The organism is Candidatus Clavichlamydia salmonicola (assembly GCF_015356765.1).
Classification (GTDB): Bacteria; Chlamydiota; Chlamydiia; order Chlamydiales; family Chlamydiaceae; genus Clavichlamydia; species Clavichlamydia salmonicola.
This window is the reverse complement of record NZ_WTCQ01000003.1, coordinates 57672-115342: the sequence shown is the minus strand read 5'-3', so window position 1 is coordinate 115342 and position 57671 is coordinate 57672. Positions and strand designations below refer to the sequence as shown.

The 57671-nt window shown below is 32.6% G+C and carries 46 protein-coding genes, 2 tRNA genes and 2 pseudogenes (2 of these 50 cut by a window edge); 16 read left to right on the top strand and 34 right to left on the bottom strand.

Annotation, left to right across the window (positions count from 1 at the left end; genetic code table 11):
• The 8 genes from rplU to CLAVI_RS03620 form a co-directional block, all read right to left on the bottom strand.
• Nucleotides 1-296, bottom strand: partial view of a 50S ribosomal protein L21 gene (rplU, locus tag CLAVI_RS03655; RefSeq protein WP_194844241.1) — the 5' portion only. Its footprint begins 31 nt before the window's first position; only the first 296 of its 327 coding nucleotides appear in the window; it begins with the start codon at nucleotides 294-296; its stop codon lies beyond the left edge, outside the window.
• A 98-nt stretch (nucleotides 297-394) separates the two neighbouring features.
• Nucleotides 395-467 (bottom strand) — tRNA-Phe (locus tag CLAVI_RS03650).
• A gap of 197 nt (nucleotides 468-664) precedes the next feature.
• Nucleotides 665-1753, bottom strand: coding sequence for a ferredoxin reductase domain-containing protein (locus CLAVI_RS03645; RefSeq protein ID WP_194844240.1), 1089 nt, complete (start codon nucleotides 1751-1753; stop codon nucleotides 665-667).
• A 67-nt stretch (nucleotides 1754-1820) separates the two neighbouring features.
• On the bottom strand, nucleotides 1821-2141 hold the full coding sequence (rpsJ, locus tag CLAVI_RS03640; RefSeq protein WP_194844239.1) for a 30S ribosomal protein S10: 321 nt from the start codon (nucleotides 2139-2141) through the stop codon (nucleotides 1821-1823).
• A gap of 11 nt (nucleotides 2142-2152) precedes the next feature.
• Nucleotides 2153-4237 (bottom strand): elongation factor G, encoded by a 2085-nt coding sequence (gene fusA, locus CLAVI_RS03635; RefSeq protein WP_194844238.1) that lies wholly within the window; start codon nucleotides 4235-4237, stop codon nucleotides 2153-2155.
• Between the two features lie 10 nt (nucleotides 4238-4247).
• Nucleotides 4248-4721: a 30S ribosomal protein S7 gene (rpsG, locus tag CLAVI_RS03630; protein ID WP_194844237.1), complete on the bottom strand. Its 474-nt coding sequence runs from the start codon at nucleotides 4719-4721 to the stop codon at nucleotides 4248-4250.
• Nucleotides 4722-4786: 65 nt separating this feature from the next.
• Nucleotides 4787-5158 carry a 30S ribosomal protein S12 gene (gene rpsL, locus CLAVI_RS03625; protein ID WP_194844236.1) on the bottom strand — a complete coding sequence of 124 codons (372 nt, stop codon included), beginning with the start codon at nucleotides 5156-5158 and terminating at the stop codon, nucleotides 4787-4789.
• 86 nt (nucleotides 5159-5244) lie between these two features.
• Nucleotides 5245-6351 (bottom strand): carbohydrate kinase family protein, encoded by a 1107-nt coding sequence (locus tag CLAVI_RS03620; RefSeq protein WP_194844235.1) that lies wholly within the window; start codon nucleotides 6349-6351, stop codon nucleotides 5245-5247.
• A gap of 188 nt (nucleotides 6352-6539) precedes the next feature.
• Between CLAVI_RS03620 and CLAVI_RS03615 the strand changes: the two genes are divergently transcribed.
• Both CLAVI_RS03615 and tsp read left to right on the top strand, forming a co-directional pair.
• Nucleotides 6540-6977 carry a hypothetical protein gene (locus CLAVI_RS03615; RefSeq protein ID WP_194844234.1) on the top strand — a complete coding sequence of 146 codons (438 nt, stop codon included), beginning with the start codon at nucleotides 6540-6542 and terminating at the stop codon, nucleotides 6975-6977.
• Between the two features lie 176 nt (nucleotides 6978-7153).
• Nucleotides 7154-9112, top strand: coding sequence for a tail-specific protease Tsp (tsp, locus tag CLAVI_RS03610; protein WP_194844233.1), 1959 nt, complete (start codon nucleotides 7154-7156; stop codon nucleotides 9110-9112).
• 87 nt (nucleotides 9113-9199) lie between these two features.
• On the opposite strand, the gene CLAVI_RS03605 is transcribed toward tsp, so the two are convergent.
• Together CLAVI_RS03605 and CLAVI_RS03600 are read right to left on the bottom strand one after the other, a co-directional pair.
• On the bottom strand, nucleotides 9200-10444 hold the full coding sequence (locus CLAVI_RS03605; RefSeq protein ID WP_194844232.1) for a hypothetical protein: 1245 nt from the start codon (nucleotides 10442-10444) through the stop codon (nucleotides 9200-9202).
• A gap of 105 nt (nucleotides 10445-10549) precedes the next feature.
• Nucleotides 10550-12205 carry a coiled-coil domain-containing protein gene (locus CLAVI_RS03600; protein WP_194844231.1) on the bottom strand — a complete coding sequence of 552 codons (1656 nt, stop codon included), beginning with the start codon at nucleotides 12203-12205 and terminating at the stop codon, nucleotides 10550-10552.
• A 528-nt stretch (nucleotides 12206-12733) separates the two neighbouring features.
• Here CLAVI_RS03600 and CLAVI_RS03595 point away from each other — a divergent pair.
• Entirely contained in the window at nucleotides 12734-14092 is a 1359-nt protein-coding gene (locus tag CLAVI_RS03595) for a coiled-coil domain-containing protein (protein WP_194844230.1), read from the top strand.
• On the opposite strand, the gene CLAVI_RS03590 is transcribed toward CLAVI_RS03595, so the two are convergent.
• The 3 genes from CLAVI_RS03590 to CLAVI_RS03580 form a co-directional block, all read right to left on the bottom strand.
• Nucleotides 14073-14774, bottom strand: coding sequence for a hypothetical protein (locus CLAVI_RS03590; protein WP_194844229.1), 702 nt, complete (start codon nucleotides 14772-14774; stop codon nucleotides 14073-14075). The genes CLAVI_RS03595 and CLAVI_RS03590 overlap by 20 nt on opposite strands.
• Nucleotides 14775-15024: 250 nt before the next feature.
• Complete coding sequence (locus CLAVI_RS03585; RefSeq protein ID WP_194844228.1) at nucleotides 15025-15354, bottom strand: hypothetical protein; 330 nt, start codon at nucleotides 15352-15354, stop codon at nucleotides 15025-15027.
• 268 nt (nucleotides 15355-15622) lie between these two features.
• Nucleotides 15623-16027: a hypothetical protein gene (locus CLAVI_RS03580; protein WP_194844227.1), complete on the bottom strand. Its 405-nt coding sequence runs from the start codon at nucleotides 16025-16027 to the stop codon at nucleotides 15623-15625.
• A gap of 244 nt (nucleotides 16028-16271) precedes the next feature.
• On the opposite strand from CLAVI_RS03580, the gene CLAVI_RS03575 reads away from it, so the two are divergent.
• The gene (locus tag CLAVI_RS03575) at nucleotides 16272-17282 is read left to right on the top strand and encodes an esterase/lipase family protein (protein WP_194844226.1); all 1011 of its coding nucleotides are present in this window, start codon (nucleotides 16272-16274) and stop codon (nucleotides 17280-17282) included.
• Here CLAVI_RS03575 and CLAVI_RS03570 read toward each other — a convergent pair.
• The 5 genes from CLAVI_RS03570 to CLAVI_RS03550 form a co-directional block, all read right to left on the bottom strand.
• Entirely contained in the window at nucleotides 17218-19161 is a 1944-nt protein-coding gene (locus CLAVI_RS03570) for a site-2 protease family protein (RefSeq protein ID WP_194844225.1), read from the bottom strand. The genes CLAVI_RS03575 and CLAVI_RS03570 overlap by 65 nt on opposite strands.
• A gap of 238 nt (nucleotides 19162-19399) precedes the next feature.
• Nucleotides 19400-20398 (bottom strand): metal ABC transporter permease, encoded by a 999-nt coding sequence (locus CLAVI_RS03565; protein WP_228547641.1) that lies wholly within the window; start codon nucleotides 20396-20398, stop codon nucleotides 19400-19402.
• A complete protein-coding gene (locus CLAVI_RS03560) occupies nucleotides 20398-21759 on the bottom strand; it encodes a metal ABC transporter permease (RefSeq protein ID WP_194844223.1) in 1362 nt (453 codons plus the stop codon). The genes CLAVI_RS03565 and CLAVI_RS03560 overlap by 1 nt, the downstream gene beginning before the upstream one ends.
• Entirely contained in the window at nucleotides 21740-22516 is a 777-nt protein-coding gene (locus CLAVI_RS03555) for a metal ABC transporter ATP-binding protein (RefSeq protein WP_194844222.1), read from the bottom strand. Before CLAVI_RS03555 ends, CLAVI_RS03560 begins: the two co-directional genes overlap by 20 nt.
• Nucleotides 22509-23474, bottom strand: coding sequence for a metal ABC transporter solute-binding protein, Zn/Mn family (locus CLAVI_RS03550; protein WP_194844221.1), 966 nt, complete (start codon nucleotides 23472-23474; stop codon nucleotides 22509-22511). The genes CLAVI_RS03555 and CLAVI_RS03550 overlap by 8 nt, the downstream gene beginning before the upstream one ends.
• 476 nt (nucleotides 23475-23950) lie before the next feature.
• Between CLAVI_RS03550 and CLAVI_RS03545 the strand changes: the two genes are divergently transcribed.
• The 3 genes from CLAVI_RS03545 (at nucleotide 23951) to lepA (ending at nucleotide 28208) form a co-directional block, all read left to right on the top strand.
• Nucleotides 23951-24466 (top strand): hypothetical protein, encoded by a 516-nt coding sequence (locus tag CLAVI_RS03545; protein WP_194844220.1) that lies wholly within the window; start codon nucleotides 23951-23953, stop codon nucleotides 24464-24466.
• 265 nt (nucleotides 24467-24731) lie between these two features.
• Nucleotides 24732-26252 (top strand): NTP/NDP exchange transporter, encoded by a 1521-nt coding sequence (locus CLAVI_RS03540; protein WP_194844219.1) that lies wholly within the window; start codon nucleotides 24732-24734, stop codon nucleotides 26250-26252.
• A gap of 147 nt (nucleotides 26253-26399) precedes the next feature.
• Complete coding sequence (gene lepA, locus CLAVI_RS03535; protein WP_194844218.1) at nucleotides 26400-28208, top strand: translation elongation factor 4; 1809 nt, start codon at nucleotides 26400-26402, stop codon at nucleotides 28206-28208.
• A gap of 15 nt (nucleotides 28209-28223) precedes the next feature.
• On the opposite strand, the gene gnd is transcribed toward lepA, so the two are convergent.
• A complete protein-coding gene (gene gnd / locus CLAVI_RS03530; RefSeq protein WP_194844217.1) occupies nucleotides 28224-29675 on the bottom strand; it encodes a decarboxylating NADP(+)-dependent phosphogluconate dehydrogenase in 1452 nt (483 codons plus the stop codon).
• Between the two features lie 106 nt (nucleotides 29676-29781).
• Here gnd and CLAVI_RS03525 point away from each other — a divergent pair.
• A tRNA-Arg gene (locus CLAVI_RS03525) sits at nucleotides 29782-29855 on the top strand.
• A 21-nt stretch (nucleotides 29856-29876) separates the two neighbouring features.
• On the opposite strand, the gene CLAVI_RS03520 is transcribed toward CLAVI_RS03525, so the two are convergent.
• The 7 genes from CLAVI_RS03520 to gltX form a co-directional block, all read right to left on the bottom strand.
• Nucleotides 29877-30554 carry an N-acetylmuramoyl-L-alanine amidase family protein gene (locus CLAVI_RS03520; protein ID WP_194844216.1) on the bottom strand — a complete coding sequence of 226 codons (678 nt, stop codon included), beginning with the start codon at nucleotides 30552-30554 and terminating at the stop codon, nucleotides 29877-29879.
• 17 nt (nucleotides 30555-30571) lie between these two features.
• Complete coding sequence (locus CLAVI_RS03515) at nucleotides 30572-32047, bottom strand: UDP-N-acetylmuramoyl-L-alanyl-D-glutamate--2,6-diaminopimelate ligase (RefSeq protein ID WP_194844215.1); 1476 nt, start codon at nucleotides 32045-32047, stop codon at nucleotides 30572-30574.
• A complete protein-coding gene (locus CLAVI_RS03510) occupies nucleotides 32044-33996 on the bottom strand; it encodes a peptidoglycan D,D-transpeptidase FtsI family protein (RefSeq protein WP_194844214.1) in 1953 nt (650 codons plus the stop codon). The genes CLAVI_RS03515 and CLAVI_RS03510 overlap by 4 nt, the downstream gene beginning before the upstream one ends.
• Nucleotides 33997-34005: 9 nt before the next feature.
• Entirely contained in the window at nucleotides 34006-34284 is a 279-nt protein-coding gene (locus tag CLAVI_RS03505) for a hypothetical protein (RefSeq protein WP_194844213.1), read from the bottom strand.
• Entirely contained in the window at nucleotides 34281-35168 is an 888-nt protein-coding gene (gene rsmH / locus CLAVI_RS03500) for a 16S rRNA (cytosine(1402)-N(4))-methyltransferase RsmH (RefSeq protein WP_194844212.1), read from the bottom strand. The genes CLAVI_RS03505 and rsmH overlap by 4 nt, the downstream gene beginning before the upstream one ends.
• Before the next feature lie 198 nt (nucleotides 35169-35366).
• The gene (locus CLAVI_RS03495; RefSeq protein WP_194844211.1) at nucleotides 35367-35660 is read right to left on the bottom strand and encodes a hypothetical protein; all 294 of its coding nucleotides are present in this window, start codon (nucleotides 35658-35660) and stop codon (nucleotides 35367-35369) included.
• A 130-nt stretch (nucleotides 35661-35790) separates the two neighbouring features.
• On the bottom strand, nucleotides 35791-37344 hold the full coding sequence (gltX, locus tag CLAVI_RS03490; RefSeq protein ID WP_194844210.1) for a glutamate--tRNA ligase: 1554 nt from the start codon (nucleotides 37342-37344) through the stop codon (nucleotides 35791-35793).
• Between the two features lie 657 nt (nucleotides 37345-38001).
• Between gltX and CLAVI_RS03485 the strand changes: the two are divergent.
• Nucleotides 38002-38391 (top strand): annotated as a pseudogene (locus CLAVI_RS03485) (helix-turn-helix domain-containing protein); the annotation flags it as partial.
• 107 nt (nucleotides 38392-38498) lie between these two features.
• Here CLAVI_RS03485 and recJ read toward each other — a convergent pair.
• Both recJ and secD read right to left on the bottom strand, forming a co-directional pair.
• Nucleotides 38499-40238 carry a single-stranded-DNA-specific exonuclease RecJ gene (recJ, locus tag CLAVI_RS03480; protein WP_194844208.1) on the bottom strand — a complete coding sequence of 580 codons (1740 nt, stop codon included), beginning with the start codon at nucleotides 40236-40238 and terminating at the stop codon, nucleotides 38499-38501.
• A 123-nt stretch (nucleotides 40239-40361) separates the two neighbouring features.
• A complete protein-coding gene (gene secD / locus CLAVI_RS03475) occupies nucleotides 40362-44624 on the bottom strand; it encodes a protein translocase subunit SecD (protein WP_194844207.1) in 4263 nt (1420 codons plus the stop codon).
• A 199-nt stretch (nucleotides 44625-44823) separates the two neighbouring features.
• On the opposite strand from secD, the gene uppS reads away from it, so the two are divergent.
• The 5 genes from uppS (at nucleotide 44824) to argS (ending at nucleotide 49617) form a co-directional block, all read left to right on the top strand.
• On the top strand, nucleotides 44824-45624 hold the full coding sequence (uppS, locus tag CLAVI_RS03470) for a polyprenyl diphosphate synthase (protein ID WP_228547638.1): 801 nt from the start codon (nucleotides 44824-44826) through the stop codon (nucleotides 45622-45624).
• 2 nt (nucleotides 45625-45626) lie between these two features.
• Complete coding sequence (locus tag CLAVI_RS03465) at nucleotides 45627-46541, top strand: phosphatidate cytidylyltransferase (protein ID WP_194844206.1); 915 nt, start codon at nucleotides 45627-45629, stop codon at nucleotides 46539-46541.
• Complete coding sequence (gene cmk / locus CLAVI_RS03460) at nucleotides 46541-47200, top strand: (d)CMP kinase (RefSeq protein WP_194844205.1); 660 nt, start codon at nucleotides 46541-46543, stop codon at nucleotides 47198-47200. Before CLAVI_RS03465 ends, cmk begins: the two co-directional genes overlap by 1 nt.
• A 72-nt stretch (nucleotides 47201-47272) precedes the next feature.
• Nucleotides 47273-47854 carry a lysophospholipid acyltransferase family protein gene (locus CLAVI_RS03455; RefSeq protein WP_194844204.1) on the top strand — a complete coding sequence of 194 codons (582 nt, stop codon included), beginning with the start codon at nucleotides 47273-47275 and terminating at the stop codon, nucleotides 47852-47854.
• 17 nt (nucleotides 47855-47871) lie between these two features.
• Nucleotides 47872-49617 carry an arginine--tRNA ligase gene (gene argS, locus CLAVI_RS03450; protein ID WP_194844203.1) on the top strand — a complete coding sequence of 582 codons (1746 nt, stop codon included), beginning with the start codon at nucleotides 47872-47874 and terminating at the stop codon, nucleotides 49615-49617.
• 71 nt (nucleotides 49618-49688) lie between these two features.
• Here argS and murA read toward each other — a convergent pair.
• Nucleotides 49689-51020 (bottom strand): annotated as a pseudogene (murA, locus tag CLAVI_RS03445) (UDP-N-acetylglucosamine 1-carboxyvinyltransferase); the annotation flags it as partial.
• Between the two features lie 348 nt (nucleotides 51021-51368).
• Here murA and CLAVI_RS03440 point away from each other — a divergent pair.
• Nucleotides 51369-53207 (top strand): DUF1547 domain-containing protein, encoded by a 1839-nt coding sequence (locus CLAVI_RS03440; RefSeq protein ID WP_194844201.1) that lies wholly within the window; start codon nucleotides 51369-51371, stop codon nucleotides 53205-53207.
• Nucleotides 53208-53384: 177 nt separating this feature from the next.
• Nucleotides 53385-54236: an aminotransferase class IV gene (locus tag CLAVI_RS03435; protein WP_194844200.1), complete on the top strand. Its 852-nt coding sequence runs from the start codon at nucleotides 53385-53387 to the stop codon at nucleotides 54234-54236.
• 16 nt (nucleotides 54237-54252) lie between these two features.
• On the opposite strand, the gene CLAVI_RS03430 is transcribed toward CLAVI_RS03435, so the two are convergent.
• The 5 genes from CLAVI_RS03430 to prfB form a co-directional block, all read right to left on the bottom strand.
• Nucleotides 54253-54969 carry a YebC/PmpR family DNA-binding transcriptional regulator gene (locus CLAVI_RS03430; protein ID WP_194844199.1) on the bottom strand — a complete coding sequence of 239 codons (717 nt, stop codon included), beginning with the start codon at nucleotides 54967-54969 and terminating at the stop codon, nucleotides 54253-54255.
• Nucleotides 54956-55678, bottom strand: a complete 723-nt coding sequence (locus CLAVI_RS03425) for a hypothetical protein (protein ID WP_194844198.1) — start codon at nucleotides 55676-55678, stop codon at nucleotides 54956-54958. The genes CLAVI_RS03430 and CLAVI_RS03425 overlap by 14 nt, the downstream gene beginning before the upstream one ends.
• Nucleotides 55675-56193: a GNAT family N-acetyltransferase gene (locus tag CLAVI_RS03420; RefSeq protein WP_194844197.1), complete on the bottom strand. Its 519-nt coding sequence runs from the start codon at nucleotides 56191-56193 to the stop codon at nucleotides 55675-55677. Before CLAVI_RS03420 ends, CLAVI_RS03425 begins: the two co-directional genes overlap by 4 nt.
• Nucleotides 56194-56445: 252 nt before the next feature.
• Nucleotides 56446-57021: a GNAT family N-acetyltransferase gene (locus tag CLAVI_RS03415; RefSeq protein ID WP_194844196.1), complete on the bottom strand. Its 576-nt coding sequence runs from the start codon at nucleotides 57019-57021 to the stop codon at nucleotides 56446-56448.
• Nucleotides 57022-57181: 160 nt separating this feature from the next.
• Nucleotides 57182-57671 (bottom strand): peptide chain release factor 2 gene (gene prfB, locus CLAVI_RS03410; protein ID WP_228547636.1); it runs 615 nt beyond the window's last position. Within the gene, nucleotides 57182-57671 belong to an annotated coding region that runs on past the window's edge; the region does not span the whole gene.

Sequence of the window (57671 nt, the reverse complement as noted above, 5' to 3'; positions counted from 1 at the left end):
ACATAATTTTGTCGATGACCAATTTTTCTGCGATAATTTTTTCTGCGTTTATATTTATAAGCAATAACTTTAGCGCCTTTTATATGTGATATAAATTCTGCTGTAACAGTAACACCATCTACAAAAGGTAATCCACATTGCATACCATTAGGACCATTTACACACAAAACATCTTGAAAATAAATTTCTTTTTTTTCAGCATCAAAGTTAAGTAATTCAACATCAATGACATCATTTGCTCGAACTGTGTACTGCTTGCCACCGCTCATAATAACTGCGTAAGCATCTGTATTCATTTAAAACATCCCTAAAAAAAACAAGAATTTGAAAAGCGAGAAGGAAAAGATTTTATCGATATATCTAAAAAAAATCAATAGCCTTCTCAACAGAAATATGGCCAGAGCCAGAATTGAACTGGCGACACAAGGATCTTCAGTCCTCTGCTCTACCAACTGAGCTATCTAGCCAAGGGAGGTATATCTTAAAAAATCTTTCCTTTTAAAGCCAACATTAAAGTTATCATTTCGAAAAAAATCATTTTGCACCTCTGTTAAGAGCACAAATTAAAAAAATATGATTAGCTATAGCAAGATTTTTAATATATATTAAAAGAAAAAAAGCCTTTACAAACAAATTTGAGTTAAAATTTTACAAAGATATGTTTTTAATAGACGTCCTTTAAATAGCGTTTCTGAGCAACTAAATCTTTTAAATAAAGTTCTGATTCTTGCTCTGTGAAGCCTTTTTGACTCATAAGAATTGTTTTTAATGCACTGTGTACAGCTCGAGCCATTTTTTTTGCATCTCCACAAACACAAATAACAGCTCCTTCCTCTATTAGAGATAATATTAACTCTGATTCTTGCAATAATCTATGTTGTACATATATCTTTTCTTCTTGATCTCGCGAAAATGCTGTAATAACCCTTAAAATACCTTTAGCCTCTGCCTCCTTCCATTCTTCTTCATAATAAAAATCTAATTCTTGATGACATTCTCCAAAAAATAAAAAGTTTTTAGAAGACGCATTTCTGGCAATTCTTTCTTGCATGAAAGCTCTAAAAGGAGCAATCCCAGTTCCATTAGCAATCATAATGAGTGGAACAGAATCAGAAGTAGCTGACAAATGAAAATGTGGTGATTTTTTTAAAAATATAGAAATTTTTTGCTCATTACACTTAGCTTGTAAGCAAAGAAAATATGTACATACCCCATATAATAAAGGATCGTAATTCATTACAGTTAACCCAACTGTAAGATGGACTTCATTGGGATATAATTTAGGTGAAGATGCTACTGAATAATACCTAGGTAATAACGGTAACAGAAGATCAGAAAATTCTTGTGGCGAAAGCCCTTTTAAATATTTTGTAAGATCAGATAATCGACTTGTTTTTAAAAATTGAAATTCATCAGTAGGTGATATAAATTCTTTTTCTAAAACAAGATATGAAGATAACGTTTTTTGACATTTATGAATATTAGCTTCAGTCATTAAAAATGATCTTAAAGTTACTTCAATGCCTTTTTTATTTTTAACAACAGTATCTGGGTAAAAACCAAGATCTTTTAATATTTGATCAACTTCTACAGGATTATTTTCTGGGTAAACACCCAAAATATCTCCTACTTCATAAGATGGAAATTTCTGAGGTAATTTCAGTTCAAGGTGATAAACCTTATCAGGAGATATAAGATCTCCTGATAAACACGAACGAGACATGATCATAGATTGAAAAATATCTATATTCATCAAACAATCTATATGTACTTATTAATAATTTAAAAAAATCTTTTCATTTTTTTAATTAAAAAATTAACTACGCTGCTTTAATTTTAATATCAACGCCAGCTGGCAAAGATAAAGTTTTCAAAGCATCAATAGTTTTTCCAGTAGGACCTAAAAGATCGATCAAACGTTTGTGTGTTCTAATTTCAAACTGCTCTCGAGATTTTTTATCTACATGAGGAGATCTTAAAACTGTATAAATTTCTCTTTTTGTTGGTAAAGGAATTGGACCAACAACAACTGCACCAGTACGTTTTGCCGTTTCAACGATATCTGCAGTAGAACGATCTAACTGCTTTTGATCAAATCCCTTTAATCGAATTCTAATTCTTTGTTTTTGCTGCTTTACCATGAATTTTCTCGCTACTTTTTAACTATTTCATCCTGAATTTTTTGAGGAACTTTTGCAAAATACGCAGGCTCCATAGTCGAAGTTGCCCGGCCACAAGTTAAAGAACGCACAGCTGTTGTATAGCCAAACATCTCACTCAAAGGTACTTCAGAATTTACTTGGACCATTTTTTTAGATGGCTCCTGTCCTAAAATTTTACCTCGTCGGCGATTCAAGTCCCCTATAACATCACCCAAATGATCATCTGGAGTTATAACCATAACTTTCATGATAGGTTCTAAAATAATAGGTTTAGCTTTTCTGCAAGCTTCCTTTACTGCCATAGAACCACATATCTTAAATGCCATTTCACTTGAATCAACTTCATGGTAAGAACCAAATACAATAGCTACCTTAACATCTACTAATCCATAGCCTGCCAACACACCTGTATTTAATCCCTCTTCCACGCCTTTAATAACAGCTGGAATATATTCTTTTGGAATAACACCTCCAACAATTTTACTAACAACTTCATTCCCTTTTCCAGCTTCATTTGGCTGAATTTCAAGACAAACATGGGCATACTGACCACGTCCACCTGATTGCTTTACATATTTTGTTTCTACTGAAGCTTTGTCTGTAATTGTTTCTTTATAAGAAACTCGAGGTTTACCTACATTAGCTTCTACCTTAAATTCTCGAATCATACGATCACGTAAAATATCAAGATGCAATTCTCCCATACCAGAAATAATGGTTTGCCCTGTTTCTTCATTAGAAGACACCTTGAAAGTTGGATCTTCTTCTGCGAGAGCACTTAATGCTTGAGCTAATTTTTCTCTATCACCTTTAGATTTAGGCTCGATAGCCATATCAATAACTGGTTCAGGAAATTCCATTTTTTCTAAAAGCAATTCATAGCCTTCAGAACACAATGTATCACCTGTAATAGCTAACTTCAATCCAACACACGCTACAATATCACCAACTTGAAATTCATCTTTATCAGTACGTTCATTCGCATGCATTTCTAAAAGACGAGAAACTCGCTCTCTCTTATCTTTTGTAGAATTTAATAAAGTAGACCCTTTTTTCAGCACACCAGAATAGATACGAATAAATGTAACACGACCAACGTATGGATCACTCATTATCTTGAAAGCTAACGCAGCAAAAGGTGCATCTGCTCGTGGTTCTAATAAAATATCTTCACCTGTTTTTAAACTTGTGGCTTTAATAACACCACGATCCACAGGAGAAGGCATCCAATTTACAACCGCATCTAAAAGATGCTGTACACCTTTATTTTTAAATGCAGATCCACATAAAACTGGATTAATTTTATTTTCAACAACACCTTTTCTGATAGCTTGATGCATTTCTTCTACAGTGATAGATTCTGGAGCTTCTAAAACTTTATTCATAAAAGCTTCATTATCTTCATCAACTGTAGCCAGCTCTTCTAGTAATGCCATTCGCATTTCTTGACATTTCTCAATAAGATCTTCAGGAATCTCTCTTTCATCCCACTTAGCACCTAGAGTCTCATCATGGAAGAAAAGAGCTCTCATAGTGACCAAATCTACCATTCCTAAAAACTGACTTTCAGAACCAATAGGACATTGAACAGGAATAGCGTTTGCTCCTAGCTTTTCTTTCATAGAATCAACAGCAGCAAAAAAATCTGCTCCCATACGATCCATTTTATTAACAAAAGCAATACGAGGAACTGTGTATTTATCTGCTTGTCGCCAAACTGTTTCAGATTGAGGCTCTACTCCAGAAACCGCATCAAATACAGCAACAGCTCCATCTAATACACGCAAAGAACGCTCTACTTCTATAGTAAAATCAACATGGCCTGGAGTATCTATGATATTAATTTTACAAGTTGACCAGAAAACAGTAGTAGCAGCAGAAGTAATTGTAATACCTCTCTCCTGCTCTTGCTCCATCCAGTCCATTGTAGCACCACCTTCATGAACTTCTCCAATCTTGTGAGTACGTCCTGCGTAATAAAGAATACGCTCAGTAGTGGTTGTTTTTCCAGCATCAATATGAGCCATGATCCCAATATTTCTAACGAAATTCAGATCGTATTTGGTGCTACTCATGTTTTATTCCTTACCATTTATAGTGAGCAAATGCTTTGTTTGCTTCAGCCATACGATGAGTATCTTCCCGTTTTTTAATGGTAGAACCCTGTTTATTATAACAATCTGTTAACTCAATGACTAATCCAGCTTCCATACATCGTCCAACTTTAGCTCGAGCAAAAGCAATAATCCACTTCATAGCCAAGCAAGCTCTGCGATCAGAAGGAATTTCAACAGGCACTTGATAAGTAGCTCCTCCAATTCTTCGAGATCTTACCTCAAGAAATGGTTTAGCATTTTCAAGCGCTATTTCAAAAGCTTCTACTGGGTTCTCAAAACTCACTTTTTTAGCAAATTTTTCTACAGCAGAATAAACAATCTTTCGCGCTAAAGATTTTTTGCCATGAAGCATCACTTTATTAACAAATTTCTCAAGAACAATACTTCCATAGACAGGACTTGGACTAATTTCACGCTTTTTTGCAGGATGTCTTCTAGACATAAAATCACAACCTCTAAATATTAAAATGGAAAAACAAAGAAGAACAAGAAGGTTTAATCATTCAACTACTTTGGCCTTTTAGCGCCATACAGCGAACGTCCTTGCTTTCGACCTTTTACAGCCGCACAGTCCAATGTGCCTCGGACAATGTGGTAACGAACCCCAGGAAGATCTTTTACGCGACCACCGCGAACAAGCACAATACTATGCTCCTGAAGATTGTGACCTTCCCCTCCAATATATGCAATAATTTCTTGACCGTTAGATAAACGGACCCAAGCAACTTTTCGCAATGCAGAGTTAGGTTTTTTAGGAGTCTTCGTTTTTACCTGCAAACAAACGCCTCTACGTTGAGGACATTTTTGAAGCGCAGGAGATTTGTTTCTCTTGGAAACCGAAGATCTTCCTTTACGAATTAACTGATTGATAGTGGGCATGGCCTTATTTTCTCGACTGACCTTAAATTCGATCAAGACTATAGGTAAAGGCTTCTTTTGTTGGCAAGGAGTTATTTATAGAAAAGTCATTGTTTAATTTTTTGTTCAAAATTTCTTTTTAAAATTTGCCAGCCACATAAAGAAACTCCCCTATTTTTATAAGAAAAAGCCATAGATCTAGATAAAATACCAAATCGAGCAGATAACTCTAATCCAGCACCATTCATTAAACCATAAAGAAACCCTGGAGTAAAAAAATATCCTTTAGGTACAAATGAGATTGGCCCCAAGTAGATACCTGTATCATGAAACATACCCTGGGACGACGCCACCCAACATTCATTCGAGGATGAACGCACTACTACTATTTCACAAAAATTTTTTAAAAATGAACAAGCTTTTTCAGGTTGTGAAAATCCAGACAATACACAGGCTTCCTCTGAATCAGTTAAAATAATATCAACATAATTAGACAATAAATACCAAAGACGATTAGCACACCGATCAGTAAGTCTTTGATCAGCTAATTCTAAAACAACAAAAGCACCTTTTGTATGTGCCATAGACAAAATTTTATCTAGATAAGCTTCATACCTAAGTAAATTTCCATCTACATAAACAATATCCCCTTGATTAAACCAATTTTTTGGAATGTTTTTCTTTAGCATATCTCGCTTATTCAAAGGACATAAACATGTGGTATTTAAACCATCAGTACCTTGCAAATGCAAAGATATTTCTGTAGAGGATGATAATGTCTGCAAAATATGAATGCCCATTTTTTCAAAATAATTTTTAATAAAAAAGCCACATCGATCAGTACCCACTATTCCTCCTTTGCATTGAACAGAGGTTTCTAATGCTGCTAATCCTGGTAAAACTATGCCTATCATACCTCCTACTGACCTAAATGGAGCTTTAAAAGGATACAATTCCTTATAACAACCTGTTATCTTCTCTACCATTGCAAGGTCTGCTATGTAACAAGGTCCTTTTTGAATACCACAAGCTGCAATGAAAGAATCGTTAACATTTAACACACAAGCTAAACTCACAGAACCCACTGCCCAAAATGACTGAGATTTAGAACAAGCTTCTAATAAAGAAAGATCATTGGCACTAGCATCTCTGAATATTAAAGAAAAAATTATCCATAAAAAAATTATCCAATGATTTTTTATCCCCCAACTCATACAACCTCTACTTAGACCTTTAAATAATATAAATTATATAAATAGATAAGCTATTTATAAAAAAACTTATAATTCGTGATTTATCTCACTTCATTTTGCAATTTTCATTTCTTGACTTTTTTTGCGAAAACATAATAAAATATCTTTTATTATATTACAAACTCTCTTACCCCATAGAGTTCTGGATCATGAGTGCTGTTTCATCTTGTCCTTTATCTTTTTTTGGAAAAAAAACTTCTTCTAGCAATGAGGCACCCTTATCTAGCAATTTAGTAGCTCCTTCTTTAGAAGCAGCACCCTCTAGGCAGGCTGCTATTTCTTGGCTAGTACTAAACATTATTGCTTTAGTATTTCTAGTGATGGGAATAATTTTTGTTGGCATTAGTTCTTTACCAGCCAATCTGATTATGTTTAGTGGGGCTTATTTTGTTCTTGGGTCATTTTTAGCATTTTTGACAGCTGGAATATTAGTAGGATCATTAATTGTTGTTGGCAGAGATGCCATTCAAAGAAACACTCCTTCCATTGAAGAACAATCTCCTGAAAAAAACATTATATCTTCACCTGACAAAATTCAAACAACAGAAAATCAAGACTCTTCTGCTTTAAGCCATTCATCAAATTAAAAAATATACTAATTTAAGCTACAAAGCTTTCCATAATTAAAACCACTTTTAATTAAGTGAGTTAAAAAATTAACAATAATATAATTTATTTTTCTTATTATTTACTAAAGTTTTTATTTTTTCAGGTCGAATAATTGCTCAGGAGCATTTCTTAATTTTTTAAGAAAACTATTCAAATGTCTTTTTTTAAAAACTGTTTTTATTTTTTATTATTTAGCTTTTTTTGTTTATCACCAGTTAATTTACATTCTGGATTTTCAGAAAAAGATATCCCCTTATTAATGAAACAGTTACTTGATGCTCACGTTGATACAAAAGAAATCAATGAGATCATACTTGAAAGATCCTTACATAATTACGCAAAACAATTTGATCGATGTAAGATTTACCTATCTGCAGAAGAAGTTAAGCAAACTATCCAAATACCCACCTTTAATAACAAATTACTTAAAGCTAAATACGAAAAGCGAGATTTTTCTGATTACTTTTTATTAGATCTAACCTTATCACGAGCAATTTATCGAGCACAATCTTGGAGAGAAGAATGGCTAAAAAATCCTTTAGCTTTATTTGAAAAAGTAAAAAACACAAAAGACAATCTATTTAACTCTGATTTAATTACCTGGAGTCCTGAAATAACACTCAAAGAACGACACCAAGACTATTTTATCCATTTAATCTCTCTGTATTTACAAGAATTTAAAGAAGAAGCTGACACAGCTATAATACAGAAACTATGCACATTGAGCCATCGTCATCTCTTGATGCAGGAAGAGATTTTTTTAGGATCTACAGATGATAGATCTAACTTAAAAAAATCTCGTAATAGAACAGTCTTTCATATTATGAAATCACTTGCGCAAAGCCTTGATGCTCATACTGCTTGCTACAGCAAAGAAGAAGCATTGTCACTTAAAATACATCTTGAAAAAGGATTATGTGGAATAGGAGTGGCATTAAAAGAATCTGTTTACGGAATGATCATCCAAGAGGTTCTTCAAGGAAGTCCTGCAGATCTCAGTGGGTTAATCAACAAAGGTGATCGCATTTATAGCGTTGATGGTGTACCAACCCACAATCTTTTGTTCTCAGAAGTAATTGAAAAATTACGTGGTCCAGAAGGAAGCAGCATTACATTAGGCATTAATGACATTAAAGACCCTACGAACATTCGCTATATTTCATTAATTCGGCAAAATTTTGATATCATAGAAAAACGAATATTAGTATCTCAAGAACCTTTTGCTGATGGGATTATTGGAAAAATTTCTTTGTTTTCATTTTATGAAAACACTCATGGAATTTCTAGTGAAGAGGATATAAGAAATGCAATTATAGAACTGCAAAAACAAAATTTGCTAGGTCTTGTATTAGACATGAGAGAAAATACTGGTGGTTTCCTATCACAAGCCATCAAAGTATCAGGGCTTTTCATGTCTTCAGGTGTTGTAGCTATTTCTCGCTATGCCGATGGACTTTTACATCCTCATCGCATTTTAAATGATACACAAACCTACCATGGACCATTAATAATTTTAATTTCTAAAAGCTCTGCGTCTGCCACAGAAATTGTGGCCCAAACCTTACAAGATTATGGTATTGGAATTGTTGTAGGAGATAAACATAGTTATGGAAAAGGCACTATTCAACATCAAACAATTACAAATCCACTACAACCCTTACAATTTAAAGTAACGGTAGGAAGATATTACACTGTATCAGGAAAATCTACTCAAATCAATGGGGTCTCCCCTGATATTATAATTCCTTCGTGCTATGCAGAAATTCCTTTAGGAGAAAGATACTTAGAATATCCTCTTGCAGCAGACTCTTGCCCTCCTGCTTTTGAAGATTCTTTAGCAGATTTAGAACCAGATCTTCGCCATAAAGTACAGAAATATTATGTAAATTTTGCTCAAAAAAAAGAGGTGTTTTGGCATCAACTATTACCTATTTTACAAAAAAATAGTAAAGAACGCCAAGACAAGAACACTAATTTTCAACTTTTTTTAAAAAATCTTAAACAACCAGTTCAAGATAAAATATATGGCAGTAATGACCTACAAATGGAAGAGTCTGTTAATATTATAAAAGACATGATTGTACTAAAAAACTACCCAGCAACATCCCTTTAATAGCAGCTTTTTTCATATCATTAATGTTTTTAAAAGCATCATTAACTATGCTACTACACTCTTTTCTTATCTCAGTAAGAAGACATACTAATTGTGAAGAAACTCTTCCTCTAAATTTGATATTTTAGTTTTGCATTGCAAAATTTTTGTATTCAATAATTGTACAGAAAGTTTACAGCAATTATATATGCTTTGAGCTACCTGTATTTTTTTTTCTTGAGACACTTCTGCTGGATTTTTCAAAATCATTAATGCTGATCTATAACTGCTCATTTTACTGTGAGATAATTCTATGGCTTTTTCATATAGATCATTTTTTCTCTGCAATGTATTTTTTTTTAATGAAAGCTCGTTCTCTAATTTTTCTTTTATTTGCATTAACCTACGCTCTTCATTAGTCCATGCTGGGATCAATTCCTTATGTACTAATTCTAAATGTTGTAATTGATGAGATACGATCTCTATACTATTATTTTCTAAAATATTTTTAGCGACATTTAATTTTTTAACAATAACATGCAATTCTTCTTCCATAAATTGTATCTTAAGTATTAGAGGGCAATTTTGAAACTGCATATATGCATGTTGAGATCTTTCTAATTCTTTTTTAGCTTTTTCTAAATTAGCTTCTATAATACCTATTTCAATTAACTGCAGTTGATCATTTTTTTCTTCTCTTCTCTTTTCTTGCTCTCGTAACAATCGCAATAAAGCTTGATCTTTCTCTAAAGAAATCTCTTTCAATATTTCTTCGTATTTTTGTAAATCAAAACGCAAGCTGTCGATTTCTATTTGAGTTTTTTGATTATGTTCAGAGATTGCTTGAGGATCTTTTAAATCTAATAATCTTTGAAAAAAAAATTGCTTTTGTTTAACACAACCCTCTAGCTCTTGCTGCAATTCTTCTTCTCTTTGCAAAATTTCATTTTTTTCTTGTTTTAATTTTTTAATCTCATTCTTATTTACAGATTCAAGAATTTCTAGATTGTCTATTTTTTCTTTTATCCATGTATTTAATATAGGTATCAGTTGATCAACTGCTGCTTTTTTTGCTTTTTCTTCAGCAAAAACACATTTTCTAAAGAAAACACACGTTGCTAATGCAAATAAAAGAAAGGCTGCCCCAATCGTAAGCGACCCCATAACCACATGTGGAATAGAAAAAGAAAAGCTTATTAATAATCCAATCGCTGTTGCTATTAGCAAAATACTCATGGCTATAAATGTAATGGCAACAATATTTCTTGCAGAGTATCTTACTGATGGTTTTGGTTTATTAATATCCAGCATCATATTATGAATATCACTTATTTCTACAATGCTAGAAGACATCATTAACCTTTAAAAAAAACCTTGCATAAATTTTTTTAGGCGCAATGTTTTTTTGAATAAGATTTTTCATTCTTGTACTCTTAAACATAAATATAATTTTTATAATTATTTTATTGTTTGCTTATCTTCCAATCCTTTCATTTCAAAAAATATATGCTGTAATCCTTTTTTTTGCTGTTTTAACTGCTTTTCAAATAAATCTAACGATTGGTCGACTTCCTTCATGATATTTACACTTTCTTGTGAAAATATATTGTTTAAAATAGATACTAATTTTTGCGTATTATAAAAATTTGTGGTCGCTATATCTAACTGATAAGCACTTTTTTTTCTTGTTTCTTCTGCTTTTTTTAATGCTGGTTGTTTTTTTATCGTAACAAGTTGCTCTTCTTTTACTTGCGCTAATTCTTGCAATGCTGTTTTTAGATTAATATGAGATTGTTCTAGCTTTCCTAGATACTCATCCTCTTTTTTGGATTCATCATGTTTAGGCAATTGTACAAAAACATCTACATGTAACGTTTGATTCTGTCTTTTGATATTATCTATGCAATTTTGATACCTGCTTACCTCCTGCTGATAATTTCCTAACTTTGTTATTAGTCCGCTGATATCTTGAATAAACTCTTTGCTTCCTTCCACAGGCATATTTTTCTCAGAAGATTTAAGCTGATTTTGAATAACAGCAATAGCACTATTTAATTGATTGATTTTATCATTAATAATTTGTAATGGAACAGATTTAGCATTTTCATAATTATATCTAGCTACAGCAACTTCTGTTTGACATTTGGTTACTTGTTGCTCAGCATCAAAAACGCTTCCTTGTAAAAATTGATTTTTTAATCTTGTAAAAATTTTATGATAATTTTCGTTAGCAACTTTGTTTTCTTGAACAGCATTTCTAAAAGCAACTCCTACTTGATCTACATGAGCATTAATCCCATCTTCTATTTGAATTTTAAAAGATTGATTTTGTTGTTTTTCTTGATCTCTAATAATATTTTTAAAGTTAGCAACCTGCTGAATTAATGTTTCTTGATCCTCTGTAATAGGATTAAATAAATTAGATATTTGTTTTAATACCTGTTGAGTAGAATTCAATGATGCTTCTAATTTTTTCTTTTCATCACAAATTACCTTATAATCAATCTTCAAAAGTTTTTTGGCTTTTTTTGCCCTTATAGATAGATGTTGGCCATCTTTGTTAACTTGAGTATGCTTGTCTTTCTTCAGAGGCATTTTATTTTTATTCAACATAGATATATGCTTTTCTAAAATGTCTTTTTTAAGGATTAAATTTTTCTTACTTCTTTCTGAGATTAATAATTTTTTACTTAATTGCTCTACTTCTTCTTTAATTACTGATTGTACATTTTCTTTTTCTTCTATTAATGCTTGAGCTTCTTTCTTTTCTTTTTCAATCACCTGCAATTGGTTCAATAAAGCTGGTATGGCATCATTTTTTTCTTGATCATTTGTATTTTTTTTATGCAAGTATTGTTTCACTAAGGTTACTATCCCCATAATAGTTAAAAAAAGGCCTGCTGTAATTGCTACCACTGACGTTATTACATGTGTAGTAGAAAAATTCAAAACTAACAAAAGAGTCGTAGATGCAATAATAAATACAATACCAACAATAACCATCGTAATTGCCATCCCAGTATCATATTTACGCGTGATCACAGGCTCTTTAATAAACACTGAAGGTTGAGAGGAGCTATGTAACGAGCTTATTTGATTATTTATCATGGTCATAAAAACCTATATTAATAATATATAATAACATTAAATGTTCTTCACATAATCATAAGAAATTATGTATTTTAAAATAGCTATTTAAATATTTAAAAAAAATTTATGTGCCATAAAATATTTATCGATACATTTAAATCTATATGATTTAAATCAAATTTTTACTAAAAAAAACAGATCTACATCCATGTATTTATAGCTTAAAATGCTATTTTCAACATGCTTTAGCTATTACAGCGGGACTACTTCTTATAACACTAAATGTAATTGCGTATTATAAAAGAAAAGTTGCAAATTCTTCTTTCATAATAAAATAATATATATCTATATTTTCTATTTAATTTAGCTAACCTTCTATATTACAAAATAATTTTATAATAAAAATAAGATGTTGATAATTTATCTTTCCAACAAGCCAATATGTTTCAAATTAAAATTTTTTCTTTTATATCAAGATTTTTATAACGTAACATGTTATCCTCAACCCTTTTTTAGCATATTAATCATATATATGAAAAATTGGAGGTTCTTATGGCTAGCATAACTCGTAGTAGGGTTTTTTCTAATAACTCTGTAGCTACTAGATCAAAAAGTTCAATAAAACAATGTTATACAAAATATCCAAAACTTCAAGCTATCATAACTATTGTTTTAAGCGTTTTATTAGTCATTGCTGTCTCAGTATCATTCTCTGCTCCCTTAACAACTATACATATTGTGTGTGGTTCGGTAACTGTTGCTGCTGGGTTACTGTTCTTAGCCTTAGGTGTAAGTAAGTGCTATAAAAAAACTTCTACTCTAGCCCAAAAAGAAGCGGCAATTATATCAGAACAACATATAGATGCTCAAAAAGCACAAGAACTAAAAGAATCTCATAATGAACAAGTTGAAGAATTAAAGTCAGTAATCACAAAATTAGAAGCACAGATTCAAGAACAAGAAATTTCTACAGAAGATATGCAAGCACTAAAGCAAAAAATCTTACAATTACAAACTCAGAATGAAGAACAAATTCTAGAACAAGAAATTTCTACAGAAGATGTGCAAGCACTAAAGCAAAAAATCTTACAATTACAAACACAGAATGAAGAACAAATTCTAGAACAAGAAGCTGCTGCAGAATACACTCACGATCTGAAGCAAAAAATCTTACAATTACAAGCAGAAAATCAAGAACAAATAGAAGAACAAATTCAAGAACAAGAATCTTCTGCAAAACATGCTCACAATCTGCAACAAAAAATCTTACAACTACAAACGCAAACTGAAGAACAAATTCAAGAACAAATTCAAGAACAAGAATCTTCTGCAAAACACGCTCATGAGTTTCAGCAAAAAATCTTACAATTACAATCACAGCTTCAAGAACAAAAATCTCTTGAAGAAGAATATAAACGTCAAATTACTGACCTAATAGCTAGTCAATTAAATAATCAAAAAGAACTTCAAAGACTTTGTGAAAAAGTCCAGACACTTACCTTAGACATAGAAAAAAGTCACAAGCTTGACGTCAATACTCATAATCTTTCAATAGAAATAGTCAAGAAAACCTATGATGAAAAATGTGCAGAATTAGAAATCAATTTGAATATTTTAGAAAAAGAAAATCAAAATCTTAAAAAAAGATTACAAACTCTAAATTTTGATCTAGATGTATTACAGACAGAAAAATCCTTGCTGCACAAAAAACTAACCACAGCTGAAGACAGTATTGTTTTACTCAAACTACCTGCTGAAAAAGGCATTATAGAAATACATGATAAATTTATAAATCTACAAATACACAATCTCAGGTTAGAAAAAGATTTTGCAGCTCTTACCTCTTCTTTTAAAGAACTCCAAAGTAAAAATAAATTATTAGTAAGTCCAACTACAAAAGAGGTTTCTTGAGGTGATTAATCAATATTTCTAGCCCTTTTTGATATTCTTTATCTTTTTGAGCCTCTTCCTGTAATGTCTGTATTGTTACTTCTTGTGTAGCTAGAGTTTTATGAAGATGACTAACTTGACCTTCAAGATGAGATGCAGGTTTATTGAAATCTGTTAATCTAGCATCAATAATGTTAGGCTTAAATTTTGTTTTATTAAAAGGAGGCGTAATTTTTTTGAATTTTTTTACCAAACCTTTCCACAAAGATTTTGATTTCTTTGCTCCATATGGCATATAATTGATTGATCCTCGATTTGCTAAATCATGATATGCCTCGCTGAATGTATCTAGAGAAGCTTTTAAGTGTTGATTATTGACCTGCTCTTGGATTAATAATCTTTCCAAAAATTGATTTTTTTCTACTAGATTTTCTTGAAGAAATAAACATTTTTTCAATACTATTGCCAATCCTATAGATCCTAAAACTACTCCACTCAAAATCATCAACGTACTACAACTTATTGCTAATGGCGTCGATACTGATGCTAAAAGCAATATACTGCACACCAATAAAAGTATTCCTAATACCATAGTTGCAATACTTATAATTAACTGAAGTGCTTTTGATGATATAAATTTTTTATCTTGATATATGCTTACCCCATTATTAGGTAAGGTAGATCCAACAGTAGCTATACTCATGAAACCTCTGTAATTATTTTTTTTTATTTTTTTATTTTTTTATTTGTTTTAATAATGAAAAATAAAAAAACAAACAAAAAAGATAATAACAAAAGAAATTATTATGAAGAAGTTAAAATTGAGTATATCACCTTATTAAAAAATAAAAGAATCATGATTAATAATATTTTTTATTTAATTTAGTAATACTATGTTTTTGATAATGATCATAAAATAATGGTGTTAATTCACTTGCAAATGCTAAGTATCATTATGTTAGATTAGATTGATTTTGAGCAGCTAGTGTTAGCTTAATACTTGCTTCTTTAATAACCTGAGCCCTGATCATACTACATGCCCCTAAAGCAATCAGAATGACCCCTCCTAGTACAGCTCCAAATGAACCAAAGGTAACACCTATACTACCATTCAAAAAAATCAATGTTAATAAAGCTGATAATAATAGAGCAATTCCCAGCACCATAAGCACTACATGTATAAGCTTTCTATGTTTCTCTTTAGTAGCCTCTGCATTAGAATCATAAGAGGTACTAAGCTGAGGATGTAAATAAGCAACAGAACATGTAGAAGAACTAAGCATAAACATCCTTATAGATTTTGATTAATCTTAATTAAAAAAAGATTGTGAAAAAAATTGTAAAACAAAAATAAGATAAAGAAAAGCAATTTAATAATAACTATTTGTCATAGTTACCCCCTCCACAATTCCTAAACCTTTTAGATATAAAGAATAAAATAAAATCACTGATCTTCTTTTGTAACTGAAATATTTTATTGCTATATGAAAAAGAGCCTCCTAATAGCATCTAAGGAAGATTATTTTTTCATCTTTCTTAGTCAGAACAATATTAGGTAGCTTCTAAATCAGCCACAGATTTTTCAGATTTTTTGCCCGATGTTTCTATATGACGAGCATGAGTATGTTTATGGCAACATGTATTAATCATAATTTGTATTATCTTAAAAGGTAGAAGACATATTGCGATTAGTCCTTCAAAAGATAAAGATATAATGACACTTATCGATAAACCTATACTTCCAAACGTCATGCAAATACCTCCAAAAACCATCAATATAGCTGCAAGAAATAGCTCCAGTATATTCTCTATTAAATTAGAAATTTGCCGACAGCATCCAACTTCACTGAAACTATTGACTTTAGAATTATTTTTTTCATTAGCAATAGATGTATCTACAGAAATGGGTATATCCTCTCCCCTTCCTAACTCTTGTGATTGAATAGAAGTTGTCATTAATCATTTCTCTGATGATTTAAAAAAAATACTATATTCTTATTTAGAAATTAATTAAAAGAAAAAATATCCTTTAAAAGAATTATTTACTTAAACATGTATTATAATTTAACTAATTTATTGATCTTTAATATATTACATTCATTATAACCTTAACTCATTAAGGTAAAATTAAAATTATTATTATTTATTTTAAAAAATTATGTTTTTTATTCTATAATTATTTATATTGCAGGGTATAAAAATGAAAAACATATTATTTTATTTGCTTTTAGTAATAACCTTCTCTTTTCCTATTTATGCAGAAAAGATAGATGAACTAACAGCTACGAGTAACCAAGAATCTGTAGTATGCCTACATTCATTCTTAGGCTCACACAAGTCATTAAAGCCCATGGGACATGCTTTGGCCAAGGAAGGCTTTGATGTTTATCTATGGGATTATGAAAGTCGAAAATTTACCATTGAAGAACATGGTGCGCATCTTACTAAATTACTCAATGAACTAGCAAAACGTCATCCTAATCAACCTATTCATTTTGTATCACACTCTGCAGGAGGACTTGTAATTCGAGCAGCTTTATCAAGAGATGACTGCCCTAAAGAAGCTAAATATGGTAAAGCTATGTTGCTAGCCCCACCTAACTTAGGGTCTCGCTTAGCTCGAAGATATAAAGATGAAATTTTTGTAAAAATGATCTTTGGTACTAAAATGGGATATCAACTAATGACTTACTCTGAGCAAGAAATGCAAAATATTGGCTGCTTTCCTGTAACTAAAGATGTATTTGTTATAACAGGTAGTAAAGAAAGTCATTTTATCCCATTTAAAATGTCATTCCCTAATGATGGAAAGATATGCATAGATGAAACTTGCTTATCAACTTTCCATAAACGACACCTAATTTATGCTAGCCATGCTCATATAGTAGCTCGTAGAGAGACTATTGATATCACTACTGCTTTTTTTAAAGGCCCTTCTTTTGAAAGAGTTCGTGAAGCAATTTCTCGTGCTCATATTTATAAATGTTCTCCTGATAGTGATGGACGAGCAACAATTATGTGCCCTCCCAAAAAAGCTCGATCTAAAGAAGATCTTCATCAATCATTAACAGTCGTTTCTTGCCTAGCCTCTTCACCAATGATCGTGCACTTACCACCCCAGAAAACCTCTGTATCTAAAGATATGTCTAAAACAAACGTAAAACATCCTGGAGAGTCAAAAATAGAAAAGCAACAATTAGAAGAAGAGTAAAGAAACCTATAACTTTTTGAAAAAAGCGCTTACTAGGAGATTTTCCTGTAAGCAGCTCTATTACGAACAAAAGAATATATCCTCCATCCAAAACTGGTAATGGTAAAAGATTAAGGATTCCTAAATTTACACTAATAAGGCCCAGCCAAAAAAAAGCTTCCTTTAACCCTAACATCCAACCATGATAAAGGACCTTTACCACACCTACTGGTCCAGATAACCATGCTGGGTTTAATGAACCTGAAAATAGAGCCTTAAATGTACTCACAGTTTCATGAGTTGCATCATTAAATAAAGTGAATGGGGTAGGATTATAAGTAACTTTTTCATCTTGTAAATGAACACCTACTAGTACTCTCTGTTTATTTTCTTCCAGTCGCTTTAACAAAAATGCTCTTTTAGATTTGTTTCGCATAGCTTCAATGCGCTCTTTTTGCTTATCTAGTTCCAGAGAAATTTTTTGACGTGTCTCTGGAGACAAAAGAAATTGATCTACACGTTTTGGATAAAAAGAATTTAAAAATCGTAATGATGAATTTGGTAAAGGCGTACCCTTTATTAAAGAATCCAAAATGCCTTGTTGAGAAAAACTCATGGATTGAAGAAAAGCTTGTTCTTCTTGTTTAGGCGTTAATCTTTCTTGAATGTTTTTTGAATTATGTTTGGCGACAACTGCTGTTACTTTATGCTTTTGCAATAAAGCTAACACCTCCGCCCCTGAACGCACCTCATTTCCATCTACAGCAATAATTCTGTCCCCCTGCTGTAAGGGCATTAATAAATCTGCCTCTACATAAACACCACTTCCTTGCATGAGACTATCTTCTTCAAAAAGAAAGTGCTCTAATCTTTTTTCGACAACCCCTTCTATATTAATCACATAGGGAATAACATGTAAATCAGCCCAACGACCTTTTAAACACGCTTCATATTGACGATCAATCAGCTCACTTTTCAAAGAACTTGGGAGCATTAATTCTCCAGCAACAATACGAGGCTGTCTAGATAAAAAGATACGATCTCCTCTTTGGATGGTCAATAATGCCTCTGCTTCATTAACTATTCGACTCATTTGTTCTGTAGAAAATAATAATTCTCCATCCATCCAAATCAATCTATCTCCATAATTAAGACCACTATCTTGCAAAGGAGATCCTTCAGGCAATGGATTTAACTGTCCATTGGCAAATTTATCATAAGTAAGATAACGTGCTCCACCTAGAAATGCTTTAAAATTTGTAGGAGAATTATTTTTACTTTTTGAAAAGGATAATGCTAATGGCATCAGCTTTTGCGTGCCATAATCAATACGTAATCCATTCAATTTTAAATTATTCTTTCCTATTAAGGAAGCTGCCATAACCTCTCTAATACTACTGTAAGGAACATCATTACAATGAGTAATAATATCTCCTGATCTTAACCCTGCTTCATATGCTTCTGAGTCAGGAGCAACCCAGCCCACAACACGAGTCACTTCACTAAAAAATTTAGTCCGTCCTCCCATTCCCCAAATAGCACTAAAAAAAATAAAGGCGAGGATTAAATTAGCTACAGGGCCTGCTAATAAAACAAGAATTCGTTTCCACGCTGCAAATTGAAAAAACCCTAATGGACCCTCTTGATTATTGATAGAATTTTTTTCAGATAAATCACTCCAATCCATACCAAAAATTTTTACGTATCCCCCAAAAGGAATAATAGAAATCCGCCACTCCACCCCTTTGATTTTCTTACGAAAAAGAACTGGACCAAAACCAATGCTAAAAATTTCTACTGTCATTCCAACTTTACGAGCAACCCAATAGTGCCCTAATTCATGCACTAAAATCAGAACACCCAGGCCAAATGCGGCTGGAATGAGATACAATAATGTCATGGTTTATTTCCTTTATAGAGACAATGCTTCATCTTATTTTTTAGTCTATCTAACGTATATCAATGATAGTATTTATCTGAATTGAATCATGCGCAGATAAAAATGACTTCCATGTAAATTTCATAGACCAATAATGCAATACCATTATAACAATATCTTAGGTATTCAATATATCTTGACCTACTAAAAATACCTCTTTTCTTCATAAGCCTTTCATGGTATTCCCAGAAACAGAATTCTATAATGACTTGGAAGAATTGTCAATTCCTGAGTATTTTTGCCTATTAAACCTAAAAATGCATGATAGAATTGACTTTTTATAAGAAAATAGTAGTGCTAGCATATAGGTTAAAGATAAAAGAAGAACACAAATACCTCCTGTAGAAAATCCAAAGCCTAATACCCCAAACAACCAACGCGATATAGCTATAGCAACTAAAGAAACTACCACCCCTATTGTAATTGATGCCAAAACAAGCCCTATTACTGATTTAACAAAAATGCGCGCAATCATTCCTGGCATGATAAAAAATCCTAATGCCATAACTATTCCAACTGATTTAAAGGTACCTACAAGAGTTAAAGCAGTCTGAAAAATTAAAATTGCATCAACCATTATTATCGGTAAACCCCTTACCTTAGCGCTAACAACATCAAAAATAGTCATCCAAAAAAGTCTAAAAAAACTTATACAAAAAATCAAATTCACAAAACATATAATAGCAGAAATATTGATATCTGCTAGTATCAAGGCGTCTACATTTCCAGTAATAAACTCAGTACCTAAATGACTACCCCCAGAAAAACCACTTAAGATAATCAACCCAAGAGCAAACATAACTGTAAAAGTAAGGCCTATAGCAGCTTCTTCATAGACCATCAGTTTTCTAGTAAAAAAATGTATAGAAGCACCTGTCAATAAAGAGGTGATTATAGCAGCAAGGGTTAACTGAAAAATGGATAAATGAATTACCTGCCCTGAAAATAAAAAAACTGTTACTAATCCTAAAAGAACTGTATGTGATAAGGCATCTGTAAACATGGTCATTTTCTTTAGCAAAAGAAATGACCCTACCAAAGCTCCAGAAATAGATGTTAGAGTTAGTACTATCAATTGAATTTCATCTGAAACAATTTGATCCATATTAAAAGAAAATAATAATGGAAGTCGAAAAAATAAAACTTTAAAGAAAGAAAAAAAACTAACTCCACCATAAGGGTCTAAACTAAGTAACATCACAATAATTGACCTGGGGGTATAATTTTATTATGAGGATCTACATAAGGATTATTAAGCATTTTTGTTAGCTCTTCTTCCATTTCATCTGTTAAAACATGTTCTATTTCTTCAGCATTTTTATGCACTTCACTTCTATCCCAACTTAAAGATTTAGATAAATATAACTCCCATAATCGATGTAAACGTATGATATGCTTTACCTTTTTTAAACCTTTACTATCTAATCCATATAATCCTTGCTTATTAGATTTTAAAAGTTTTTTAAAACATAAATAAGATAACCATAGCTTCCATTTCCAAAAATACATAGAATTAGTAAGGAAAAATAATTCTTTTTTTAATTTTTTTACGTCAAATAATGATTGACCAGATTCATCTAATTTCCAAATTATCTTTAAAAAATTTTCTTCCTTTGATCTAATTTTAAACCCTATCTTGCGTAAATAACGAATAAACAATCCTTTTTTAGGAGAAAATAATAACGATACTGTTGCTATTAACCCTAATAATAAGACTACAGATGGGCCTGGAGGTAATATTGCTCCTTTAAAAATCGTACAAGTATATGGCAACGTGAAAGAAAGATAGTTCCCTATAAACGCTGCTACCCCTCCAATTACCCCTGATAATATGAAAAAAAGATGAAACCGAACTGTAAACTGCCTTGCTGCTAATGGCGATGCCACAAAAACAGCAGACATTAATAAAACGCCCATACTTTTGATGCCCATATTAGAAATTAGTGCTATCAAAACAAACATAGCACTTTTCATAAAAATAGTCGGTAATCCTATCAAACAAGCTTGTTGCGCATCAAAACAAAAAATTAATAATTCTTTATAAAATCCTACTAAAAAGGAAATAACTAACATCAATAAAACAAAGGATATAATTACATCATGAATAGTTAATGTTAAAGATTGGCCATATAAATAGGACTTAACTGAACCATATAAGCTTGGGCATGAAGCTTGCGCATATCCAGACAACAAAATACCACATCCAAAAAAAGTTGTTAGTATAAATCCATGCGCTGCATCTGAAGATATTTTTATTTTTTTTTCTAGCCATTCAATGAGAAAAACAGCACATATAGAAAAAATTAACCCCCCTATAAACACACTTAGAGAAAGCCCATGCTTAGAAACATCTGTTTTTGTTAATAACATTCCAAACAATATACCTGGATATGAGGCATGTGTTAACACTTCTCCCATTAATGAACGCCTAGTAACAAACAATAAACTTCCAATTAGTCCAGCAGCTGTACATAAAATTGTAGCACCTAAAATAGCTGGTAATAAAAAAAACCCCAATGTAGTAAAAGAAGCTTCCATTTCAATAATTACCTTGCGCATTACATCTCATGATATTCATAGCTTCATCAAAAAGAGCTATCTCTTTTCCATAAGCTAATCGAATATACGATGCTTGTAATACTTCAGTCACTGGACCAGAACCTATTAACCGACGATTAAGTAAAACAACCCAATCAAAAAGCTCTCTTACTCCTTGAAGGTCATGATATACAACGATAATAGTTTTTCCTTGATCTCTTAATTCTTTTAATATTTCTGAAATTTTTAAAGATGATGATGCATCAATCCCAGCATATGGCTCATCCATTAAATAACAGTCAGCCTCATGCATTAGTGCCCGAGCCAAAAAAGCTCTTTGCTGCTGGCCTCCAGACAACTCTCCTATTTGAGTATTAGCTAGATCACTCAAATTTACTTTAGCTAAATACTCATGTGCTAAAGCTTTTTCTTTTCGTCCATATGGACGAAATAAACCACATCGTTTACACGCACCAGATAAAACAAGATCAAAAACAGTCAAAGGAAAAGACCAATCTACTTCTTGTCTTTGTGGAATATAAGATATTCTATGCCGTACTTGCTTGAATTTTTTTCCAAAAAAAAGAGCCTGTCCTGATATAGACTTAATCAAACCACAACTAGCTTTTAATAAAGTACTTTTACCTGCTCCATTAGGCCCAATAACAGCAACTAACTTTCCTTCAGGAATTTCAAAAGACAAATCCCATAAAACTGAATTTTTATCATAATTAACTGATAAGTTCTGAATTCTCAGCGCTATCTGTTTTTTATTCATCCTGTGTTAACTCTTTTACAATCACATCTATATTATGTCGCATCATTTGGATATAATCACCCTTACCACCCATACTATCAGCTAATAATGGTTGCGCTGCTATGCGCACTTTTATTTTATTTTTAAAAAAAGTTGTTATTTTACTCAATACTTCATCATTTAAGTTACTTTCAGTAAAAACAACTTCTACATTAAATTTTTCTATATAGTCTATCACTTTTAAAACATTATGAATACCCACTTGAGCTTCTGGCGATAACCCTTCTGGTGACATATAACGATCTTGCCAATCATTAATTTCACTTATTGAAAAATAACGCTTAACAAAGTAACGAAAAGCATCATGCCCAGTAACTAAATATTTACGAGCATCTGGAATAATAGCTAATGCTGCTACAATATCTTGATGTAAGGTAATTAATTTTTCATGATATTGCTTTCCTGCAGCTATGTAATCATAACTATTTTTAGGATCCTTTTTACATAATTCCATCACTATAGGTTCTATAGTATGAGACCATATATATGGATCTAACCACATATGGCAATCAGGACTACCTTCTACAAAAAGTAAAAATTCAGGATGATTTTCAACCACTCGATCACAAACTGGAATAGCTTTTTCAGAGACCATTAAATTTTTTCTTAAACTAAGACCATGCTCTAAACCTAATCCATTATAAAAAATTAAATCAGCTCCAGATATTTTTTCTGCATCTCCTTTTACAAGTTCATATGAATGTGGATCTAAAGGATCTTTAATCAATACTTTACATTGAACATGCTCTCGACCAATTTCTTTGATCACACTCTCAATCATAGCTGTTGTTGCGAGTACTTTTATTTTATTTTCTTCATTCACCCAAATAGAATCATTATTAAAATTTTTACGAATACAACCTGATCCACATAAAGAACTAAATAGTAAAATAAAAAGAATAAGTGCTCGTTTTTTCATATTTACCATGTGTTTATATACTTAAATAAGAGAGAAAGTGTAAAAAAACAAAGAGATCTATTCAAGTAATCTCTTAAAATACATTTGCTCTTTTTTAATATTTTTCTCCTTATTTTTAATAATTATTGTTTTAGCTTTTGATTAGCTATTTCTTTTAAATATTTGCCCATTATAAGCAACCTACTCATTAATAAAATCAAAGAATTTGAGTGGTTAACTATCCTGCTAAAAAAAAGAAACAACCATAAAAAAAAATTCCTTTTTTCTGTTCTTTTCGAAAGATATTCATTAAATGTTTATTGAATTTTTATTGATTAGGTATTGCGCAAAATCAGTTCTCCACATAAACTCAGCAAACAAAATTCGAAACTGCTAAGAAGAAAAAATCTAAGAAATAAGAATTAATAAAGAATGCATAATTTAAAATCGTATTTTTTTAGAAAGCATCAGATCATTTAATGAAGGAAGTAATAACTATGACCCTGAAGGAAAGCGATACCTTAAAGACTAAAGAAAATTTGGAATCTCTTATTAATAAAGCTATTCAAAAAGTAAAAGGCGATAAAGAAAATGACCTGTGTCGTTATCTTCCTGGCCCTTCTGGGGGGTATATACACCATTTTACCCTGAAAAAACTGAAACATGCTTCCCCAGAGCAATTGAACTCTATGCTCAAGAAATTTATTCTTGAAACAGATTCTCCAAAAACTTTAGCCCCAAAACCTCGGGCGCCCAGAGGATCTAAAAAACGAAGGGACTTTATCAGTTTCACTAAAGGTGATATTGAAAGAGTTATTGAATTAGCTCGCATGGTTGGTGATAAAGATTTAGTGGCAAGATTCAGCCCTAAAAAACCCTTACCTTCTTTAAAAAGAGAATTGATTCGTTCTATTAGAAATAATCAAATTAATAATGAATTATGGAATACCTACACTGAAGCAGTAAATACAGTAAGTTCTGTTTCTATTGAATCTTTAGATATTTTTGCTTAATTCATTATTAATTCTTAATAATAAGAATTAAATCAGTATTATCGCTGGGACTTATTTATTTTTTATAAATTTTCCAGCGATTTTTTTGCTGTCAAATAATTATTTGCCTAGTTACCTATTGCAAAATGTAAAGCAAAAGTGTTATATTTCGCTTTGCGTTCAGTGATTTTGTACTTTATCTTTGAGATGATTTAATTCTACTTCATTTAAATAATTTTCTAATCTTCACTGCACCTTGATATTAAAAATAATTTGAGGAAACTCTATGACAAAAGAAAATCAACACAATTTTGGGAAGTGGCGTTCTTTTTTTTGGCCTATACATGCGTTTGAGCTAAAAAAGGTCCTTCCAATGTTTTTCATGTTCTTTTGCATTTCTTTTAACTATACAATTTTAAGAGACACAAAAGACGCTCTTATTGTTACTGCCCCTAATTCTGGCGCAGAAGCTATTCCTTTCATTAAGGTATGGCTTGTTGTTCCAATGGCAGTAGTATTTATGATTGTTTATGCAAAGCTAAGCAATCGTTTGAGCAAAATTGGCCTATTTTACGCGGTATCAATACCTTTTATTTTATTTTTTATTACTTTTTCTTTAGTTATATACCCATTACGCGATGTATTACATCCAACAGTAATGGCAGATAAGTTACAGGCGTTTCTTCCTGTAGGACTAAGTGGATTAGTATCAATTTTTAGAAACTGGTCTTTTGCTTTATTTTTTGTACTAGCAGAACTATGGGGAAGCGTTATGCTTTCTTTAGTTTTCTGGGGTTTTGCTAATGACATCATGAAAATTCAAGAAGCTAAACGTTTTTACGCTCTTTTTGGTATTGGAGCTAACCTAGCTCTTTTAGTTTCTGGTCCAGCTATTATTTGGGCTTCAAAAGTTCGTGATAAAATAGCTCCTGGCCTTGATCCTTGGGGATATTCTATTAAAATTTTAATGAGTCTTGTCTTTGTTTCAGGTTTAGTAATGATGTTTTGTTACTGGTGGATGCAAAAATTTGTGTTAACTGATGCACGATTCTATGACCCACAAGAGCTAGCTCAAAGCAAGAAGAAGAAACCTAAAATGAGTATAACTGAAAGTTTTGCTTATCTAATGCGCTCTCCTTATATCCTGCTTTTGACTCTTCTTGTATTAGGATATGGCGTAGCTATTAACATCGTTGAAGTTACTTGGAAAAGTCAGCTAAAATTACAATTCCCTAACTCTAATGATTACAGTGCATTTATGGGACTGTTCTCTACTGTTACTGGGGTTGTTTCAGTATTTATGATGCTATTCTTAGGTGGTAATGTTGTTAGAAAATTTGGTTGGCTTACAGCAGCTGTTGCAACGCCAATTATGTTACTAATTACTGGCTCTGCATTTTTTACATTAGTCATATTTTCTGGAAAATGCTCTACATTATTTGCTGCTTTTGGAACAACACCTTTAATGATGGCTGTTATTATTGGTATGGTTCAAAACATTCTTTCTAAGTCAACAAAGTATGCTTTGTTTGACCCAACAAAAGAAATGGCTTTCATTCCTTTAGACCAAGAACAAAAGGTAAAAGGAAAAGCAGCTATCGATGTTCTTGGAGCTCGATTAGGTAAATCTGGTGGATCCTTAATTCAACAAGGATTGTTGGTTGTATTTGGTAGTATTGCTGCTATTACACCTTACCTAGCTGGTATTTTAGTTGTTGTTATTATTGTCTGGCTTTTTGCAGCTAAAGCTCTAAATAAGAAATTTTTAGCGCTTACAGAAGACTCTGATACTTCTTCTAACAAATAAACATGAATTAGGGTTAATCCTTTATTGATGTAAAAGCCCATAAAAGAACATATCTTTTATGGGCTTTTTTTTATGAATTGACAACTACATTAAAGATTTCTAGAATTCGACCTAATTATTTAAAAATAACTAAAAAAGATACATTCTTTGAAAAATTCTCGCATAAAACTCATTAGAAATTTCTCAATTATTGCTCATATTGATCATGGAAAGTCTACTCTTGCTGACAGACTTTTAGAATTGACTCATACTGTAGAAAAAAGAGAAATGAAAGAACAAGTACTAGACGCAATGGATCTAGAACGAGAACGGGGGATTACAATTAAAGCTCACCCTGTAACTATGGAATACGAGTACAAAGGTGAAATGTATTGTATTAATCTTATAGATACTCCTGGTCATGTCGACTTTTCTTATGAAGTATCTCGTTCTTTATCAGCATGTGAAGGCGCTTTATTAGTTTTAGATGCATCCCAAGGCATACAAGCTCAAAGCTTAGCCAATGTATACTTAGCTTTAGAACGTGACTTAGAAATCATTCCTGTAATGAATAAAATTGATTTACCTACTGCAGTACCTGAAGAAATCAAAAAACAAGTTAGAGACTTCATTGGATTAAGCACTGAACATACTGTATGTTGTTCTGCAAAAACTGGACTTGGTGTTGATCAAATCTTAGACAAAATCATTGAAGTAATCCCCCATCCAAAAGAACCTACAGATGATATTCTTCGCGCTTTAATTTTTGATTCTCATTATGACTCTTATAGGGGTGTAATGGTTTATGTAAGAATCATTTCAGGCTATATTAAATCTGGCTTACGAATTCAGTTAATGGCTGCAGATAAAATATTTGAAGTTAATGAGGTAGGAATTTTTAAGCCTTCTGCTCAAGTATGTAGTGAATTAGCTCCTGGAGAAATTGGCTACTTTATTGCTAATATTAAAAATGCTCAAGATGTAAAAATTGGCGAAACTGTCACAGCTATAAAACACCCTGCTAAAGAGCCCTTACCTGGATTCAAAGAAATACGTCCTGTTGTATTTGCTGGTATATATCCTGTTGATTCATCAGGATTTGAAGTTTTAAGAGAAGCTCTTTATCGCCTACAAATCAATGATGCTGCTTTATCTGTAGAACAAGAAAGTAGTCATTCTCTTGGTTTTGGATTTCGCTGTGGCTTTCTAGGCCTTTTACACTTAGAAATTATATTTGAAAGACTAATACGCGAATTTGATGTTGAAATTATTACAACATCCCCAGGCGTAGTATATAAACTGTTATTAAGAAATGGAAAAGAAGTTTTAATTGATAATCCTACTCATTTTCCTGATCCTTCATTAATTGATCGCTTAGAGGAACCTTGGGTAAAAGCTCATATAATTACTCCTGGAGAATTTTTAGGTGCTGTAATGAACCTAGGCATGGAAAAACGTGGTCTTTACATAAAAACAGAGACTATGGATCAAGTACGATTATTACTAACTTATGAATTTCCACTAAATGAAATTGTAACTGATTTTAATGATAAACTTAAGTCTGTTACTAAAGGGTATGCTTCCTTTGATTATGAATTTTTTACATATCGTAAAGGAGATATTGTCAAAGTAGATATTCTTGTTAATGAAGTAAACGTAGATGCATTCTCTTTATTAGTTCATAAAGATAAAGCTGAAAATAAAGGAAGAGCTTTGTGTAAAAAACTTGCAGAAATCATTCCTCAACAACTTTTTAAAGTTCCTATTCAAGCTGCTATTAATAAAAAAGTACTCGCAAGAGAAACTATTCGTGCTTTAGCTAAAAATGTAACTGCTAAATGTTATGGTGGTGACATTACTAGAAAAAGAAAACTTTGGGAAAAACAAAAAAAGGGAAAGAAACGTATGAAAGAATTTGGTAAAGTTTCTATCCCTCATCATGTGTTTATTGACATCTTAAAAATAGATGATGATTAAACATTCACAAGCTCATTACGCACTATATACTGATGAGCTTGTATCTCCACCCTCTCCAGTCCAATCAGTATGAAAGAACTTGCTTGGATCTGCATCTAAACGCGCATAACAATGTGCACCAAAATAATCTCTTAAAGCTTGGATAAGATTTGCTGAAGAATTTGCTGTTCTATACCCATCAAAAAATGCAAGAGCTGCTGTGAGACATGGTAGTGGTATACCCATTTTTACACCCAACACTATTGCATTACGCCAACCTTTTTGTGCTTTTTCTAATTCAGATATAAAAAATGGAGCTGAGAATAGATCTGGTAATTGAGGATTATTATCAAAAGATTCTGAAATTTTATCTAAAAACACGCTTCGAATAATACATCCTCCACGCCACATTAATGCAATATTACCATAGTTAAGCTTCCATCCACACATATCAGATTTAGCCTTCATTAACATATACCCTTGTGCATATGATATAATCTTAGACGCATACAGAGCAAAAAAGACATCTTCTATCAGATCGTTAACATTACCCTGAAAACTTTCTGCTGTAATACCTTTAATCCTTTTAGATGCTTCAATTCTACGATCTCGTAATCCTGATAAATAACGAGCAAAAACTGATTGTGAAATCAAAGATAAGGGAACCCCTTCATCTAAAGCACTTACTGCTGTCCATTTACCTGTTCCTTTTTGTCCTGCAGAATCAATAATATGATCCAATAGGACAGAACCATCTTGATCTTTAAAACGAAGAATAGCAGCTGAAATTTCTATAAGATAACTATCTAACTCTCTTTTATTCCAATCTTCAAATACAGCAGCAATTTCATCTGCACTCATATTTAATGCAGACTTTAAGAGTGCATACGCTTCACAAATAAGCTGAATATCACCATATTCAATACCATTATGAACCATTTTAACATAATGTCCAGAACCACCAGCCCCTACCCAATCACAACATGGCTTTCCATTATCAGCTTTAGCTGCAATTGATTGAAATATTTCCTTGACATATGGCCAAGCTTCTTCATTTCCACCAGGCATAATAGAAGGACCAAATCGTGCCCCTTCTTCTCCACCAGAAATTCCTGCTCCTATAAATAATAATTGATGAGCAGCTAGCTCTTCACAACGACGCTGCGAATCATCATAGTGACTATTACCACCATCTATAATAATATCACCTGCTTCAAGCAATGGAATTAATGAATTAATAACAGCATCTACTGCTTCTCCAGCTTTCACCATAATAATAATTTTACGGGGCCTCTTCAAGGTAGCAATAAAATCTATTAGTGATTCCTTACCTATAATAACTTTATCTTTAGCTACTTGGTTGAGGAATTTTTGAGTCACAGAAAAGGTGCGATTAAATACTACTACTGAATAGCCATGGTCACTTATATTTAGTACCAGATTTTGACCCATGACAGCCAATCCTATTAATCCTATATCTGCTTGCATATGTAAAAGCTAACCTCTATCTTGAAATGATATTCTTAGTATTTGTTAAAAAAGGATATTTTTGTCGATATTAACTCTTTTCACAACATATAATTTTGTAGCTCGGGTCCTCGTAGCTCAGCAGGATAGAGCGGTTGCCTCCTAAGCAACAGGCCGCGCGTTCGAACCGCGCCGAGGATGATTTTATAGAAATAATATTTATTATTTAAAATATCCTTCAATTCCCTCTGCAATTCCTTTTGCTAATTTATAACGGTACTTAGGGTCTGCAATACGCTTACACTCTTCAAAGTTCGAAAGAAAACCTACTTCAATTAAAATAGCTGGCATTTTTGTTTCCCGAATAACAGAAAAATTAGCTGTTTTTATCCCTCTTGAATGAATACCTGTACGTGCAACCATACGGCGTAATACCATCTCTCCAATTTTTTGAGATTCTCTAGAACGATTATTATTCTTTTGATCTTTATAATAATAAATCTCTGTTCCATGAGCCATTGATTGAGGAGCATAGTTATAATGAATACTAACAAATAAACTCGCTCCTGATTCATTCGCGAAAGCAGCTCTTTTAGCTAATGATACATAAATATCACTTTGCCTAGTCATTAATACTCTATACCCTATGTTTGTAAGGGCTGTCTTAACAAGCATAGCTGTATTAAGAGCTATTTCTTTTTCCTGATGACGATCTTTCACACTTATCGTTCCCCTGTCTTTCCCTCCATGACCAGGATCAATAATAATAACGCCTCGGAATTTTTGTCCTCCTGAGCGAGAATCTTTCTTATGTTGAGCATGATTACTCACTGGTTTTCCTAAGCCAACATGCGTTCCTATACATAAATAAATAAAAGCAAATAATAAACCTTGTCGCATGTAATAATTTTTGCTCATTACAACAAATTTCCTACTTGTAAATGACTAATAAGCTGATTAACTACCATCTTGTCATTATATGGATAAGAAGTTCTTTTAAACTCTTGAATTTTTTCATGACCTTTTCCAGCAATAAGAATAATGTCTTCTTTCTTTGCCCACTTTAAAGCCACTTCTATAGCAATAGCTCTATCTGGTTCTACAACATGCTTCTCGTGATTAAGAAATCCTTGTTGAATATCTCTTAAAATAGCTTCTGGTTCTTCTGAACGTGGATTATCAGATGTTAAAATAATGAAATCAGCTAACTGCTCTGCAATAGCACCCATTAGTGGGCGTTTAAAATAATCTCTATCTCCCCCACATCCAAAAACTATAATTAAGCGTCCTTTATCATCTAAAGCATTCCTTAAAGCGGTAAGCACTATTTTTAATGCACCAGGCGTATGAGCATAATCAATAAAAATAGAGCAGGGACCACCATCTATAGCCTCCAATCGTCCTGATGGAGCCACAAATTTATGAAAAATTTCAGATAATTGTTTTAGAGGTGCTTTTAAGATTTTCACACAAACAGATAACGCAGCCATTACATTATAAATATTATGTACTCCAATCAATCTACAATGAAAAGGTACTATTTCTCTTTGGTAAACAATATTAAAAAATAAATTCGGCCCATCCTGTAAGATATCAGTAGCATATAAATCTGCTGAAGGATCTAAGCCATAAAAAAAAGTGCGAGCCTGACACCCTTCTCTAACAATTTCAGTCCATGGGCAATCTTTATTAAAAATTGCCCATTGCAATGGTGTCAAATTTATAAATAATTTACGTTTTTCTTGTGCATAATTTTCCATCGTACCATGGACATCAAGATGCTCAGAACAAAGATTCGTGAAGATTGCAGCATCAATATTACAACCTTTAATTCTACCTTGCATAATGCCAAAAGAACTGACCTCCATAGCAACATGTTTACAGCCATACTTCAACATTTCTTTCATTAATTTTTGAGAAGTAATGATATCTGGAGTTGTATTTTTACCCTCAAATATATGATTACCAACAAGATACTCAATTGTGCTAATTAATCCACATGGCTCTCCTAACATATCAGCACAATGCTTGAGCATGTATGATACAGTCGTCTTTCCATTTGTACCTGTAACCCCCATAACATGCAAATGCCTAGAAGGATCTCCATAAAATTTAATGACAAGCGCTGATTTGCATTCAATAATATTATCTGTCACCATTTGTACAGTATTAGTAAAGAATGGGTTGTATTGATCAGATAAAATAGCAATAGCACCGTTATCTAAGGCATCTTGAATAAAATTATTTCCATCTAATTGCGTTCCTTTATGAGCCACAAAAATATTTCCAGGGGCTGTTACTCTTGAATCATAAGATATTCCTGAAACATCAATAGATTTAATTTTTCCATAAACAATACAAGGTAAGTCTGCTATTAATTTATTTAATTTCATTTTTGATTCCATAGCTCATAAAGAAATTTCAAGGCCTGAGCCTCTTCTTTAAAAACTTCTTTTTGTTTAGGCTCACCCATATACTCCAATGCTCTTTCAGCTATGCATTTAAAAATTGGTGCTGCTGCTCGTCCACCCATATAATTTTTTCGTCCTTCTACCATTGTATAAGCAGGATCATCAACCGTAACCATCAAAACAAATCTTGATTTAATTGATGGATCTTGAGATGCAGGTGCAAAGCCAACAAAAGAAGCCATATGGCTTTTTTTACAATAATGTCTACCTACAATTTTTTCAGCTGTTCCTGTCTTTCCTCCAGAAGTATAGTGAGATAAAGAAGCTAGTATACCAGACCCCCCTGGTTGTGTGGTGTACCTTAACGCCTTATATACTTGCCGTACTACATGTTTATCTACAACAGAAGACATAATTTTTTCATCCAAAACTTTTGTTAATAATGTTCTCTTATTTGTATTATTTTCAGTAAGCATAATTTTTTTAACAAATGTTGGATTAACCAAAAATCCTCCATTTACAATAACAGAATAAGCTCGGACTACCTGAAGCATCGTTGCCATCATATTATAACCCATAGCTAAAGAGTAGGGCGTAGATAGGGACCATTGATATAATCCACCTGGATATTTTTTATTAGGGGTTGGAATAAATCCTTTGGCTTCCCCAGGCATTTCAATCCCTGTCTTGACGCCTAATCCAAATACTGACTGTAATGTGTCATGGTACCAATTAAAACCCATATGACGCACAATAAGATCAGCTAATTGCGCCATATAAACATTTGATGACTTTTGTATAGCCATATTCATATTTAAGGCTCTACTTGGAAATATATCTTTCAATGGAAAGCGTGTACGTCCTGGAAAAATAGACCTAGTAACATCCATTTTAGCTTCAGGATCAAAGATAGCTGGCTGGCCCAAGTTTTCTAACTCTTTATTTGCCATAAGAGCCAACGTTACTGTCATTGGTTTCATAATAGAAGCAAATTCAAAAGCCTCTACAATAGGTTTACTCTTTGTTTGTTCTACTTTAAGTGGATCATTAAAGTAAGATCTATAAGAAGTAGGATTAAAAAAAGGATACTGCCCTATAGCTAGTATTTCTCCTGTATAAGGATCCATCATCAAAGCCATAGCTCCTTGAGCTCCTGTTCTCTCCACCCCTTTCTCTAATTCTTCTTCTATAATACTTTGTAAACAATGATTTACACTAAGATAAACATCTGCACCATTACGAGGTTCCTCTATCACACGGTCAATATCCATGCGATTTAAAGGAGAACGCAATAATTTACGTTTCCCTACTTTTCCATCTAAAACATGATTAAAATAAGACTCTAATCCTCCAGTTGGAAAAGCCTCTAAAGAAACCTCATCCTTATCATCTCTTATAGTATGTAAAACTTGCCCTAACAACTTGCCATATGGATATGAACGATGATAATCTTTTACAAAATAAAGAGCATTTGGAGCTATTTTGTGCTGTCTAGCATAACTTTGCCACCACTTTAAAATGTGATCTTTACGAGTACTATCCAATTTACGCATTAAGCAACGACTACGACTAATTTTTAAAAATTCTTTTTGAATGATTTGAGCATCACTAGATAAAAGATCTGCTAAAACAGCACTAATCTCTTGCTGACAAATCTGTGGAACAGCTACTGGATCCACATATAAATGAAAATTAGTAAGATCATATACTAATGGACAAAGATCATCTTGGTGACCTTTTTGAATGCTCATATTAGAATAAAAAGATCCCCTTTTAAAGGGTTCTTTCACAATAAATTCATGCTGTAAATTAGCTTCCCGCGTCCAACGTGCACCTTGAACTACCTGTAAATGAAAATAACGAGCTACTAAAAAAGAAAACAAAACAAAGATGAAAGAAGCTACCACTAGAATACGTTTTTTACAAGTCATGGCAAAGTATCACGATGAAAAATCTATAATCTCATTTGAAGGAACCATATGTAAATGATAAAACTCTGGCAACTCTGCTAACATCATTAAATGTTCTGGGTTATAAAACTTATCTAACATGAAACGTAAATGATGATTCTCTTCTTGTAATACATTAAGCTCTTTTTCTAAAATTGGAATCTCTAAACGAATACCTGTTATTATATTTTGCTGATTAATGAAATTATAAATAAAACATATAACTCCACAAACACAAATAAGGATTCGAACAAAAAATCCTTTTTTCAAATTACCCTCTCAAATAATCTCATCTTAGCAGAACGACTTCTAGCATTCATCTTGATCTCTTCTTTAGAAGCTTGTATTGGTTTTTTAGTTAATATAACCCCAAGATCCTCTATTTGATAACGTCGAAAAGCATTTTTTACTTCTCTATCTTCTAAACTATGAAAAGAAATGATAGCCAATCTTCCCTGTGGCTTTAAATAAGAAGGTGCTTCTAAAAGAAATCTCTGTAAAGCTCCAATTTCATCATTCACATAAATACGCAATGCCTGAAAAATAAGAGTAAATGGATGTATATTTTTTCTTAATCGCCATGTAGGAAAAATATGACGTAATACTTGTCCTAACTCTAAAGTAGTTGTAATACGATGCTTTTTACGCACAGAAACAATGGCTGCTGCAGCACGCTTCCATAAAGGCTCTTCCCCATAATCACGAAAAATCTCTCCTAATCGCCTTTCTGAAAACGTATTAACTACTTCTTCTGCAGTGACACCCTCAGAAGTATCCATACGCATATCTAACTTACCATCCTTACGAAAAGAAAAGCCTCTTTCAGGTTGATCCATCTGCATGGATGAAAATCCTAAATCTAATAAAATACCATCAAATGGTGTCTCTTTTCCTATATCAGCAATACAATTAAAACTATTATGTATCAAGCGTAAGTAAGGCGTAAAAGATATTAAATTATTTTTAGCTAACTCTAAAGCAGCACTATCTTGATCAACACCTACAAAATCAGTTAACTCAGAATGACCCTCTAGCAATGCCTTAGCATGTCCTCCAGCGCCTAATGTTCCATCAAAAAAAGAATTCACTTCCTTAGAGCTAAAAAAAGAAAGAAAATCTTCTTTCAATACAGGGATATGGGGCAATATCGACATTTTTCCTCTTTTACTTGAACAAGCAGAAGAAGGCAGTCTAGCAGAAGCGACTAGTACAAACAACCATCACGCTTCTTTCTGATGCTCAAGTGAATGATAATATAAAAATAGAAAGAACAAGAAAATATTCACCTTGATTCTTTCTATTTTTATTTAGGCTATATTAATCATAAAGAAGTAGAAAATAGATTCAAATTATTACTTGTCAGCTGCATGTAAATGAGAACTTTCTTCCTTAACAACAGGTTTTTTAACTGTTGCAGGCTTTTTTACATCGACTTCTTTGTGATCAGAAGATTTTTTCATATCTTTATTTTTGTGCTGCTTGGTCTTTTCTTTTACGCCATTAGTAGCACCTTTACTACCAGCTGATGTACAAGATGCCTTTGTTTCACAATTTTTTGTCTTACAAAGAATTGTCTTCACACAAGAACAACCTGAAAGACCAAAAATTGCCAATGCTAACGTTACTGCTATGACAAATTTTTTCATAAACCCCTCTTTCCATAAAAATCGAACAAGTACCCTATATAGATACCATCATTCCTGATGGTTCTATTTAAAATAATTATTGTCTATAAAAATTCTTTTATTAATCAATAGGATACTCATCATCAATTAACTATGATTTATTAACCTTAGATTCAGCTAATGAAGTAAAAAAACTAGAACAATCCCCTTTCTTCCACTCTTCCTGCAAAGCACGATACATTTTTTTAGATAGTCCACCTAAATAATTCATGGCATTTAATAACCTGCAATTAGTTTTTGGCTTACCTAATAAAGCAACTGAATCAAATAAAGGTAACCCCTTGGTCTTCCCTGTAATAGCACTATAAAGTAGTGGTATCATGCCTTTTTTATAATGAATACCAAACATTTTAGCTGTATTTTCTGAAGCTTTTCTAAAACCTTCTCTACCCCAATCATCATCTGCTTCCATACACCAAATCATCGATTGTAATAAAACCGCTCCCTGCTGAGTAGTTAACCCACGAGATAAAAGCTCTGACTCTGAAGTATATGTAGGATTACCAGTAAAAAAGAAGTGACATAGCTCCATAAAATCACCAAATGTCTTAATACGAGTATGGCATAAAGGGCTCAACTTTTCCATGAACTCATCATTAAATCCCCACTGCTTAATTTGAATCCAAAGATCTTTCTCTGCTATATTATTAATAATATAATGTTGATTTAACCAATCCAACTTTTTAGTATCAAATATTGCTCCTGAAATACCAATATGTTTTGGATCAAAAGTACTGATAAGTTCTTCTTGTGAGTAAATTTCTTCTGTAGAATCAGAACGATATCCCATTAAGGAAAGAAAATTGACAAATGCTTCAGGCAAGTACCCTGCATCTTTATAATAAGAGATAGATGTTGCATTCCGTCTTTTAGATAACTTTGCCCCATCAGCACCTAATAATAAAGGCATATGCAAAAATTGAGGTGGCTCCCAGCCAAATGCTTCATATAAAAATAAATGTTTAGGGGTAGAAGGTAACCATTCATCTCCTCGGATAACATGCGATATTTTCATAAGATGATCATCTACTACATTTGCCAAATGATATGTGGGAAAACCATCTGATTTGAGTAATACTTGATCATCTACATCACTCCAAGGTATAACAATTCTTCCCTTGACCATATCTTCAAAAATACATTCTCGAGAAAGCGGTACTTTTAAACGAATAACAAAAGACTGTCCTTTATTTTCTCTTTCCTTCACTTCTTCCAAAGAAAGATAACGATAACGACGATCATAGCCTATCTTAGCCCCTGACTGTGCATTTGCCATTCTTGAAGCTATCAGCTCTTCTGGTGTAGCAAAACATTTATAAGCAAATCCAGATTCTAATAATTTTTGAACATATTCTTGATAAATACTAGTTCTCTCAGATTGTCTATAAGGAGCATATGGTCCTCCTTTATCTGGACCTTCGTCCCAATTAAAACCACACCAGCGCAACGCTGATAAAATGTTTTCTTCATATTCTGGACGACTACGTGATTGATCAGTATCTTCTATGCGTAAAACAAAATCTCCTGCATATCGACGCGCAAATACAATATTAAATAGAGCCATATATGCTGTGCCAACATGAGGATCTCCTGTAGGAGAAGGCGCTATTCGCACTCTAACGCGGGTATTTTCTGTTGAAGACATATCTAAAAAAGCTCATTCAAAAACTTAAAAGGCCCTCTTATAATCTAACATATGGTTTTATTCAATAATTCTGACCTGGCATCCTTTATTAATAAAAAATCTTCTGTGCTTTATACTCTTTCCTCGATCATCTTTGTAGTTATTATTTATCTAATTGAAATTTTTTCTGCTTTTTACAAACTTTTTATTTGTTAAGATATAATTAAGATGTGACAAAGGTATTATAAAGAGAAAATCTTTTTTTTCTTTTACATATCTTGTCATTATACCTATCCACATAGATCTCTCCAGTAGATTTTCTTGCCATTTCTAATCTTTATTCTACTTAATAAAAAATTATTTTCTTTTATATTTAAAAAATCAAAAAACATAAAAGTTAAAATTAAAAACCTATAAAATGATTGTTATACACAAAAAAAAACTTGCTTGATAATTGCATGTTATGACAAAATAACTACTTAAAAATATTTTAAAACAAGAAAAAATGCAAATCGTAGATGTTTAATTACAATTATTAAACTATCGCTTTGTAAAAGAATTATTTTTTTAATTATTGATCTAAAGATCATAGCCTAAACTAGGAGGTTTCCAAAAACAATGAGTATAGAAGAGGAGTTGCAAGAATGGTCTAGTGAATCACAACTTTTATCTAATGAAATGGATAAAAAAGTTGTTTCGATTACACAAGCTGCAAAAATTAATAGTGTAACAAGACAAGCGATCTATGTAGCTATCAAACAAAATAAGTTAAAAGCTACAAAAACAAATCGCTGGGAAATTGATCTTAAAGATTTAGAAGATTATCGAACGAATAAATATTCTCGAAAGAAATCTACTTTTGATGGTGAATTACTATTTGATAATTCTAAAGGTCTTTATTCAGTAAATCAAGTTGCAGAAATACTAGAAGTGCCTGCCCAAAAAATTTATTATGCTACTCGCACAGGTATGCTTAAAGGTTCCCGTAAAGGAGCTGCTTGGGTTATTGACACTGAAGAAATAGCTCGGTTTAAAGAAGAGTATTTATCTAAAAATAAATTGGTAAAAAAAGAAAATTAAGAAAAAATTTCTTAATTCTTTTGATCCTTGGAGATTAATATCTTTCTGTTTTTTTGAACTTTTCAGATATGAATAAAGAAAAAGATAATTTCATTTTATTCATCTAAAAGCTGAAAATCTTTTAAAATCAAACGGATAGAATATTTTCCATAGGCACCATACACTTGAGGGGTATAAGCTATACGTAATGTTTGATGTATTGTTTTCTTTAAGAAAGCTAATTTATCAATCATACCAAAAGCCATACCTTCAAGAACACAGCTATTTTGTTTTAGATATACTTTTAAATGGGCCCCTCCAATAATTTTAGGCATTCTTACTTGATTAACATCACAGTAGAATACAGGAGGGGGATTTTCATTGCCGAAAGGTTCTAACAAATCTAAAGAAGCCATTAAATCATCATTTAGCGCTTCAAAATCTACTTGTGCATCTAAAAACATCTTAGCAACAATATCTTGTGGCCTTAAAGATGAATTAATAATATGTAAAAATCGTTTTTTGAATGGTATTAAGTTATCTTCTTTTAACGTAAAACCTGCTGCATATGGATGTCCACCATAATTAATTAAAAAATCTTTACACTTACTTAAGATAGGTAAAAGAGCAAAATTTCTTACTGTGCGAGCTGATCCTTTGCTAACATTTCCTTCTATAGCCACAACAACAGCAGGTCTATTATAATTTTTTGATAATCGTGTAGCTAACAAAGGGACAATTCCTGACTGCCATTTATCAGAAAAAAGAAAGATGGCTTTTGATTTTAATACATCTTGTTCTTTTGCTAATTTTACCTCTACATCATGCAAAGCATGCTGCTCTAACATCTGTCTACGCCTATTCATATCATTAATCTGTTCTGATAAAAATTTAGCCTGACTAAGATCCTCTGTTAATAAAAGATCTATGCCCTTCATTGGCTTCCCTACACGACCTAAGCTATTTAAACGGGGAGCTATCTTTAATGAAATATCTGAAGCCTTAGCTTCTTCTTGTTTTACACCCACGTCTTCCATAAGCTGCCTTAAACCCACCCTGGATGTCATCCGAAGTTGTTTAATCCCATAGGTGACTAAAATGCGATTTTCATCTTTTAATACTCCCATATCTGCGACAGTTCCAAGAGCTACTAAATCTAAAAACTTTTTAAGATCAGGCAACCTATCAGATGATATACCCATACCTACTAAATAATGAGTAATAGCATGAACTAACTTAAAAGCAACTCCTACACCTGTAAGATCTCTACTTGGATGAGAAAGAGGGGCTCTTTTAGGGTTTAACACAGCTGTGCATTCTGATAGTTTATCAGTTAACTCATGATGATCTGTAATAATGACATCAATACCATCCTTAACCACCTTTGTAAGAGCTTTGCCAGCAGAAGTTCCACAATCAACAGTAATAATTAATGAGCATGATCGAATCTTAGCTTCATCAGCTAATTGATAAAAATAATCATGCCTACTCCCTTCTAAAGATGGTAAAAGATAATCCACAGCAATACCAATATCTCGAAAAAATTCAACCAATAACGCTGTTCCTGTCATACCATCAACGTCTGTATCACCATAAACAAGAATTTTTTCACCTTTTTCCATAGCAGCTACAATACGAAGAACAGATGCTGTCATCCCTGGTAAAAATCGTGGATCATAAAGATCTGGTAATTTAGCGTATAAGAATCGATTTACTTCTTTTATCGAAACAGATCCACGGGAAAATACACATGCTGCTGTAACTGGATGTATAGAAAATTCTTTTACAATTTTCTCCACACCTAGAAGATTAATGGTAGGATAAACCCACTCAACAGGATTTTGGGGAAATATCATGCAAAAAGACCTAAAAACCTTTTATAAAAAAGACTGAAAAGAGAATTATCTTTAGCATTTGCTCAAATAATCATCTTTCTTTTCAGTCTTTTTCTTTGTTTTATTAGAATAAATATCTATAACTTATTGAAAAGATTTCTCTTTATCAAAAACACAGCAAACAAGTGGCGTGGCAATAAACAAAGAAGAAAATGTTCCTAATAAAATACCAACAGTAATAATAAAGGCAGAATTAAACAATGCAACACCACCAAAAAATAGTAATGGCAAGAGCACAAGTAATGTTGTAATAGATGTCATTGACGTTCTCCCAAATGTTTCATTTAATGAAGAATTAATCAATATATCCATTGGCATAATTGCCTGACCTAACTGACTTTTCTTTTCTCGGATTCTATCAAAAATGACAATAGTGTCATTCAATGAGTAACCAATAATAGTTAATAATGCCCCTACTGCTTGCATATCAAACTGTATTCTTTTGCAGAATAGATGGCCAATAGACATAATTGCCATCATTAAAAAAACATCATGCACTAAGGCAATAACTGCTGCGCAGGCATATCCATAACTAAAACGCAAACTTACATAAATTAAAATACCAGCCAAAGCTACTACAAGACCAATTAATGATTGGACTAACAATTTTTTAGAAAAATGATTAGTCATAGAAGACCAATTGTAGTGTACTGTTTTTAATTCATCTGTTTCTACTTCTAGTCCACCTTTTAACAACATATTCATAGCTTTATTAAGAGCGGGGTCTGAACGAAAACCATAAGCTCTGTTATCATTTATAACTTCCCCAACAGCCATTGAATCTAAGGCCTTACCAAAACGAATCCTCACTCGATTAGAGCGATTTAAAGAACGTAAATGAAAATCTCTAGAAGATAACCCTGCATTTTTTAAACATTGTGCAATCATATGCTTGTAATCTGATTTGTTTTCCTTTTCTTTTACATTTAATGTTAAGACATATCCACCTGAAAACTCTAATCCAGCAAAAGAAGAGTGTGTTTTTAACAAAAATACTCCTACTCCAATTACAAATATACCCATAATCAAAAGCCATGAACGACGTGCATATTTTAAAAAATCAAAATTAGAAAAAGCAAACCATTGACGCATAACAAAATCTTTCTCGGTCAATTTGTTTAATCTCCAAGAAAAGAACCACTTAGTTACAAAAAAAGCAGTAAAAATAGACGATAAAATACCTACTAATAATGTAATAGCAAACCCTTTAACTGATCCTTCAGAAAAAAGCAGTAGTACACCCATTGCTAAAATAGTAGTAATATTAGAATCAAAAATCGTAACACAAGCTTTTTTGTAACCTAATTCTAACGCAGATTTTATTGACTTCCCTTTCTCTCTTTCTTCCCGAATACGTTCAAAAATCAATACGTTAGCATCTACAGACATACCTAAAGCTAAAATAATACCTACAATACCAGAAAGAGTAAGCGCAGCCCCTATAGCACCTAAAACAGCTGTAATAATTAATAAATTAATGACCAACGCTCCAACAGCAACCATGCCACCAAAACGGTAGTAAATACACATAAGGCCTGCCAACGTAATAAATCCAACTAACAATGCCCCTAAGCCTTGCCATCTTTGTAATTTACCAAGATCAGGACTAATATTTTCTTCAGATAAAATTTCTGGCACAAAAGATAAAGAACCTGCCTTCAAATCAGAAGCTAATTTATTGATCTCTTGAGTAGAGAATCTTCCAGATATCCTTGCTGAATCACGTAAGGGTGATTTTAATGATGGCATACTGATAATTTGATCATTCAAGATTACAGCCATCTTCCATCCATAACCAGCTGTAAACGCTTCTTTACCTGACCCTTGAATTCTTTCTTCACAAAATTGACTTGTCCAAAAATGAAAATCTTCTTGTGGATGTATTCGGGCACCATCTATAGAAGAAGTTGTTTTTTTGATAACAAAATTCAACTGACTCCCCTCGTTAGGTTCATAGTCAACTTGAATACCCTTTAAGGAAGAACCTTCTAAAGCATAATTTCTAAAAACAAGCATTAAAGGATTCTCTCCTTCCATCAGCTTTTTTTCAGTTTTAACAAAAACAGGGATAGAAAATGTCTCATCAAAAGCAGTACCAGCTGCCTTATCTTTTTCTGAAGCAAAACGCAACCCTGCTTCATAAAGTTTCTCTGCATAGGGAACTAGTCCCTCTTTTCCATTTTCTAATAATTTATATGCTATATTATTAAGACCTAGCACAGAAAGTTCTTTTTGAGATCTTGCTTCCTTCCAAACATCATGTAAAAAACATCTTACAGCGTCTCCTAAATCTGGATTAAAACAAGAAAATTTTTCATTAACAACATGAAAACTCAATGCGGAAGCTTGTATAAGATCTTGTGCAGAAAAATTTTGAGATCCTGGAAAATCAACAGTAATGACTGAACCATCAGTCCTAATATCCATCTCTGCAACACCTAAGCGATTTAATCTCCCAGTTAATTCTTTACAGGCATTATCTAATGCTTCTTTATCTGTAATATATCTGTTGTTTTTATCTTTTAAAGCTATACAAACAGATTTTCCACCAGATAGATCTAATCCCCATTTTAAAATCTTCCTTTCATCTCCTAGGAAATATTTTTTAAAGTTGATTTTGCAGTTATTCCATAAAACATTAATACAAGGCGGAGTGACACCCACGCCTTTTTTAGAATCTCCATATCTTTGATAGTCATCGTGCCAACGAATTAATGATTCATGACGCTTTGCATCAAAATGGTGCATATTAGATAAGTGCTTCTTTCCTTCAGGAACTTGTAAGAAAGCAAACTTTTCTCCTGTCTTTATTTGAAAAGATTCTGCACATGTTTGTAAAAACTCACTGCCAATATTTTTTTTCACAAAAAATAAATCTTCTTCATTTTTTTCTAAAATAAATCCAGATTTTTCCAGCAAAGAGATCAATCTTTGAGTATCTTTAAAAAAAACTTGTTTTTGAACATCATCTGATAAATTCATATACTTACGACTTATTAATCCCCATCCTTTTGCTTGAATAACAACAAATGATGATGATCTTTCTAAGTCAAATTCATTAGGAATAAATACTCTAAAGCCGAAATTAGCATGATCTTGATCATTGAGAACAGGGAATACATGAGTCTGTAAGTCAGTAATCGCAGGATTCCACTCATGAGTAATAATCCGTTCCCCTAAGCTTTTATAAATTTTTGATAACATCGTAATATCAAAAACAATACTGCCTTCCTTAGAAACCCATGAATTATCTAAATAACAATAAAATCCTTCTTTTTCTTGTATTACTGATTCTTCTATTGCTAAAGAAATTTCCGTACAAAAATCTTTTAAAACATTTTCTGAATCCTGACTAACTTGAACTATATTTACATCATCATGAAAAACTAAAGACAACTTACTAGACTCTAAATCAACCATTACTTTAGAAATTAATGGATGTAAATCTTCCAGCCTACACGCTATGACATCCGCTGCTTCTTCTTCTATAAATTGTAGATGTAAATCTTTATTAATTTTATCATTAGCGTCTTCTTTGGATAAAAAATCCCGAATTAACGAAGCACTTTTTGAAAAAATAATACCTTCGTGAGAATTATCAGAAAGATCATGATTCTTGGAAAAACTAGCTCCTGCTTCTCCCATAGAATCTGCTAAAGAAGCTAATTCCCGAAAAGAAAGCCTCCAAGAAAGAATTTGACGATCAACACTTGCATGTTGGTTTCCAAAAATATTCGCATACCACTGTAAATGTTTTGCCTTTTCCCAAAGATCATATTCTTTAGACTGAGAACCTTTCAATAGGGCCCGAGAAACAAAATAAACCCTTTCTTTTACAATCTCTCTGTATAAATCTGAATACTGCTCATGATTTTTTTTAGAAGAAACAAATTGAAATTTTTTCTGTATATTATTAATCATTGGAAGCTTGCGTTGCACAAGCACTTCAAATCCTTGTTCTCCCTTATCCTGAATACTTTCTGATCGCATATCTAAAAATTTAAAAGCATCAGTAGGAGTAGCTGCATCTACACTTTTAAAAAAAATTTCAGCATCAGAACGTTTTTTAAAATATACTGAAACCCCTCCCATAAATTGTTTGGAAAAATTAATCCCTAAAGGCCTCAGCCCTAAATGCTTGCTCAAAGAGCGTAAATATTGTAAAGAAAGATCTTGGTCAGCTACTAAATTTTTTCCAATATTTTGGATAACACAATCAGCCATTTCTACATGAGGCCGCTTGCGTGCTATACCTGAATAATAAAAAAAATTAGGAAGAATGTTATAGATTACAGCAATCAGTACGAATCCAATTAAATAAACATGCCATTTTTTTCGCCTTTCCATGATTAAAATCTTTCCCTTTGAACATAGAAAGGATTAAAATAACAACAGCAGATGAATCTGTCAAACTGGAAGACCTTGATATAACTTCTTATATTATTAATAATCCCTTAATGATCGAAGAGATTGTTAAAAAAAAAAGAAATAAGTAAATTCAAAAGCTCTTTTCAATATTTTAAGACCCTAAAAAAAATAATATATTTTGACTGATACTGCTTTTCTTGATTCTATGAACGAGTCTGTTACTACTGAAGAACATGTACTTCATTATTCAAAACAAGAGCTAGATTCTGTTCAAAAAAATAAATTCCCAGCTCACATTGCAATTATTATGGATGGAAATAGACGTTGGGCAAAAAAACAAGGCTATTCTAAAGAAACATTTAATGGCCATACAATTGGAGCTAAACAACCTCGAATAATTACTGAAGCTGCCTTACAACTTGGTATTAAAACATTAACATTTTTTGCTTTTTCTACAGAAAACAATGAAAGAAGCTCCTTAGAAATTCTTCATCTATTTGATTTATTTATTCAAGGGTTGCAACAAGAACGTCCTTTTTTGCAAAAAAATGGTATTCGATTCAATGTTATTGGAAACACTTCCTTACTTCCTAAAACATTGATTGAAGAAATAACTATTACTAAAGAAATGACCAAAAAAAATGATAAATTTAATCTTATCTTAGCTATGAATTATGGTGGTCGCGATGAAATTATTAGAGCAACTCGTCTTATTCTTAAAGATATGATCGAACATCCCTTTAATCCCGAAAGCATCAATGAAAAAAAATTTTCCTCTTATTTAGATACTGCTCCTTATGGAGATCCTGATCTACTTATTCGCACATCAGGAGAAATGCGTGTCAGTAATTTTCTTTTGTGGCAAATAGCATATACAGAGTTTTTCGTTACTCAGACACTTTGGCCTGATTTTTCACCCAAAGATTTATTACATGCTGTGATGTCATTTCAAAAAAGAAACCGCCGACAAGGACTGTAATTATGAAAAAAATAAAATTACAAAACTTAAGCCAAAGAACAATTACTCACTCTTTATCAATCACTGTAGTACTAGGATTGTTACTTACTGCTAATTTAGCTCCCATGAAATGGATCATGGCGGGTATTATGTCTATCTTAAGCGCTTGGACTACTTTTGAATTTCTTGCTATCGCTAAAAAAAAGGGCTCCTTCCCTGCTATAATAGAAGGTTCTATTATTTCTGCTGGCTTTGTATTTTTGTCATTTATAACTGACATACTTCATCTTCAAGATTCAGTGGATATTTATACATCTATCCCTTGGATATTTTTATTTATTATATTACCTACTCTTTGTTTTGTAAAATATGCCTCACTAAAAGCATCTCCAATCATCAATACTGGAGTCATGTTTTTTGGAATTTTATATACTGCTGTCCCATTTAAGTTTGCATTAGAAATTTTATATGGCATTACAAAAGAAGGCTCACCTCATCAGCGCATTTGGTGGTTAGCCTTTATTCTTGCAACAACAAAAAGTGGCGATCTATTTGGTTATTTCTTTGGAAGCATTTTTGGAAAAAGAAAATTAGCACCTAAAATTAGCCCCAATAAAACAATTGTTGGAGCTGTTGGAGGTTTATTGGGCTCTTTATTTGTAGCTGTTATATTTTTTATTACATTACCAAAAAAAGAATCCTCTCATACTTTAACTCTTTATATCCTTTTAGGATTTGCAACTATTCTTTGCTTAGCAGGAATATTTGGTGATCTGTTAGAATCTATGTTTAAACGAGATGCTGCAGTCAAAGATAGTGGTTCTTTTAAAGGAGTAGGTGGCTTTTTAGATAATATGGACGCTCTCTTACTCAGCATTCCTTTGGCATATCTGATGTTAAAAATTCTTAATCATACAAATCTTTATTTCTTATTCTAATGTTTACCATTATTACTATAGATGGCCCGGCAGGGACTGGAAAAAGCACAATAGCAAAAGAGTTGGCTCAACAACTTCAGTATAATCATATTGATACAGGGGCTATGTATAGAGCTGTAGCTTATGCTTATTTACAAGAAGGATTGTTTATTGATGAAATCAGTAAACTATTTACTTTTAAGCAGCTATCCTTTTTTTTAAAAGATGGTGAACTTACTTGTATGTATAAAGGCTTAGTACTAACAAAAGAGCTAAGATCAAAAGAGACAACACAAACATCTTCTGCTTTATCACAACTTGACGAAGTACGTTCACAACTAATTCAAATACAAAGAGAATTCGCAAAAGAAGGCAATGCTGTTTTTGAAGGTCGTGATATTGGATCTATTGTATTTCCTGATGCAAATTTTAAATTTTTCTTAATAGCTTCTATAGAAGAACGTGTGAATCGTCGAGCTAAACAACTAGAAATTGCAAATAACCAAAGTATAGATAGAGACCAGTTATTTATGGAAATTTCTCAACGAGATCAAGCTGACCAAGAAAGAACTCTTTCTCCTTTAGTTCGTCCAAAAAACTCTTTTTTAATCGATACTTCTTCCTTAACAATTTCCCAAATTCTTGAAAAAATATTAACTATAACAACACAAATTTGTTAAATGAAATATCTTTTTTATCATATTGCACGATTTTTTTTTAAAATCTTGCTCCTCTGCTTATATCGCAATAAAGTGTATGGATCTGAACATTTTTATAAAGGTAGTGGTGTTGTTGCTGCTAACCATGTCTCTTATCTTGATCCATTAATTGTTGGAGCAGCAGCACCATCCCGGATTTTTTTTTTAGCAAAAAGAGCTCTTTTTAAAAACTGGTTAGCTAGTTTTATATTAAAACAATGGGGTGTTGAACCTATTGATAAAGGCCAGCACTCAGCACATCATGCTATTTTTGCCAAGATGATGTCTCTTATTGATCAAGGTAAAAAAATAGCTATATTTCCTGAAGGGACTCGCTCTGTAAATGGCCTATTACAAAAAGGAGCGACTGGCATTGGCATGATTATAGCTAAAACTGAGTGTCTAGTGATTCCTACCTATGTAGCTGGATCATTTGCTATCTGGAGTGCAAAAAAAAAATTTCCTTCACTAAAAGGTCGTACTGCCTGCGTTTTTGGATCCCCTATTAATTGTTCTACCTTGAATCCATTGCTCAGCAAAAAAGAAAATTATGAAAATATAGTTTCAACTATCATGGATCGAATTGCCTCCCTTAAAGATTGGTATGATAATGATCGATCAGGCACACCTCCATAAAAACAAGATTCTGCCATATGTACACTCTTATTAAAAGCCTCAGAGAAAAGTGCTCTGTTATTGTTAAAGCACTTTTTCCTGATATTGATTTAACTATACTATCAATTACCCCTGCTACACAGGAACGATTTGGGCATTATCAATGGAATGATTCTCTTAAAATGGCAGGCATTTTAAAAAAATCTCCACGAGATATTGCTCAATTATTAGTTAGTCAACTTCAGCTAGATCCTGTATTTGAAAAAATTGAAATAGCTGGTCCTGGCTTTATTAATATCGTTTTTTCATTAGATTTTTTAGGCGATTACTTAAAAGAACTTATTAAGGGTCTTCATTTTCAAGGATTTCGTACTAATAAACCTGAAAAAATCATTGTAGAATTTTCCTCTCCTAATATCGCTAAAGAAATGCATGTAGGTCATCTCCGTTCTACGATTATTGGGGATGCTTTAGCTCGGATTTTTGAATTTGGAGGACATGACGTCTTACGATTAAATCATATTGGTGATTGGGGAACAGCTTTTGGAATGCTTATCACTTATATTTTTCGTTATGAGCCTACGTTACCTGATAACCCAGAAGTATTAACTCTTACTTATCTTTCAACTATTTATAAAAAATCTAAAACTTGCTTTGATTCTGATCCTCTTTTTAAACAAGCAGCAAGAAAAGCTGTAGTAGCACTACAAGCACATGAAGATAAATATATTAAGATCTGGCAATTAATTTGTGATGTATCTAGAAAAGCATTTGAAGAAATTTATCTAAAATTAGACGTTAAACTAATAGAACGTGGTGAATCATTTTATAATCCTTTTTTACCTTCAATTATTCAAGATTTAGAAGATAAAAACTTAATCTGTATTTCTGATGGAGCCAAGTGTGTTTTTCATGAAGGCTTTTCTATACCTCTTATGATGCAAAAATCTGATGGTGGCTATAACTATGATACTACAGATGTAGCAGCCATGTTATACCGATCGCAAACTGATCTAGCTCAACGCATTATCATATTAACAGATGCAGGACAAGCACTACATTTTGCATTAGTAGAAAAAACTGCACAAGCAGCTGGCTATTTAAATAACGTTCATTTTCACCATGTTCCTTTTGGTGTTGTTACAGATAGTGATGGAAAGAAATTTCGCTCCCGCTCAGGAGAAACCATAAAACTATCTGAATTATTAGATGAAGCTATAGAAGAAGCCTCTCGTATCTTAATTGAAAAAAAACAAAATAAAGCTCTAGTTAATGAAGAAAAATCATCACCATTAACCACAATTTCTCCAGAAACTTTAGGCATAAATGCAATTAAATATGCAGACCTGTCTTGTAAAAGAACCAGTGACTATGCCTTTTCTTTTGAAAAAATGTTACGTTTTGAAGGAAATACAGCGTCTTTTATTTTATATTCATATGTGCGCATTAAAGGAATCCAAAGGAAAAAAAATCTTTCAGACGAAGCATTGCAAGCATTAAGTAACAACTACACCCCCATTCCAGAACATCCTTCTGAAATTACTCTTGTTCTACATCTCCTTCGCTTTCCAGAAATTTTAGAAAAAATCCAAGAAGAACTTTATCCTCATTATCTTACTGATTATCTTTATGAATTAGCTCACAAATTTAATGCTTTCTTTAGAGATTGTCGCGTTGCTGACTCTGAAAATGAACATACGCGTCTTGTTTTTTGCTACATCACTGCAGAAATTTTTAAAACAGGTATGGAATTACTTGGACTAAAGGTATGTGATTACCTCTAAGAATGAGCTAATACCTTTTCTGGTACTTCATCCATTACACTTAAGTTGTTTACTTCACTACTATTACTTAAAATAGGATCTACCCGTTCTATATCTGCCCCTAAAGCCTGTAACTTATCTACTAAATGAGCATACCCTCGGTCTAAAATATGGACCTTTTCTAAACGACTAGGCCCTTTGGCTATTAATCCTGCCATAACATACGCAAAACCTGCTCTTAGATCTGGTACTATCATCGCTTGTCCTTGCAGAGGCGTTGGTCCTTTAATGACAACACTATGAGCAAAATCCCTCATCTTATAACGACAAGACCCTCCTCCTAAACATTCATGAAATAGCTCTAGATCCCCACCCATTTCTTTAAAAGTTTGAAGATATCCTAAACGATTCTCATGAACAGTTTCATGAATAATGGAAGCACCATGTGCTTGTGTTAACAGTACAGTAAAAGGTTGTTGCCAATCTGTCATAAACCCTGGATGAACAGCTGTTTCCACAACCATTCCACCTCGCAAAGGCCCTTGATAGAAAAACTCTATCTGATTAGAACCAAAGCTAATACCTGCTCCTAATTTTTGCATTCGCGTAATGAAGGAAAGCATTCCTTCATTATTAATACCTTTTACTATTACATGTCCTTGAGTAACTATTGCTGCCATACCATAAGAAGCTGCTGCAATTCGATCAGGAATAACCATATGGTCTACACTATTAAAGTCTTTACCTCCCCATATACAAAGAGTACGCGGTTCTTCTAAAGAAATTAATACACCCATTTTTTGTAAGAAAGAAACTAAATCCATAATTTCTGGCTCTACAGCAGCATTTTTAATCACTGTTAAGCCTTTGGCTCTAACTGCAGCTAAAATAATATTTTCTGTCGCTCCTACAGAAGAATAAGGCAACTCTATGATAGCGCCATGCAATCCCTTAAATGCTTGAACTAAATAAGATCCATCTTTCTTTGTGCGGCGATATTCAACCACTGCTCCCATTTTATGAAAAGCTTCTACATGAAAATCTACTGAACGTAAACCAATGGAATCTCCTCCTACTGTTGGAACAATAATTTCTTCTTCTGCTCTTCCTAATAAAGCTCCAATAAGTAACACTGGCATCCTATTAAGATTAGAGAATTTTTGAGATACATGGGTTTTTTTAAGAAAAGGTGTTTCTATTTCTATAACAGCTTCATCCTTATCCCATTGTACGATTGAACCTAACTCTTCACATATTTGTACTGTTGTATGTACATCACTTATGTCAGGAATATTTCTTAAAATACATTTTTTATCAGATAGTAATGATGCTATTAAAAGCTTCGTAACAGAATTTTTTGCACCTGCTATAGAAACCTCTCCCTTAAGACCTTTACAACTACCTTGTATATTAAAAAAACTCATTTTTTTACCTTTATTTGAATGAAGGATCTTTAAGAACGCAAGCACTTTGACCTGTTCTTCTTCTTTTATACGATTTTATTATTTCATAATCAAAAAAAGCTTCGAGCTTTTAACAAAAAATTCTTTTTATATAGTGCATCAGTATCTGAAGGCTCTATAATCATTTTTTTGTTTTTTACCTTGCAGCCTCTATTTTATTTATCTAGTTAATATTAAACTGTTTATAAACTCTATATTGTTTTGTTTTTAAAGATTGTGTAATGAATCAATAAAGTAAATAAAAACAAACAGTTTATTTTAATAAAAAATATTAAAATATGGATAAATCATAATTAACATTGTTTAATAATGTCTATTCATAATACAAACCCATTCTCCAACACTCCTCCTCCTAGTCAGTCTCAGCCCAAAATAAGTGGCTCTCATGCATTTGGATCTCATGTTGTAGCAAGTTCAGGAGAAGCAAGTAGTTTAACCAGCTCAAGCCGAATTAACAGCCTTTCTAGCAGTTCTTTAGAGTCTTTACATAATCCTTTTCTAGACGCTACAACTGCTCCAGAATATTTTACTCACCATGATGTTACCACCCGCAGCTCAGAAAGAAGTAATGTTGAACAGAATGTTTCAAATGTATTTGAACACAGTGTCAATGAAGGACATACAAGACGAGATAGCCTAGGAAGCGCTGATTTTAATTACGCTGTAGAAACTGATGAAACTGCCCCTTCCAGTAAAAGTCCATTAGAACAATTTCCTACTTATGATCCTACGAATGCAGCATCTATAAAAACTTTTTTATCTCATCCAAAGGTCCTCCCTCTTATTCAAGAAAGAAATGGCCATTATTTTTATGTAGATGAAGGCAATTCTCGCTTTATCTTTGTTCCTGATAAACAATGGGATCAAGCAGTTTCCATTAAAGTTACTAATGGTAAAACTAAAGGTGATCTTGCTAGCTTAGATCATTTAACCATGTGTATTTGTAAGTTTTCATCTTCATATAAGACCTTAGAATCAGACTGGGCATCTAAACGAGCTCCCCAGATTAGGGCTAACCTTGGGTATGATCAAGACACACCTGTGCAGATGACCCACTTTGTATTAAACTTTAAACACAGAATGGCCACAGGGTACGCTCCTTTTGGAGAGCCTGAAGCAACAACTAAACATTCCCCTTCTGTTTGGAAAAGGGGAACCAAAGTTTCTGTTCCAAAAGAGATGTGGGATGATACACAAGGACTTCAACCAGCAAATCTTAAACAAGGTCCTGAAACACCTACTGCCACTCGATCACAAAGAAATGGAGATGGTGGAAAAACACCAAATATTACAGTTAGTCCAATCATTACTGTAAATCCAAATATAAGCCCAATATTTAATAATGGTCCTAGCACAGGATTCCATCCATTTGATGATCTCAATAGATATCCAGGATATGGTAATCAAATGGGTAGAGATGACCAAGGAGACCGTTCCTCAGCTTCTCTAGACTCTGGTTCTTTGAGAAATGAACCTCTGTATTATTCAGAACCTGGTGCAGGAAAAGCTAATTGGGCTGCCCCAAATCCATTCCTTAATCCAACAAATACTAATAGTAGTTCTTCTGATAGCTCTTCTAATACTAATCCATTCGAAGGAAGTTCTTCTGGGACAGATATGGAAAATCAAACTACTTCTACAAATGCAACCACAGAAACCCCTACATCAAATAAACCTTCAAGACTTTCTGTTGAAGATGGGAATAATCTTAAAGATCTCTTAGGTAAGGTAAGAGCACATTTAGACACAGTTTATCCAGCAGATGGATCTCCAAGTTCTAATGATCCTAATGTTTCATTAGGATCTATTATTAAAGGAGCAAATTCTTCTCAAAAAGAAACAGTTGCTCCTACTGAAGAAAGTAGTCCTAAATTATCTGCTACCGCAGCTAAGTTATTAACTACTAATACCCCACCCATTCAAAACGCTACTTCTGCAACAGTAGATTTAAGAGCACCAGCTAATCCAATGCCAGTAAGACCTCGTTCAAGCACTCCTTCTCCCCAAACATCTACGTCTGATCTGGAAGTTCTACAAAGAGTACGTCGTCATTTAGATGAAGCTACTCAACCTAATTATCGACCAGATCCTAGTCAAAGTATTGGTCCTATTATCAAAAATTATGAACAAGAAAAGAAAAATCAATAAACACCTACTTCATCTAATAATTAGTCACTTAAGATTATCTATCTTATTTATGATCAGATAAAAAGAATCTGCTGAGCTTAGATTTCCTAAAAATGAATCAGCATGTTACAGTTAATACTTAAAGAATCTTGAATAATACCCATCATTCTTTTTTCATATTTCTTATATACGATTTTTATGAAATTTTGTTTTTTTAATGAAGTACCTATAAAAGAGAACGATGTTCAGATCCCTATCAATGATGCAGGGTTTCTTTATGGAGATGGCATTTACACCTCTATCCTAATTCGTAATGGTATTCCTGTATTCTTTGAACGACAAATGGCATTACTACAAGCTCTCTGTAAACAGCAACAAATTGTAGCTCCTATATTTTCAAAAACAATGATCTTAGAGCTGCTAAATTTAAATAATATTTCAACTAATTCTCCTGATCATTACCTACGAATCATTGTAACTGGTGGAGCAGAAACCCCCTCTCGCATATTTCAATTAAGAAAAGGCTTTTCTCTTGTTACAGTTAAAGAATTAACATTGTCTTTTTCAGACATTCTAAAAGTAATTTTTTTTCCCTTTCCTTCTCAATCCCAACATACACATTATAAAAGTTTAGCTCATCTTAATCGCTATTATATCAGAGATTTTGCTAAAAAATCTGGTTATGATGATGCTATTTCTATCTCATGTAATAATGAAATTTTAGAACTTTCTTTTGGAAATTTGTTTTGGATCGATCAACAAGATGTTTTCATTCCATCCCCAGCGTTACCCCTTTACCATGGTATAACCATCCAAGTAATGACTGAAATTTTAATCAAACTGAATTATAAAATTCACTTTGTTAAATGGAATAAAGAAACATCCTTAAGTAACTACCTCTGCTTTGCAACCTCTACCTTCATGGGCATCAGACCTATTCAATCTATTGGTGATGCCCCTTTGCCTATAGACTCTAAAATCACTTCTTTATTACAAACTGCTTTTGCAGAAGCTATTCTTACTCATTACAAAAATTTTAATAATCATTAAAAAGATCTATTGCTAACTAACCTGCCATGTTATGGTAAACTTCACTAACATCTTCAATACCTTCTAACCATTCAACCAAGGCCATGTTGGAATTTTGAACTTCTTCTGTGCATTCAATAAAATGCTCTGGCATATAAGAAATTTCAGCATTATCACAAATAATACCTTGACCTTCTAGCTGCTCCTTAACTTCATATAACATCGTTGCATCAGTAATAACAAGAAATTGCTCATCAGCATTTTGAATATCTTCAGCACCTGCTTCTAAAGCAAGTTCCACTAAAAGATCCTCTGCTACTATACTAGCCTCAATATAACAAATCCCTTTACGCATAAAATTAAACATTACACTACCTGGTTGAGCAATAGTGCCCCCTCTTTTATTGATAGCGATACGCATTTCTGTTGCTGTTCTATTTTTATTATCTGTCATGGCTTCAACAATAATACCAACACCCCCATGACCATAAATTTCATAGCAAACATCATCATATGTTTCTGTAGAGCCTACTGCTTTTTTAATATTTCTTTCTATGTTTTCATTAGGAACATTTAGAGCCTTCGCCTTCTGTATAACAAAACGAAGACGAGCATTTGCTTTTGGATCTGGGCCTCCTCCATTTTTAACTGCACTGATTAGCTCTTTTCCTATAATAGAAAAAATCTTTCCTTTTTTAGTATCTGCTCGTTCTTTGCGATACTTAATATTTGCCCATTTACTATGACCAGCCATATAACCCCTTGAAACAATAATGGCGTTTTTTAGATTTTTTTAAAAAAACCCTTAAATAATCTTTTTCCCACTGACGCGCTTCCCAATACCTTTCAAAAATTCTTTCTTGTTCTTTGAATTCCCTTCCATGAACAACACGTCGACCCTCTGCACTTCTCACCACTGGAAATATCTTATGTAACATTTCATGATACAAAATAAAATCTATGAAAAATCCAGGAACATCTTTATGGTCTAAACAACTTCTAATCTTAATTAATTGCTGTTGAGATGAATAAGATCCTAATGTGAGACAACCATTAACTCGCTTAATAGGACAATCCCACCATGTTAAGTCTACATTTAAGCATTTTTTAAAATAACGTTCCTCTAAATATGAAGAACGTTCTCTTAAATTATATATTTGACCTTCTGGCTTTAATACTTTTTCTAGAGTAATAGGAGCAGTTTTTTCAAAATAACTTTCTATATAATTTCGTAAAACTAAACTGTCTTTTTTAGAAAGCTTTCCAGACGATTGGATAAAAAATTTAAGAATTTTCCAAATTTCCAGAGAAGCATCAATAAAGGCTGCATGCACAGAAACCCGCTTTCTTCCCATTTTGTCATAAGCCATACGCAAATATGAAGAACGTGTTTCACTAATCCTTAATTGTACTGAATGATCTATCTGATCTTTCAAATAATCAATTAAAGTAACCAAATTCACAGCCGCCTTTCCATGATAATCTTATCCCAATACTTTCCTTCATACTTTAAACATCTTTTCTGACATCCTATCTCTTGAAATAAAAATCTTTTATAAAGAGAAATAGCAGGGTTATTTTCATAAACTTCCAAACAAACAGACTCCAACCTAAAGGTTTCTTTAGCCATATTTAAAATATTATTTAGAAGTAAAGTCCCAACTCCTTTATTTCTCCATTCTTTTTTTACAATTAAAGAAACGAGGGCATGATGAGCTATTTTTTGATAAGGCATGAGTATCAATGATCCTATTCCTATAGGCTCATCATTACTTAAGGCTGTAACGCTTGATTGATATCTTGAAAAACTTAACCAAAATTGAGCTGAATCTGCTATTTCAACAGGAGTGCCACAAGGAAATAAAGTCTGTACTTCTGGTGTTGACAACCATGCTGTTAGGCTTTCCAAATCTTTTTCAGGCTGAGAATAGCGTAACTTAACCTGAGATAGATCCTCACTTTTACTTAAATTGCTCATTTATAAACTCCATATTATTAAAAAAATAAATTAAAAGACTCAATAAGAACGTATTAGCATACCATAAGCAAAAGCATATTCAATCTATTTTCAACAATGTTGTGTCATCCTATTGCTAATTTATAGGCATTTTTTTTACATATTAACAGATGAAAAATTCTACACTATTTCAAAAAAATATTTTGTTCTATTAACTATAACAGGACTTTTTCATCTTACTCTGTTGAAATAATATGCGTTTATAGATTCGCGTTATAAAATCTGTTCCATAATAATATGGTCAAAATACTCATCCCCATACTTAAAAGACTTTCTTTCTCTAGATATTTCTATAAATGAACATCTTTCATATAGTCGAACAGCGGGGCTATTTTCCAAAACCCTTACATAAACAGCTTTCATTTTGAAATTGTCTTTTGCTACTTTTATCATATGATTAAGAAGTAATGCCCCTAACCCCTTATTTCTATACTCAGCTTGTGTAATGATAAATAGATTGGCATGATGAGACATGCTCTGATGTGGTCGTAATAATAATGTACAGACCCCACAAGGCTTTCCATCAATAGTCGCCGTGATGCTCGCATTATAATTCGCCATCTGTAAACGCTCACAGATATCAATCTTCATTTCTAAAGGTGTCTGTGGATAAAATTGCTTCCGTATAGCTGGATCACTATACCACGTTTCTACATAGGGAAGATCTTCTGAAATTCGAGTAGGACGCAATGTATATGGAGTATTTTCAAGAGATATTGTTTCTAGCTTAGGCGTCTTACCATATAAATGCTGGTATTGCTGTTTTAACTGTTCATACTGATTTTTCATTTCTCTATGTCTCTTATTATTTAAAAAAAAATACGCATACAATTTATTTAATTTGGTAAATATTTTAACAAAATCAAAACTATTTTCAAATCTTATTTAACAAAAAAATAATATTTTTTTTAAAAAATAAAAAACATCAAATATAATCTTAGCTTTCTACTTATTTCCCTCCATATTGCCTCAAAAAAGCGTTAATAAAATCATCTAAGCAATCTCCATCCATCATCGCCCTTATATTCCCTACTTCAAATCCAGTACGAGCATCTTTGACTAAACTATATGGCTGAAATACATAACTACGAATTTGATGCCCCCAAGCTATATCTGTTTTTTCTCCATGTTCCATTTGGATTTTTTCTCGCCTTTCTTTGAGTTCTTTTTCATGTAATCTGGATCGCAACATTTTCATACAGCTCTCTCTATTCTGAATTTGGCTACGTTCATTCTGGCAAGTAACCACAATACCACTAGATAAATGAGTCATCCTAACAGCTGAATCTGTAACATTTACATGCTGCCCACCTGCTCCTGAAGAACGATATGTATCTATTCGCAGATCACCAGGTCTAATATCAATAACAATATTTTCATCTACCTCAGGAAATACTTCTACAGATGCAAAGCTTGTGTGCCGTTTAGCATTGCTATCA

What these genes read in the sequence shown, in the direction of transcription:
- secD (WP_194844207.1), bottom strand. Translation starts at nt 44,624, where the DNA reads ATGGAAAGGCGAAAAAAATGGCATGTTTATTTAATTGGATTCGTACTG.
- CLAVI_RS03415 (WP_194844196.1), bottom strand. Translation starts at nt 57,021, where the DNA reads ATGAAAAATCAGTATGAACAGTTAAAACAGCAATACCAGCATTTATAT.
- CLAVI_RS03540 (WP_194844219.1), top strand. Translation starts at nt 24,732, where the DNA reads ATGACAAAAGAAAATCAACACAATTTTGGGAAGTGGCGTTCTTTTTTT.
- CLAVI_RS03510 (WP_194844214.1), bottom strand. Translation starts at nt 33,996, where the DNA reads ATGACTTGTAAAAAACGTATTCTAGTGGTAGCTTCTTTCATCTTTGTT.
- CLAVI_RS03620 (WP_194844235.1), bottom strand. Translation starts at nt 6,351, where the DNA reads ATGAGTTGGGGGATAAAAAATCATTGGATAATTTTTTTATGGATAATT.
- CLAVI_RS03520 (WP_194844216.1), bottom strand. Translation starts at nt 30,554, where the DNA reads ATGCGACAAGGTTTATTATTTGCTTTTATTTATTTATGTATAGGAACG.
- CLAVI_RS03565 (WP_228547641.1), bottom strand. Translation starts at nt 20,398, where the DNA reads ATGTTACTTAGTTTAGACCCTTATGGTGGAGTTAGTTTTTTTTCTTTC.
- rpsL (WP_194844236.1), bottom strand. Translation starts at nt 5,158, where the DNA reads ATGCCCACTATCAATCAGTTAATTCGTAAAGGAAGATCTTCGGTTTCC.
- fusA (WP_194844238.1), bottom strand. Translation starts at nt 4,237, where the DNA reads ATGAGTAGCACCAAATACGATCTGAATTTCGTTAGAAATATTGGGATC.
- CLAVI_RS03515 (WP_194844215.1), bottom strand. Translation starts at nt 32,047, where the DNA reads ATGAAATTAAATAAATTAATAGCAGACTTACCTTGTATTGTTTATGGA.
- CLAVI_RS03590 (WP_194844229.1), bottom strand. Translation starts at nt 14,774, where the DNA reads ATGAGTATAGCTACTGTTGGATCTACCTTACCTAATAATGGGGTAAGC.
- CLAVI_RS03570 (WP_194844225.1), bottom strand. Translation starts at nt 19,161, where the DNA reads ATGACATTATTGTATCTCATTCCAGCCGCATTTGGCCTGGGTGTTCTG.
- CLAVI_RS03600 (WP_194844231.1), bottom strand. Translation starts at nt 12,205, where the DNA reads ATGACCATGATAAATAATCAAATAAGCTCGTTACATAGCTCCTCTCAA.
- CLAVI_RS03420 (WP_194844197.1), bottom strand. Translation starts at nt 56,193, where the DNA reads ATGAGCAATTTAAGTAAAAGTGAGGATCTATCTCAGGTTAAGTTACGC.
- CLAVI_RS03595 (WP_194844230.1), top strand. Translation starts at nt 12,734, where the DNA reads ATGGCTAGCATAACTCGTAGTAGGGTTTTTTCTAATAACTCTGTAGCT.
- CLAVI_RS03560 (WP_194844223.1), bottom strand. Translation starts at nt 21,759, where the DNA reads ATGCGCAAGGTAATTATTGAAATGGAAGCTTCTTTTACTACATTGGGG.
- CLAVI_RS03495 (WP_194844211.1), bottom strand. Translation starts at nt 35,660, where the DNA reads ATGAAAAAATTTGTCATAGCAGTAACGTTAGCATTGGCAATTTTTGGT.
- rsmH (WP_194844212.1), bottom strand. Translation starts at nt 35,168, where the DNA reads ATGTCGATATTGCCCCATATCCCTGTATTGAAAGAAGATTTTCTTTCT.
- gltX (WP_194844210.1), bottom strand. Translation starts at nt 37,344, where the DNA reads ATGTCTTCAACAGAAAATACCCGCGTTAGAGTGCGAATAGCGCCTTCT.
- rpsG (WP_194844237.1), bottom strand. Translation starts at nt 4,721, where the DNA reads ATGTCTAGAAGACATCCTGCAAAAAAGCGTGAAATTAGTCCAAGTCCT.
- tsp (WP_194844233.1), top strand. Translation starts at nt 7,154, where the DNA reads ATGTCTTTTTTTAAAAACTGTTTTTATTTTTTATTATTTAGCTTTTTT.
- CLAVI_RS03645 (WP_194844240.1), bottom strand. Translation starts at nt 1,753, where the DNA reads ATGAATATAGATATTTTTCAATCTATGATCATGTCTCGTTCGTGTTTA.
- CLAVI_RS03585 (WP_194844228.1), bottom strand. Translation starts at nt 15,354, where the DNA reads ATGCTTAGTTCTTCTACATGTTCTGTTGCTTATTTACATCCTCAGCTT.
- CLAVI_RS03435 (WP_194844200.1), top strand. Translation starts at nt 53,385, where the DNA reads ATGAAATTTTGTTTTTTTAATGAAGTACCTATAAAAGAGAACGATGTT.
- rpsJ (WP_194844239.1), bottom strand. Translation starts at nt 2,141, where the DNA reads ATGGTAAAGCAGCAAAAACAAAGAATTAGAATTCGATTAAAGGGATTT.
- cmk (WP_194844205.1), top strand. Translation starts at nt 46,541, where the DNA reads ATGTTTACCATTATTACTATAGATGGCCCGGCAGGGACTGGAAAAAGC.
- CLAVI_RS03580 (WP_194844227.1), bottom strand. Translation starts at nt 16,027, where the DNA reads ATGACAACTTCTATTCAATCACAAGAGTTAGGAAGGGGAGAGGATATA.
- CLAVI_RS03550 (WP_194844221.1), bottom strand. Translation starts at nt 23,474, where the DNA reads ATGAAAAAACGAGCACTTATTCTTTTTATTTTACTATTTAGTTCTTTA.
- CLAVI_RS03555 (WP_194844222.1), bottom strand. Translation starts at nt 22,516, where the DNA reads ATGAATAAAAAACAGATAGCGCTGAGAATTCAGAACTTATCAGTTAAT.
- CLAVI_RS03575 (WP_194844226.1), top strand. Translation starts at nt 16,272, where the DNA reads ATGAAAAACATATTATTTTATTTGCTTTTAGTAATAACCTTCTCTTTT.
- CLAVI_RS03440 (WP_194844201.1), top strand. Translation starts at nt 51,369, where the DNA reads ATGTCTATTCATAATACAAACCCATTCTCCAACACTCCTCCTCCTAGT.
- CLAVI_RS03430 (WP_194844199.1), bottom strand. Translation starts at nt 54,969, where the DNA reads ATGGCTGGTCATAGTAAATGGGCAAATATTAAGTATCGCAAAGAACGA.
- CLAVI_RS03545 (WP_194844220.1), top strand. Translation starts at nt 23,951, where the DNA reads ATGACCCTGAAGGAAAGCGATACCTTAAAGACTAAAGAAAATTTGGAA.
- CLAVI_RS03615 (WP_194844234.1), top strand. Translation starts at nt 6,540, where the DNA reads ATGAGTGCTGTTTCATCTTGTCCTTTATCTTTTTTTGGAAAAAAAACT.
- gnd (WP_194844217.1), bottom strand. Translation starts at nt 29,675, where the DNA reads ATGCAAGCAGATATAGGATTAATAGGATTGGCTGTCATGGGTCAAAAT.
- CLAVI_RS03605 (WP_194844232.1), bottom strand. Translation starts at nt 10,444, where the DNA reads ATGTCTTCTAGCATTGTAGAAATAAGTGATATTCATAATATGATGCTG.
- recJ (WP_194844208.1), bottom strand. Translation starts at nt 40,238, where the DNA reads ATGATATTTCCCCAAAATCCTGTTGAGTGGGTTTATCCTACCATTAAT.
- CLAVI_RS03465 (WP_194844206.1), top strand. Translation starts at nt 45,627, where the DNA reads ATGAAAAAAATAAAATTACAAAACTTAAGCCAAAGAACAATTACTCAC.
- argS (WP_194844203.1), top strand. Translation starts at nt 47,872, where the DNA reads ATGTACACTCTTATTAAAAGCCTCAGAGAAAAGTGCTCTGTTATTGTT.